Source organism: Caballeronia eucalypticola, assembly GCF_047608185.1.
In the GTDB taxonomy this organism is placed as follows: Bacteria; Pseudomonadota; Gammaproteobacteria; order Burkholderiales; family Burkholderiaceae; genus Caballeronia.
This window is the reverse complement of record NZ_JBLKRU010000036.1, coordinates 1-57,671: the sequence shown is the minus strand read 5'-3', so window position 1 is coordinate 57,671 and position 57,671 is coordinate 1. Positions and strand designations below refer to the sequence as shown.

The 57,671-nt window shown below is 60.1% G+C and carries 46 protein-coding genes and 2 pseudogenes; 24 read left to right on the top strand and 24 right to left on the bottom strand.

What is annotated here, in order from left to right:
- The first annotated feature begins 27 nt into the window (after positions 1–27).
- The 3 genes from ACMX25_RS30315 to ACMX25_RS30305 all read left to right on the top strand — a co-directional run bounded on the left by ACMX25_RS30315 (position 28) and on the right by ACMX25_RS30305 (position 1,932).
- On the top strand, positions 28–273 hold the full coding sequence (locus ACMX25_RS30315) for a DUF4148 domain-containing protein (RefSeq protein ID WP_414953606.1): 246 nt from the start codon (positions 28–30) through the stop codon (positions 271–273).
- A 370-nt stretch (positions 274–643) separates the two neighbouring features.
- Positions 644–1,537 carry a patatin-like phospholipase family protein gene (locus tag ACMX25_RS30310; protein WP_414953605.1) on the top strand — a complete coding sequence of 298 codons (894 nt, stop codon included), beginning with the start codon at positions 644–646 and terminating at the stop codon, positions 1,535–1,537.
- Between the two features lie 185 nt (positions 1,538–1,722).
- Positions 1,723–1,932 carry a hypothetical protein gene (locus tag ACMX25_RS30305; protein WP_414953604.1) on the top strand — a complete coding sequence of 70 codons (210 nt, stop codon included), beginning with the start codon at positions 1,723–1,725 and terminating at the stop codon, positions 1,930–1,932.
- A gap of 248 nt (positions 1,933–2,180) precedes the next feature.
- Here ACMX25_RS30305 and ACMX25_RS30300 read toward each other — a convergent pair whose 3' ends face one another.
- Positions 2,181–5,693, bottom strand: coding sequence for a response regulator (locus ACMX25_RS30300; RefSeq protein ID WP_414953603.1), 3,513 nt, complete (start codon positions 5,691–5,693; stop codon positions 2,181–2,183).
- Between the two features lie 281 nt (positions 5,694–5,974).
- Here ACMX25_RS30300 and ACMX25_RS30295 point away from each other — a divergent pair.
- A pseudogene (locus ACMX25_RS30295) lies at positions 5,975–6,936 on the top strand (fibronectin type III domain-containing protein); the annotation flags it as partial.
- 101 nt (positions 6,937–7,037) lie between these two features.
- Here the strand turns inward: ACMX25_RS30295 and ACMX25_RS30290 are convergent.
- From ACMX25_RS30290 to ACMX25_RS30275, 4 genes are read right to left on the bottom strand one after another with little or no spacing between them, the layout of a single operon-like run.
- Positions 7,038–7,856, bottom strand: coding sequence for an SDR family oxidoreductase (locus ACMX25_RS30290; protein WP_414953602.1), 819 nt, complete (start codon positions 7,854–7,856; stop codon positions 7,038–7,040).
- 27 nt (positions 7,857–7,883) lie between these two features.
- Positions 7,884–8,693: an ATP-binding cassette domain-containing protein gene (locus ACMX25_RS30285; protein ID WP_414953601.1), complete on the bottom strand. Its 810-nt coding sequence runs from the start codon at positions 8,691–8,693 to the stop codon at positions 7,884–7,886.
- Positions 8,690–9,670, bottom strand: a complete 981-nt coding sequence (locus tag ACMX25_RS30280) for an ABC transporter permease (protein WP_414953600.1) — start codon at positions 9,668–9,670, stop codon at positions 8,690–8,692. Before ACMX25_RS30280 ends, ACMX25_RS30285 begins: the two co-directional genes overlap by 4 nt.
- 9 nt (positions 9,671–9,679) lie before the next feature.
- Positions 9,680–10,690, bottom strand: a complete 1,011-nt coding sequence (locus ACMX25_RS30275; RefSeq protein ID WP_414953599.1) for a sugar ABC transporter substrate-binding protein — start codon at positions 10,688–10,690, stop codon at positions 9,680–9,682.
- 211 nt (positions 10,691–10,901) lie between these two features.
- On the opposite strand from ACMX25_RS30275, the gene ACMX25_RS30270 reads away from it, so the two are divergent.
- On the top strand, positions 10,902–11,942 hold the full coding sequence (locus ACMX25_RS30270) for a LacI family DNA-binding transcriptional regulator (protein ID WP_414953598.1): 1,041 nt from the start codon (positions 10,902–10,904) through the stop codon (positions 11,940–11,942).
- On the opposite strand, the gene ACMX25_RS30265 is transcribed toward ACMX25_RS30270, so the two are convergent.
- The 4 genes from ACMX25_RS30265 to ACMX25_RS30250 are packed head-to-tail and all read right to left on the bottom strand — an operon-like array spanning position 11,932 to position 15,504.
- Entirely contained in the window at positions 11,932–12,801 is an 870-nt protein-coding gene (locus ACMX25_RS30265; RefSeq protein WP_414953597.1) for a sugar phosphate isomerase/epimerase family protein, read from the bottom strand. The genes ACMX25_RS30270 and ACMX25_RS30265 overlap by 11 nt on opposite strands.
- The gene (locus tag ACMX25_RS30260; RefSeq protein ID WP_414953596.1) at positions 12,798–14,051 is read right to left on the bottom strand and encodes an NAD(P)/FAD-dependent oxidoreductase; all 1,254 of its coding nucleotides are present in this window, start codon (positions 14,049–14,051) and stop codon (positions 12,798–12,800) included. Before ACMX25_RS30260 ends, ACMX25_RS30265 begins: the two co-directional genes overlap by 4 nt.
- Positions 14,048–14,398: a non-heme iron oxygenase ferredoxin subunit gene (locus ACMX25_RS30255; protein ID WP_414953595.1), complete on the bottom strand. Its 351-nt coding sequence runs from the start codon at positions 14,396–14,398 to the stop codon at positions 14,048–14,050. The genes ACMX25_RS30260 and ACMX25_RS30255 overlap by 4 nt, the downstream gene beginning before the upstream one ends.
- 32 nt (positions 14,399–14,430) lie before the next feature.
- On the bottom strand, positions 14,431–15,504 hold the full coding sequence (locus tag ACMX25_RS30250; RefSeq protein WP_414953594.1) for a fatty acid desaturase: 1,074 nt from the start codon (positions 15,502–15,504) through the stop codon (positions 14,431–14,433).
- A gap of 319 nt (positions 15,505–15,823) precedes the next feature.
- Here ACMX25_RS30250 and ACMX25_RS30245 point away from each other — a divergent pair, with 319 nt between their 5' ends.
- Complete coding sequence (locus ACMX25_RS30245; protein WP_414953629.1) at positions 15,824–16,669, top strand: phytanoyl-CoA dioxygenase family protein; 846 nt, start codon at positions 15,824–15,826, stop codon at positions 16,667–16,669.
- A 1-nt stretch (position 16,670) separates the two neighbouring features.
- Here ACMX25_RS30245 and ACMX25_RS30240 read toward each other — a convergent pair whose 3' ends face one another.
- Positions 16,671–17,021 carry a response regulator gene (locus tag ACMX25_RS30240; protein WP_414953593.1) on the bottom strand — a complete coding sequence of 117 codons (351 nt, stop codon included), beginning with the start codon at positions 17,019–17,021 and terminating at the stop codon, positions 16,671–16,673.
- A gap of 206 nt (positions 17,022–17,227) precedes the next feature.
- Here ACMX25_RS30240 and ACMX25_RS30235 point away from each other — a divergent pair, with 206 nt between their 5' ends.
- Complete coding sequence (locus ACMX25_RS30235) at positions 17,228–17,947, top strand: YrzE family protein (RefSeq protein ID WP_414953592.1); 720 nt, start codon at positions 17,228–17,230, stop codon at positions 17,945–17,947.
- A gap of 46 nt (positions 17,948–17,993) precedes the next feature.
- On the opposite strand, the gene ACMX25_RS30230 is transcribed toward ACMX25_RS30235, so the two are convergent.
- From ACMX25_RS30230 to ACMX25_RS30190, 9 genes and pseudogenes are all read right to left on the bottom strand, one after another.
- Positions 17,994–19,178: a serine hydrolase domain-containing protein gene (locus tag ACMX25_RS30230; protein WP_414953591.1), complete on the bottom strand. Its 1,185-nt coding sequence runs from the start codon at positions 19,176–19,178 to the stop codon at positions 17,994–17,996.
- Positions 19,179–19,224: 46 nt separating this feature from the next.
- Positions 19,225–19,953, bottom strand: coding sequence for a glutamine ABC transporter ATP-binding protein GlnQ (gene glnQ, locus ACMX25_RS30225; protein WP_414953590.1), 729 nt, complete (start codon positions 19,951–19,953; stop codon positions 19,225–19,227).
- Entirely contained in the window at positions 19,950–20,606 is a 657-nt protein-coding gene (gene glnP / locus ACMX25_RS30220; RefSeq protein ID WP_414953589.1) for a glutamine ABC transporter permease GlnP, read from the bottom strand. Before glnP ends, glnQ begins: the two co-directional genes overlap by 4 nt.
- Positions 20,603–21,355 carry a transporter substrate-binding domain-containing protein gene (locus ACMX25_RS30215; RefSeq protein WP_414953628.1) on the bottom strand — a complete coding sequence of 251 codons (753 nt, stop codon included), beginning with the start codon at positions 21,353–21,355 and terminating at the stop codon, positions 20,603–20,605. The genes glnP and ACMX25_RS30215 overlap by 4 nt, the downstream gene beginning before the upstream one ends.
- A 144-nt stretch (positions 21,356–21,499) precedes the next feature.
- Positions 21,500–21,940: pseudogene (locus ACMX25_RS30210) on the bottom strand (RidA family protein); the annotation flags it as partial.
- Positions 21,937–22,923 (bottom strand): PhzF family phenazine biosynthesis protein, encoded by a 987-nt coding sequence (locus ACMX25_RS30205; protein ID WP_414953588.1) that lies wholly within the window; start codon positions 22,921–22,923, stop codon positions 21,937–21,939. The gene ACMX25_RS30205 and the pseudogene ACMX25_RS30210, both read right to left, overlap by 4 nt.
- Positions 22,924–22,971: 48 nt before the next feature.
- The gene (locus ACMX25_RS30200; RefSeq protein WP_414953587.1) at positions 22,972–23,847 is read right to left on the bottom strand and encodes a helix-turn-helix domain-containing protein; all 876 of its coding nucleotides are present in this window, start codon (positions 23,845–23,847) and stop codon (positions 22,972–22,974) included.
- A gap of 215 nt (positions 23,848–24,062) precedes the next feature.
- Positions 24,063–25,580: a UdgX family uracil-DNA binding protein gene (locus ACMX25_RS30195; RefSeq protein WP_414953586.1), complete on the bottom strand. Its 1,518-nt coding sequence runs from the start codon at positions 25,578–25,580 to the stop codon at positions 24,063–24,065.
- A 27-nt stretch (positions 25,581–25,607) separates the two neighbouring features.
- On the bottom strand, positions 25,608–26,819 hold the full coding sequence (locus tag ACMX25_RS30190) for a putative DNA modification/repair radical SAM protein (RefSeq protein ID WP_414953585.1): 1,212 nt from the start codon (positions 26,817–26,819) through the stop codon (positions 25,608–25,610).
- Positions 26,820–27,036: 217 nt separating this feature from the next.
- On the opposite strand from ACMX25_RS30190, the gene araD reads away from it, so the two are divergent.
- The 4 genes from araD to ACMX25_RS30170 all read left to right on the top strand — a co-directional run bounded on the left by araD (position 27,037) and on the right by ACMX25_RS30170 (position 32,109).
- Complete coding sequence (araD, locus tag ACMX25_RS30185; RefSeq protein ID WP_414953584.1) at positions 27,037–28,833, top strand: L-arabinonate dehydratase; 1,797 nt, start codon at positions 27,037–27,039, stop codon at positions 28,831–28,833.
- 20 nt (positions 28,834–28,853) lie between these two features.
- On the top strand, positions 28,854–29,588 hold the full coding sequence (locus ACMX25_RS30180; protein WP_414953583.1) for a ribonuclease activity regulator RraA: 735 nt from the start codon (positions 28,854–28,856) through the stop codon (positions 29,586–29,588).
- 30 nt (positions 29,589–29,618) lie between these two features.
- Positions 29,619–30,953 (top strand): MFS transporter, encoded by a 1,335-nt coding sequence (locus ACMX25_RS30175; RefSeq protein WP_414953582.1) that lies wholly within the window; start codon positions 29,619–29,621, stop codon positions 30,951–30,953.
- An 85-nt stretch (positions 30,954–31,038) separates the two neighbouring features.
- Positions 31,039–32,109, top strand: coding sequence for a LacI family DNA-binding transcriptional regulator (locus ACMX25_RS30170; protein ID WP_414953581.1), 1,071 nt, complete (start codon positions 31,039–31,041; stop codon positions 32,107–32,109).
- Between the two features lie 15 nt (positions 32,110–32,124).
- On the opposite strand, the gene ACMX25_RS30165 is transcribed toward ACMX25_RS30170, so the two are convergent.
- On the bottom strand, positions 32,125–32,847 hold the full coding sequence (locus ACMX25_RS30165; RefSeq protein ID WP_414953580.1) for a haloacid dehalogenase type II: 723 nt from the start codon (positions 32,845–32,847) through the stop codon (positions 32,125–32,127).
- A 326-nt stretch (positions 32,848–33,173) separates the two neighbouring features.
- On the opposite strand from ACMX25_RS30165, the gene adh reads away from it, so the two are divergent.
- The 5 genes from adh (at position 33,174) to ACMX25_RS30140 (ending at position 40,519) form a co-directional block, all read left to right on the top strand.
- Complete coding sequence (adh, locus tag ACMX25_RS30160) at positions 33,174–34,694, top strand: aldehyde dehydrogenase (RefSeq protein ID WP_414953579.1); 1,521 nt, start codon at positions 33,174–33,176, stop codon at positions 34,692–34,694.
- Positions 34,695–34,767: 73 nt separating this feature from the next.
- Positions 34,768–35,160, top strand: coding sequence for a DUF779 domain-containing protein (locus ACMX25_RS30155; RefSeq protein WP_414953578.1), 393 nt, complete (start codon positions 34,768–34,770; stop codon positions 35,158–35,160).
- Between the two features lie 142 nt (positions 35,161–35,302).
- Positions 35,303–37,306 (top strand): sigma-54-dependent Fis family transcriptional regulator, encoded by a 2,004-nt coding sequence (locus ACMX25_RS30150; protein ID WP_414953577.1) that lies wholly within the window; start codon positions 35,303–35,305, stop codon positions 37,304–37,306.
- Between the two features lie 147 nt (positions 37,307–37,453).
- Positions 37,454–38,617, top strand: a complete 1,164-nt coding sequence (locus ACMX25_RS30145) for a sigma-54-dependent Fis family transcriptional regulator (protein ID WP_414953576.1) — start codon at positions 37,454–37,456, stop codon at positions 38,615–38,617.
- Positions 38,618–38,716: 99 nt separating this feature from the next.
- The gene (locus ACMX25_RS30140; RefSeq protein WP_414953575.1) at positions 38,717–40,519 is read left to right on the top strand and encodes an NAD(P)/FAD-dependent oxidoreductase; all 1,803 of its coding nucleotides are present in this window, start codon (positions 38,717–38,719) and stop codon (positions 40,517–40,519) included.
- 70 nt (positions 40,520–40,589) lie between these two features.
- On the opposite strand, the gene ACMX25_RS30135 is transcribed toward ACMX25_RS30140, so the two are convergent.
- Both ACMX25_RS30135 and ACMX25_RS30130 read right to left on the bottom strand, forming a co-directional pair.
- Complete coding sequence (locus tag ACMX25_RS30135; RefSeq protein WP_414953574.1) at positions 40,590–43,556, bottom strand: bifunctional diguanylate cyclase/phosphodiesterase; 2,967 nt, start codon at positions 43,554–43,556, stop codon at positions 40,590–40,592.
- A complete protein-coding gene (locus ACMX25_RS30130) occupies positions 43,553–44,794 on the bottom strand; it encodes an ABC transporter substrate-binding protein (RefSeq protein ID WP_414953627.1) in 1,242 nt (413 codons plus the stop codon). The genes ACMX25_RS30135 and ACMX25_RS30130 overlap by 4 nt, the downstream gene beginning before the upstream one ends.
- Before the next feature lie 364 nt (positions 44,795–45,158).
- Between ACMX25_RS30130 and ACMX25_RS30125 the strand changes: the two genes are divergently transcribed.
- From ACMX25_RS30125 to ACMX25_RS30110, 4 genes are all read left to right on the top strand, one after another.
- Positions 45,159–45,419 (top strand): hypothetical protein, encoded by a 261-nt coding sequence (locus ACMX25_RS30125; RefSeq protein ID WP_299718264.1) that lies wholly within the window; start codon positions 45,159–45,161, stop codon positions 45,417–45,419.
- Positions 45,420–45,782: 363 nt separating this feature from the next.
- Positions 45,783–46,340: a DUF2760 domain-containing protein gene (locus ACMX25_RS30120; RefSeq protein WP_414953573.1), complete on the top strand. Its 558-nt coding sequence runs from the start codon at positions 45,783–45,785 to the stop codon at positions 46,338–46,340.
- Between the two features lie 5 nt (positions 46,341–46,345).
- Positions 46,346–48,193, top strand: a complete 1,848-nt coding sequence (locus ACMX25_RS30115; RefSeq protein WP_414953626.1) for an Hsp70 family protein — start codon at positions 46,346–46,348, stop codon at positions 48,191–48,193.
- A 5-nt stretch (positions 48,194–48,198) separates the two neighbouring features.
- A complete protein-coding gene (locus ACMX25_RS30110) occupies positions 48,199–50,985 on the top strand; it encodes an Hsp70 family protein (RefSeq protein ID WP_414953572.1) in 2,787 nt (928 codons plus the stop codon).
- A gap of 87 nt (positions 50,986–51,072) precedes the next feature.
- On the opposite strand, the gene ACMX25_RS30105 is transcribed toward ACMX25_RS30110, so the two are convergent.
- A complete protein-coding gene (locus tag ACMX25_RS30105; protein ID WP_414953571.1) occupies positions 51,073–51,786 on the bottom strand; it encodes a UPF0149 family protein in 714 nt (237 codons plus the stop codon).
- A gap of 419 nt (positions 51,787–52,205) precedes the next feature.
- On the opposite strand from ACMX25_RS30105, the gene ACMX25_RS30100 reads away from it, so the two are divergent.
- A complete protein-coding gene (locus tag ACMX25_RS30100) occupies positions 52,206–53,309 on the top strand; it encodes a porin (protein WP_414953570.1) in 1,104 nt (367 codons plus the stop codon).
- Positions 53,310–53,384: 75 nt separating this feature from the next.
- On the opposite strand, the gene ACMX25_RS30095 is transcribed toward ACMX25_RS30100, so the two are convergent.
- Positions 53,385–54,335: a LysR family transcriptional regulator gene (locus ACMX25_RS30095; protein ID WP_414953569.1), complete on the bottom strand. Its 951-nt coding sequence runs from the start codon at positions 54,333–54,335 to the stop codon at positions 53,385–53,387.
- Between the two features lie 301 nt (positions 54,336–54,636).
- Between ACMX25_RS30095 and ACMX25_RS30090 the strand changes: the two genes are divergently transcribed.
- The 3 genes from ACMX25_RS30090 to ACMX25_RS30080 form a co-directional block, all read left to right on the top strand.
- Positions 54,637–55,413: an ABC transporter substrate-binding protein gene (locus tag ACMX25_RS30090; protein WP_414953568.1), complete on the top strand. Its 777-nt coding sequence runs from the start codon at positions 54,637–54,639 to the stop codon at positions 55,411–55,413.
- Between the two features lie 41 nt (positions 55,414–55,454).
- The gene (locus ACMX25_RS30085) at positions 55,455–56,291 is read left to right on the top strand and encodes a phytanoyl-CoA dioxygenase family protein (RefSeq protein WP_414953567.1); all 837 of its coding nucleotides are present in this window, start codon (positions 55,455–55,457) and stop codon (positions 56,289–56,291) included.
- A gap of 160 nt (positions 56,292–56,451) precedes the next feature.
- The coding region (locus ACMX25_RS30080; protein WP_414953566.1) for an IS256 family transposase at positions 56,452–57,671 on the top strand (1,220 nt) is incomplete at its 3' end.

Here is a 57,671-nt window from a genome sequence, read left to right as displayed (position 1 = left end):
GATAAATGACCTTTCTGGAGAGTAACGGTGAAACTGAACAAGTTAATGATGATCATGACTGTGGCAGCACTTGGCGTATCGACGCTGGCGAGCGCGCAATCCGTACAGCCTGTGGATGGGAACGCAACGGCGGCCACATCGAATCAAGTTCCGAAAACACGCGCGCAAGTGCGTGCGGAATTAGCCCAGGCTCGCATGGACGGCACCATCTCGCGTTTCGGAAACCCCGATCCCTATGGGCCGGGCGGCACGCCGAATTTCACCCGGCATTAAACAACTGCGGAGGATACGAGGATCGGCTCGGCAGCGTGAATGAGATTGTTTCCAATTGGATCGATTCAAGTTCATTGTGTAGTGATCCTCATATTTTTACCTTAAACATGAAACTGGATATTTGATGAAATCGATTCGATGAAACACGATCACGAAATGATGCAGATGCAGAACCAGCTACTGGATCTGTTCAAGGGCCACTAGCCCTGTCCGGAGATGATTTACCCGGGCCGTTTCGGGCGCAATATGTTGGTGTCCCGGCACGAGGCAGCTTCGGTAATCTCAATGCCGCAGCGGCGCAGACCGGCCGGGTTTCGCGCCGGTGTTTCATGCGCATTGCATCCGTCATTGCCTTGAAGGAGCGGCAGACATGTCCCTTGATCGTCCCCCTCTCGTTTCAGAGGGATTGACTGCCTTCGTATTCGCGGGTGGCGGCAGCCTCGGTGCGATCGAGGTCGGCATGTTGCGCGAGTTGCTCGACCGGGGCGTGCGTCCGGATTGCGTGATCGGAGCATCGGCGGGCGCTATCAACGCGGCGTATTTTGCCGGCCGGCCTGACGCCGAGGGTGTGGCCAAGCTCGAATCGCTGTGGTGCCGCATCAGGCGGCGGGACATCATGCCGCTCAGCATGTTTGGACTGTTCGAGATGATGCTGCGTCGACGTTCCAACCTCGTCGAGGCGAAGGCGCTGCGCATCCTGCTGGAAGCCAACTTATCCTATGAGCGACTGGAGCAAGCGACCCTACCGCTGCACGTTGTCGCGACCAACATGCTGAGCGGCAACGAAGTCGTTCTCTCGTCCGGCCCGGTGGTGGATGCCGTCCTTGCAAGCGCCGCGATTCCCGGCGTGTTCCCGCCGGTGCGCATTGACGGCGTCGACCTGGTCGACGGCGGCGTGGCCAACAATACGCCGATCTCGGTGGCCGTCGGGCTCGGCGCGACGCGCATCATCGTGCTGCCGGCCGGCTTTGCCTGTGCATTGCACAAGCCGCCGGCCAACGCCATCGCGCAGGCCCTTCACGCGTTGACGCTAATCATCGCGCGGCAGCTTGTGCATGATCTGGCGTTCTATTCATCGCGCGCGGAGATCTTTGTCGTACCGCCCTTGTGTCCGCTCGATGTATCGCCTTACGACTACACGCAGTGCGATCGACTGATCGAGCGTGCGGCCGGGCAAACGCGTGCGTGGCTAAGCGGCGGCGGCCTCGAACACTCGTTCATTCCGGCTCAACTGCACGAGCACGCGCATGCCGAGGTGGTTTAGCGAAGAGGGTGCGGCAGTAATAAATAGGCGGCCGCACTGCATCCGAACGTAACCGTCTTACGTATCTCGTCTAATGTCACTTGGCGTTCCAGACGTTTGAATTAAACACTGACTTCTTGAGAGACCCGCATTGCGAGTGCGGATACGCCGTGCTGTGCCAAGTTTTGCCTGGTAGGGAGTAAGCGATGCGCAACGACCTCACTGAGTTCGAGCTTAACTGGCTTCTTGAACTAGCAATCAATGGCGATGCTGCGGTGCCTACCGCCCTTTTGAAGCGCCTTCGGGAGCTGGGGTATGCGGAACAGGTGTTTTCCCAGACCCAGGCTTCGGATCTTGGCCGTGAACGATTGCTGGCGAGGGCGCGAAACATTCTCTCCCCGCGTGCGAAAGCGTGACAACTCGCTTTTGCGGAATGAGGCGTGGCTGCACTAGGGGGGACCTGCCAAGGCAAGATAATCCTGAAGTCGCATCGGCTGGGCGATCGTCTGTGTCGAAAGCAGCACGGTAAGGGAACATCGCTCCGGATAGTGAAGCGATATACGTCGTGCTCGCGACCGCGGATGCAACTTCTGAGGCGCCAACCCGCAGAGCGTACCCAGAAATGTGTTCCCAGCGGCCCGGGCGCGGTTCACAAAAGCACCTCTCAGCCACGCATCCGTTCGAGACTCGGCAGCCACACGCGCAGTAGCGAATAGAGCCGGTCAAGATCAATCGGCTTGGCGAGATAGTCCGTCATGCCCGCCAGGCGCGTCTGCTCCTGATCGTCCTTCATCGCTTTCGCTGTGATCGCGATGATGGGCAGGCTGGCGAAGCGAGGGTCGGTACGAATCCGCCGCGTGGCCTCGAGCCCATCCATGCCGGGCATCATCACGTCCATCAGCACAAGGTCGATGTCCTGCGATTCGTTCAACTGGGTGATCGCTTCGAACCCGTTGCGTGCGATCTCCACCGTCATGCCCTTATGCTCGAGCGCGCTGCTCAACGAGAAGATGTTGCGGATATCGTCGTCGACCAAAAGAATGCGCCGCCCCTCGAAGGCACGATCCCGGCTACGTACTGCCTTCAACATGGTTTGCCGTTCGTACGACAGGTCTGCCTCGACCTTGTGCAGGAACAGGGTGACTTCATCCAGCAACCGCTCCGGCGAGCGCGCACCCTTGATGATGATCGAGCGGGAATATTTCAGCAGCTCGGCTTCTTCAGCGTGCGTCAGGTTGCGTCCGGTATAAACGATCACCGGCGGGAAAGAGCACACGCTTTCGCTCGACATCTTTCGCAGCAACTCGCCACCCTGCATGTCGGGCAGCTTCAGGTCGATGATCATGCAGTCGAAAATAGTCGTGCGCAGCAGCGCCAGCGCCTCTTCACCAAGCTCGACAGCGGTGATGTCTATGTCGCCGTCTGCAATGAGTTGCACGATGCTTTCGCGCTGGCGTGCATCGTCTTCCACCAGCAGCACGCGCTTGACCTTCTGCGTGAACTTTTCCTCCAGCTTGTGGAAGATGTCCTTCAATTGCTCGCGCGTGGTCGGCTTGATTGCGTAGCCGATTGCGCCGAGATGCAGCGCGGCCTCGCTGCTATCGACAGCCGACACGACATGCACTGGAATATGGCGCGTGAGCGGACCGTCTTTTAACTGCTGCAGAAGCGCGAGGCCTGAACGATCCGGCAAGCCGATGTCGAGAAGAATGGCATCGGGCAAATACTGTGCAGCGAGTTGCAGTGCTTCGACGGCAGTTTGCGCGACCAGGCAGCCATACTGCATTTCGTGGGCAAGGTCGAACAGAATTCCCGCGAAAGACACGTCGTCTTCAATCACCAGCACCGACCGGCGACCGGGTGCCCAGCTCGCGCGATCATCGTCGTAAGCGGGCACGTCTGGCTTGCGTGCAACTGGCGGCGAAGGCGGCGCCGGTACAGCTGGAACGGGAACCGGGACGGGAGCGGGAGCGGGAGCGGGAGCGGGAGCGGGAGAGGGCAACGCATGGTCACTTGCAAGAGGCACGCTTGCGCCTGTCCAATGCGTGGGTAGCGTCAGATCGAATGTGCTTCCTGCGCCGAGCGCGCTATTGACGCGGATCGAGCCGCCAAGCAGCGCTGCCAGATCGCGCGAGATGGACAGGCCCAGGCCCGTACCGCCATAGCGCCGGCTAGTGGTTCCATCGGCTTGACGGAACGCTTCGAAAATCGTCTGCTGATGCTCCGGCGCAATGCCGATACCCGAGTCCGTCACGGCGAAGCGTACCCGGCTGTCGCTGTCCAGACTCAAGGCGAGCCCGATGGTCCCTGTGTCGGTGAACTTCAACGCATTCGACAGCAGGTTCTTGAGAATCTGTTCCAGCCGGCGCGAGTCGGTGAATATCGATGGCGGCATATCCGCCGCTACGTCGACCACGAATTTCAATTGCTTCTGGGTTGCAAGCGGCTCGAAGGTCCGCTTCAACGATTCAACCAGGCGGCGTATCGATACATCTTCCGGCGCAAGTTCCAGCTTGCCTGCCTCGACCTTGGAGATATCGAGGATGTCGTTGATCAGGTTGAGCAGATCATTGCCGGCTGAATAGATCGTATTGGCGAACTTCACCTGTTCGGCGCTTAAATTTCCGCCCTGGTTTTCGGACAGCAGTTTGGCGAGAATCAGCGAACTGTTGAGCGGCGTGCGCAACTCGTGCGACATGTTTGCCAGGAATTCTGACTTGTACTGGCTGGCGCGCTGCAGGTCGTTGGCGCGCTGTTCCAGTTCTGCTTGAGTATGGCTGAGTTCCTCGTTCTTTTGATCGAGTGAGAGGGCCTGGAACGTAAGCTGTTCGTTAATCGATTCGAGCTCCGCTTTCTGATTGCCAAGATTGGCTTGCGACTCTTCGAGCGCAGCGGTCTGCTCTTCGAGTTCCTCGTTCGTGGTGCGCAATTCTTCCTGCTGAAGCTGCATTTCCTCATTGAGGCGTTGCGTTTCCTCGAGCGTGTCCTGCAGCCGTTCGCGATACAACGCCGCTTCAATCGACGCCCCCATGTTCCCCGCTATCAACTTCAGGAACTCGATGTCGCGCGCCGATAGCGGCTTCATGAACCCGAGTTCCACGACGCCATTGACCAACCCGCCGTTCTGGATCGGCGCCATGACCACGCTCTTTGGTGCGCTGGTTCCGAGTCCCGATGTGACCTTGAGATAGTTGTCCGGGATGTTGTCGACTTCGATCAGCCGGCCGTCAGCGGCAGCCTGGCCGACCAGCGTCTGCGTGCCTTCGAAGGCTTGCGTGCGCTCTTCGTTTTCTCGGCTGAAACCGTAGGCGGCGGTCCGCCGTAACATGCCGGTTTCATCGCGGACATACAGTGCCGCCACCATCACGTCGAGGTACCCGGCGAGAAACTCGAGCATTGCACGGCTGAGTTGTGGCAGCGCTTGTTGTCCGGCAGCGCTTTCCGCCAGCAGACTCTGGCCGGTGCGCAGCCACGCTTGCTGTTGCAGGGTTTCAGTGTGTTCAGTCTGCGCCCGCAACGCACGGTCGTAGGTGGTCGACAGATTCGTCAACTCGCGCCGGCCGAGCACGGCGAGCAGTAAGCTGAGCGAAAGGCTGATGCCGAGGAAGACCGCAACCGCTGTGATGGTGACGCGCCTGACCGTTGCCGTCCGTTCCCAGCGCAGGTTCAACTCGACATCCATGAAGGCGCCAAACTCACGGCGCATGTCGTCGAACTCGAGCTTTCCCTTGCCGGTGCGCATGACGCCCTGGTAATCCTGGTTCGCACGACGCAGGGTAATGAGCTGTTCGGCAATCCCGGTCCACTGCGCTTCCAGCGCGCCGATACGTTTCAGACGTTCGATTTGCGGCGGGTTGTCGCTGACAAGTTCGGTCAGCGTGGCCAGCTTCGCGGCGAAGCTGGCTTGCCCGAGTTCGTAGGGCGCGAGATAGGTATCGTCGCCGGTGATCAGGTAGCCGCGCATGCCTGACTCGCGATCGACGGCGATCTTGATCAGGTCGTTGCTGTCCGCGACCACGCGCTCGGAATGGTCCAGCCAGTCCATGGCGGAAAGCAGATAAAACAGCAGGGCCACGAAGACCGCGGCGGTGGTCAAGCCAGCCCCTATCGGCAACGCGATGTTGCGGCGAATTATGCGGCGAAAGCCAAGCTGGTCGACGGCAGTATGCTCGGGCATTTTTATCCCTGTTATTTAATGCGCAAAAAGCGCGGTTCGGCCGAATGATCAGCGCGAAAGGGATTTCCCCGCACCATGTCTGGCGACGCGCGCCCGGCGGAAAAGCCGCGCGAATCAATGGCGGGATAATACAGATTTCGCGCCGAAAACCAATTACCGCAACCATGTCATGGCGCGGTAAACACATCTGGCAATACTGAAGTTCTTCGAGCCGGTTTGCTTGTGGCGCTGCCGTGGGTGCCTTGCGCCGGCTTATCGTCTTAAGGACTGGAACACCAGACATGTCGAACAAGAACATTGACGATCTTCCGATAGCCGAGCAGGGTGCAACTGTTTCGCGGCGGGGTTTTCTCACGCTTGCCGGTGCTTCCGGACTGGCGACGGCTGCGGGCGGTTTGGCTTCAGCTAGCCGGGCCGCCGCGGTGAGCCCGGACGGCACGCCTGAGCAGATCCATCTGACCTGGGGCAAGGAGCCGTGGGCCGAGGTGGTGATCTCGTGGGCCTCGCTCGCGCCGGCTGTCAATCCGCGAGTGCGCTTCGGCCGTGCCGGCGAGACGAGGACAACGGTGCATGGCGTTCAGCGCACTTATACCAATGGACTCAACGGCGAGATCGTCTGCACCTGTCACGCGCGTCTTCATGGACTGAAACCCGCGGTGCGCTACGAGTACGAAGTCACCGCCGATAACGACAGCAACGCCGGCCGTCCCTTCACGGCAAGTTTCCGGACCGCCCCGCACGGCCGGGCCCCGTTTCGATGGACCAGTTATGGCGACCTTGCCACGCCGAATACCGGCTGGGTGCTTTCGTCGCCGCAGAGCCGTTTTGCGGTGCAGGCAGTGGAGCGTTTCGAGCCGCTGTTTCACTTGCTTAACGGCGATCTTTGTTATGCCAACCTGAACCCGGCGCATCAGCCTGAGGTCTGGCGCGACTTCGGCAACAATGCGCAGACCTCGGCGGCCAATCGTCCCTGGATGCCGTGTCCGGGCAATCATGAGCTGGAATTCAACAATGGCGAGCAGGGACTTGACTCGTATCTGGCGCGTTATACGTTGCCGGAGAATGGCAGCCGTTTTCCCGGCCGCGCCGGGCGGCTGAGGATAAGGATATCGACTGGATCGTGGTCCAGATGCATCAGGACGCGCTGACTTCATCGAAGACGGGCAATGGCTCCGACAAGGGTATCCGGGAGGCGTGGCTGCCCTTGTTCGACCGCTATGGCGTCGATCTCGTCGCGGGCGGGGTGATTTCGCTCGAGATGCGGCATGAGCCCGCCGCGTCGCTACTGACGAACAAGGTACGCCCGCTTGATCTTATGCGCCAAACCCAAACCCAAACCTGAACCTAAAGCGCTGCCACCGGATGCGGTGTATCGTCGAACGCACCCCATATCGATTGATCGTAATTCACCATTGACCCTGTCATCAGGCCCGATTCCTCACTCGCCAGAAACGCCACCGCACGCGCCGCTTCTTCCGGATTGATTAGTCTTCCGAACGGTTGCGAAGCGCTCGCCTGCATCAGCCAGTCGTCAGCCGCCCCATGGTATTCCCGCTGAATCCGGTCTTCGCCATCGGACGCCATCCAGCCGAGGTTCAAACCATTCACCCGAATGCGGTTACGCAACAGCGCGTATGCCGTGTTCTGCGTGAGCGTGGCCAGCGCGCCTTTCGATGCGCAATACGCCACGATGAACGGTTGCCCCGCCATCGCCGACATCGAGCAGATGTTGACGATCGACCCTTCAATGCGCTCGCGCCGCATGACACGAATGGCTTCCTGCATCAGGAAGAACGGCGCCCGCACGTTCGTCGAAAAGATGCTGTCGAAGAGCGCGGGATCGGTATCGAGGATCGTGCCGCGATCGGTCATGGCCGCGGCATTGACCAGCGCATCAATACGGCCGAACCGCGCGTCGGCCGCCGCGATCACCGCCCGGCAATCGTCGACTTGCGAGAGATCCGCCTGCACGTAGCGCACATCCGTGCCGCTGGCCTCGCTCAACTCCCGCGCCTTCGCTTCGCCCTTCTCCTTCGAACGTCCGCAGATAACGACGCCTCGCGCCCCGCGCTCAACGAACAGCGCCGCGATCGCTGCCCCAAGCCCCTGTGTACCACCGGTGACCACGGCCACCTTGCCGTTGAACTGTCCCTTCGATTCCATTGATTTATCTCTCCGCCATAGTGTCGATCAAAGCATCTCCGTCACTTCTTCAATAGACGTCTGCGCGACCGGTTTATCGAGTACGACTTCGCCGCGCGCCATCGCGACAATCCGGTCGCATGAGTGAAACACGTGCTGCAGGTTGTGACTGATGAACACGCCGGTGATGCCCTGCGCCGATAAGCCCCGCACGAACCCGATCACCTTGTCCGTCTCCTTCACCGATAAATGGTTCGTCGGTTCATCGAGGATCAGCACCTTCGACTTGAAGTGCATCGCGCGCGCAATCGCCACGCCCTGGCGCTGGCCGCCCGACAGTTCACCCAGCAACGCTTCGGCGGACCGCAGATGCAGGTCGACATCTGCGATGGCCTTGACGGCGTCGGTACGCATGCGCGAATGGTCCATGGGACCAATGCCGAACAGCGAAAACAACAGTGGTTCGCGGCCGATAAACAGGTTGCGCGCAATCGACAGATTCGGCACGAGTGAGTTGTGCTGATGAATCGTTTCGATACCTAACTGCATGGCCGCTTTCGGCGTGGGGATGCGCACAGGCCGGCCCTGAAACAGGATCTCGCCTTCGTCCGGCTTATGCACGCCCGAGAGAATCTTGATGAGCGTCGACTTGCCCGCGCCGTTGTCGCCGAGCAGGCCCACGACTTCGCCGCGTTTGAATTCCAGGCTCACGCCTTTGAGCGCATGCACGCCGGAGTACCACTTATGCAAGTTGCGCACGGCCATCAGCGAGGTCGACGTGCTGAGCGCGTCGGCGGCGGTGTCGTCTTCACGCGAACGCAGACCGGTAGGGTGAGTAGCGGAGGAGAGTGTGTTCATAGCGCCACCTTCAGACGTCGTGCCGTGCGACGCATCCATGCGTTGGCGACGACCGCGAAAATAGTCAGGCTGCCGACCGCGAACTTGAACCAGTTGGCATCGACCTGCGTCAGCACCAGGCCGTTGTCGATCACGCGAATGAGCAGGGCACCCACCACGGCACCCAGCACATTGCCGATCCCGCCAGACAGCGCAGTGCCGCCGATCACGGCAGCGGCCACCGCTTGCAGCTCAAGGCCGTCGCCTATTGACGGAAGCGCTGCGCCGAGCCGCAGCACCTGGATCAAGCCGGCAAAACCCGCGAGCACCGAACACAGCACGAAGGAGAACAGCTTCACGCGCCGCGCCGGCACACCGCTCGATATGGATGCTTCGAGGAAGCCGCCGGTCGCTTTCATCCAGTTGCCGAGATTGGTCGCGGACAACAGGAACGCAGCCGCCGCGCCGATAGCGATAAACCAGAGAAACGACGCGCGAAACAACCCCTCCGGTCCGATAAAACTCACGAACAGTTGCGCAGGCATTCGTTCGATCGGCAGGTTCGGCGGGAAGCCACCGGATAGCACGACGGTCAGCGATCGCACGATGAACAACATGCCGAGCGTGGTGATGAAACTCGGTATGTTGAAGACCAGTGTGATCAATCCGTTCGCGAGTCCCACGCACGCCGCGACCACCAGCCCGATGAAAAACGCCGGCCAGAACGGTACGCCTGCGTTCATGAGCAACGTGATCACCATGGGCGTGAGCGCAAACACCGACCCCACCGATAAATCGAATTCACCGCAGATCATCAGCAGCGTCACGCCAATCGCAACCAGCCCGACTTCAGGCAACACGCCAAGCACGCCACGGATATTTTCGGCGCTGAGAAATATCATCTGCGAGCGCACCTGGAACAAACCGATCAGCACGGCGAGCAATACAATGCCCGCCAGCTCCGGTTTTTGCAGGTAGATCTTGAGGAGTTTTTTCATGGCAATCTCCTAGCGCAAGCCTTGTTGCGAGAGCGCGATGACCGAGTCCGCCTGAGCGGGCATGACGAGCGAATTGCCGGTGTTGATATCTGCGGGCGCAAGGCCGAACGACTTCGCCAGATACACCTGCATCACGGGCATGAAACCCTGCGCGTACGGTTGCTGATCGACCTCGGCCTGGATGTAGCCCGCCTTCATCATCTGCAGGACCTGGGGCACTATGTCGAAGCCGGCGAGCAGCACCTTGCCCGGCGGCACGTTGCGGTCCTTGAGCGTACGCGCCACCGCAGCATGGAAGAAACCCATGTCGAAATACGCGGTTGTATCGGGATGCGCCGTGAGATACGCGCCAACACGTTCGCCCGTCACCGACAGATCGGTGCCCGAGTCAATCCGGTCGATCACGACCGTGCGGGTTGGATTGGCGCGCTTCCATTCATCGAGACCTTCCATCACGCCTTTCGCGCGTTGCTCGGCCCAGTTCTGCCCCGGCGCGCTGACACCGATCAGCACGCGGATCGGACCGTCCTTCGGGAACTGGCTGGTGAGCTGATGCGCGAGACTGCGCCCGGCGGGGACAAAGTTCTGGCCAATGAACGCCTGCCGTTTCGCCGCGCCCGTCGCTCCGCCGCTTTGATCGACGTTATAAGCAATCACGATAATGTGCTTCGCACGCGCGTCGTTGATCATCGGCGTGAGCGCATTGTCATCCACGATGGTCGTCAGGATTGCATCCGGCTTGCGTGCAACCGCAGCCTGAAAGTTCGCGCTCTGCTGCTCGATCGAGCCGTCGGTTTGGGTAAAGACCATCTGGCAATGTGCCTGAACGCGTGTGCAGGCATCGTCGAAACCTTTCTTCACGGCTTGCCAGAATGCGTTGGTCGCCGCGCCGTGCGTCAGCATCACAATGTTCAGCGGCTCCGCGCTGCGAGCAACGCTCGCCGCGAAAAGCGTGGACGTTATGCATGCAGCTATCGCGAACTTTGAACGTGTATTAAATGTACTGAGTCTCCGGGTCATCTCCTGTCTCCTGTTATGTCCCGACCGCGGCTGCATCCGCGGTGCGAATGTCAGGCCGTCGTGCGGGGTGCTGCTGTCGCCGTTCTTAGCCGGTGACTTATCGTGTAGGGCTGTGCTTAAACACCTGCCTGATAGGCAAGCTTGATGGCCCAATGAGTTGATGCGATCATCATGTCAATCCTGTCGCCCAATTCCTAAACCGTGAAGGCTCATGCCCGACCTGACCAACCGCCGCAAAACGAGCATGGCCGATATCGCCAAGGCCGCCGACGTCAGCGAAGCAACCGTCGACCGCGTGCTTAACGGCCGCGGCGGTGTCTCGCGCGAGAAGGAGCGGCGCGTGCTCGAATGGGCGCGCAAGCTCAAGATCGATCGGGCACTCGATGCGGTATCGGTACGCTGGTTGCGCATAGCCATCCTCTTGCAGCAGCCCGTTGCACCGTATTACGTCTATCTGAAGCAGGGTTTCGAAATCGCCCAGAAGACGTTCGAAGCGCAGCGCGTGATCTGCGCGGTGACCTACTTCGATAACCTCGAGCCGGCGCGCGTCGTCGAGACCATCCACCGCGCGACGCAGAAGGCCGACGCGCTGATAATCGTCGCGTATGAACACCCCGACATCACGGCGGCACTGCGCCAGGTGAGCCGCGCGATGCCGGTCGTTACGCTGGCGAGCGACTTGCCGGGAACGGGGCGGCTGGCCTATGTGGGTATCGACAATCGCGGGGCGGGGCGGGTTGCGGGCGAGCTGATGGGCCGCTTTCTCGGCGATGCGGGAGGCAAGGTGCTCGTGATGACGGGCATGCATGATTTCCTCGGCCATGAAGAACGCGAAAGCGGCTTCCGCTCAGTACTTAGGCGGCGTTTTCCTAACTGCGACATCGTGGAGACAGTCGAGAGCCGCGAGCAATCCGGGCTCACCGAAAAGCTCACTCGCGACGCCTTCCGGCGCTATCCCGACCTGCGCGGGATCTATAACATTTCAGTCGGCGACGAAGGCGTCGGCGCCGCGCTTCAAGCGCTCGACCGCGTTCGTTCGACCGTCTTCGTGGGCCACGAACTCAACGACATTTCGCGGCGCTTGCTCATTGAAGGAACGCTCGACGCCGTACTCGACCAGAACCCGGCCGCCGAAGCAATGCGTTCTATCGAAATCATCTTGCGGCACTATCATCGTGATCCCGGCGTGGCGTTGCCGCAGCAGATTCCGGTCACGGTGTTGTTGCGTGAAAACCTTCCGCTCAGCGATTAAGCGCCAACGCTTGGGGCTTTTTTTCACGGCTCAGGTTATTCCAGAGTTCTCGAATCCAGTCGCGCATCAGCAATGATTCGGCCCAGCGGTCGGTTGTGTCGTTGCCATCGCGGCCGATGATTGCGTAAGGCTTGGGCCCGAGTTCGCACGTGAAGACCAACGTGTCGTCGGGACCGGCGCGCCGTTGCCACGATGCAAAGCCGTGTTGCCACCAGCCAAGAAACAGGTCCACCCAAATACGATGCGGCTCGAATGAGATCTCGATCTGCACTTGTTCACGGCTCGCGACGCGGCCGTGAAACGCCCACGATTGATCCAGAATTCGATGCATATCCGCGTGGTTTTCGTCGGACACGGGCAGCGCGAATTCACGTCCCACGAGATAGTGCGAGATGTCCCCGAGCAACTTCAAATCCGGCCGGGAATCGAGCAGATCGAGCGTGAAATGCAGGTCGGTCGTCATGCGGTCCCGATGTGTTTCGATATACACCGGGAAGTCCACTTGCTCGGCGAGCCGCGTCCATCCATCGATCAGCTTGAGCGCGTCATCGAGTCGACGCGGCCGTACATCCGGCTGCAAGTCGATGTGATGCACACCGAACTCGGTGGCTATTTCAAGGATCGGTTGCAGGTCATCTACCGTGCGCGGAAAACATTGTCCTTCCGCTTTCAAATCGAATTGCTTTAGCAAACCGCTAAGCCGGCGCACGTCTTCACGCGATGCGTAACCCGCGCTCACGCCGTTGAAACCCGCTTGCGCGATCATCGTTACGTTGTCTTCAAGTGAGCGCTCATGACCGTCGGTGTGGCGACGCTCCATTGCCCATAGCGACTGATAGATGTCGAGCCGTTGCGTCATAGCGCCTCCACTGCAAGCAGGGGCTTGAGCTTGACACTTCGATCCGAGAGCAATGAAGGCTCAATACACGCGCGCCTCGCAATCAACTCCTGCGCTACTCGTACGTCACGTGCAATCTCGCTTGCTTGTCCAACACCGCTCGCGCCGACCAGCACGCCATCGCGATCCAGTGCAAAAAACACTCGCGATGCAGCGCTCGTCTCGCGTACGACGGAAGTGACGCCGAACGCGGGCATGCCGGCAATCTGGATGGTCATGTCGTATTGATCGGACCAGAACCACGGCACTTCGGAATAGGTTTCGCCGCGGTCCAGCATGTTGCGCGCGACAATGCGCGCGTGGTCTTCGGCGTTCTTCCAGCATTCGAGCCGCATGCGTCGCCGGAATAGCCGATGCGGAAACGAGCAGACATCGCCTGCCGCGAAAATGTGCGGATCATTGGTGCGCAACGTGTCGTCCACGGCGATGCCGTCCGCTACGTCGATACCCGCCGCTTCAGCCAGCTCGGTGCGCGGCTTCACGCCAATCCCTGCGATCACGCAGTCGCATTCTATGGTGGTCCCGTCGGAGAGCTTCATGCCGGTGGCGCGCTTCATGGACGCTCCAATGATCCGGTCGACCTGCACGGCGAAGCGCACGTCCACGCCCATTTGCTTGTGCCGTTCCACCAGATACTCCGCGACGATTTCCGGCACGGCACGCATGAGCGCACGCGCTGCCGCTTCGATCACGGTTACTTCACATCCTCGTGCAATGGCCGTTGCCGCAATCTCCAGCCCGATAAAACCCGCCCCCACGATCGCGATCTTCCGCCCTGGCAGTAATTCGTTGAGCACGCCGGATGCGTCCGCAGCCGTGCGCAAGACATGCACGCCTTCAAGCGTTGCGCCTGGCACGCTCAAGCGGCGAGGCGCCGCGCCGGTCGCGATCAGCAGACGCTGATACGCCACGGTATGGCCATCGTTTAAAACCACTTTGCGCGCGGCGCGATCGATCTGTTTAACACCCGAATCAACGCGCAGGTCGATGCGCTGCTCGGCGTAAAACGCCTCGTCATACAGCGCGCATTGCGCGGTGGTTTTCTGACCGAGCAGCACGGCCTTTGAAAGCGGCGGCCTGTCGTAAGGCGCAACGCCTTCATTGCCGAGCAGCGTGATGTCGCCGTCCCAGCCGTTGTCACGCAGCGCATGGGCTGTGCGTGCGCCGCTTTGCCCGGCACCGATGATCACCATCGCGGGTCGGCTTTTCATGACGCCGCCTTCATTTGCGGCGGAACACCGAGCAGCACTTCACCACCTTCAATACGCACCGGGTATGTCTTCAAATGCACGCAGACGGGCGGGCTTTTTGGCTTGCCGGTGGGGATATCGAAACGTCCCTGATGCAGCGGGCATTCAATCTCGCGATTGAGCACGAAGCCATCCGCAAGATGCGCGCGTTCGTGCGTGCACCACCCATCCGATGCAAAGAAACCCTCGGCTATCCGATACACCGCGTAACTCGCGCCGGCGTGATCGAAGCGGATCACGTCTTCTTCGGCAATCTCACTGGCAGCGCAGGCCACGACCCATTCGATGTCATTCGTTTCAACGGCCACAAGAGCCTCCGGATTGTTGGAGTTGTTTAGCTTCAGATGCCCGACTGGGTCGCAAATGTTCCTTGCGGGGCGGTTTCACCCGGCACCTTGCGTTCGATCACATGATCCGGTTCGACGCGCTGTTTCCATAACGCAGGCACCATCTCGCGATACACCGCATAGAGGCTCGGATAAGCGGGTGGCAACTGATCCTTGATGACTTCATGCAAACGCGGCAACGCATGAAACGGCACCATTGGCAGGAGATGATGTTCAAGGTGGTAGTTCATGTTCAGGTACAGGAAGCGATAGACCGGATTGATGTACACCGTGCGTGTGTTGAGCCGATGATCCTTCACGTTGACCGCGAGGCCCGCATGCTGCGTGAGGCCGAGCAACTGATGCAGCCAGCCGCCGTAATAGCGGGGCGTCCACACGAACATCAGCGGCAGGAAACTGCGGAGTGCGATAGCAAGCCCTATCGTGCCGATGACCACCAGCAGATAGATTCGGCAAGACCAGATCATCTTCGGCTTTTCGGTAGCGGGGAGGAACACATCGGTGGCGGCATCGACGCGGCCGAACGCATGCCGGACGACCTTGCGGATCTCCAACGAAGTACCCAGCAGTCCGAAGAAATCGATGATGATCGGCCAGACCTGCGTCGGCCGTGCAACCTGAATTTCCGGATCACGCGCTTGAAAGTACGTGTGGGTGTGATGCCGCGCGTGACTCCAGCGCCACCAGTAACCTTCGCGGATCGTCATGAACGATGACAGGTGATAGAAGGCGTCGTTGAGCCAGCGGGTCTTGAACGGTGTGCCATGGGCGAGTTCGTGCCAGCGGGCGTCGCTGGACGAATAGATCGTGCCGTAGACCAGGAATGCGGGCACGGCCCACCAGGTCCCCCAGCAGAGCGCGGCCACCCAACCCGATGCGGCGAGCAGCAACAACCAAGGCACGAAGTTGCGCAGGCCTTCGGCATCACTGCGTTTCATCAGCTCTTTCAGCACAGCGCGCGGAATGCGCGGCTGATACCACTGCTCGTGAATACGCTTGTCGATAGACGGATCGGTGAGGGCGGGTTTGGACGCATCGCCGCCGCTGATATCGGGAGTCGAGGACATGGGGTTGTCTCCTGCTTAATTATGTTCAAACAACGTTTAAGCGATGTTTTGAGCGCTTCCCGTCAGTTATTACCGCCGGGTGGCCTTCTTGTTGACTGAACGATAGATGAGCGCAGCTTGCCACTCACTCAAAAAAATGATGGATTTCCATCAAGCGCGGCTGCGGGCCACATTGGCTATGGCTTTCCAAAATAGAAATTAAATTCCACCAAACCGTCGAGTGAAATTTTCTTTGCATTGGGGCGACCGGTCTTCTATGCTTGTCTGCACTAGCGGCCGGAGTGCTGCATCGATCGTCAAGGAGACAGGTGTGAACAGCATGGAACTGGGCGCGGTGACGCCTGAAGGTGTAGTCGAGGCGCTGTTGCGCGGTCCGGGCGCAGTGCGCATTCGCGGCGTGTTCAGCGCGGCGCAAGTGGCTGAAGCGCGGCGTGTCGTGATGGATCATTCGCAGGACCGTGCGCAGACGGTCACGCATTTCCAGGGACAAGCGGCTGAAGATCAGCGGCTGCATTTGCAGCGGCGCGTGTGGAATCTGCTGGCGAAAGGCGATGTGTTTTCGGAGATGGCCGAGCAGCCCGACATTGTCGCAGCCATGCGTCTTTTCCTCGGCGATGACTTCATCATGGGGTCAATCGCGGCGAACCGGATTTTGCCGGACGGTCCCGGACAGGAACCGCATATCGATTACCCGTACTGGGATTTTCATTCTCCGACAACTTTCCCGCTCGGCATCAACACGAGCTTTCCGCTCAACGCGCAGGTCACCATTCCTCTCGATCCGTTCACGGCGCAAACCGGAGCGACGGCTTTCGTGCCGCACACGCAGCATGAGTTGCGGTATCCCGGCGAGGGCGACGCCTTCTTTGAACGATGCGAGCGCATGGAAGCGGAGCCCGGAGACGCGATCGTTTTCTTCGGCGCGACGTGGCACTGTGCCATGCCGAATCACAGCACGCAGGATCGCAGCGCGGTGCTGCTTCAATACCTGCCGAAATTCGTCAAGCCGATGGAAGACCTGCGCGCGATGGTCGGCGAAACGTTCGTCAAGAACGCCAGCCCGACCATGCGGCAATTGCTTGGCTTGAACTTCCCGTATCCGCAGAACCTCGATGCGATCGCCGTTGCGACGAACGCCGAGGGTCGCAAAAACGCCATGCGGTAGTTCAGCCTTCCGAGAATTTCAGCGCGTGTTCCAAAGCCGCCGGACTGATCGGCTTGTGGAGAAAACCGTCGAACGGTTCCAGGTCCTTGTCCTTGAGATCGGTCCTGCCGGTCACCGCGATCACGCACGCATCGCGGGATGCCCCTTCGTTGCGCACCTGACGGCATAGCTCCCGGCCATCGGCGTCGGGTAATTCGATGTCGAAGAACACGACGTCGAAGCTCTGCGCTTGCGTCAACACCATCGCAGAGCGCCCGTCGTACGCGACTTGAACCTTGTGCCCCAGGCCGGACGCTATCTCGCCAAACGCGTCGGCTGAATCTTTATGGTCATCAATAAACAGAATGTGCACGATTCCCTCGGTATTAAGCAGATGTTGATGATTTGGAAAGCTGATGAACCGAACGAGATCGCGCGTTCGCTTTAAACACCTTGCAACGAAGATGCCAGCTTTGATCGCCTCACAGTGTGGGAACGACGATTGCACTGAGCGGGTGCACGGCGCACCAATGCCGGCCTTTCGTTCGACAATCGACTACCCATTCCAAGGGGACACCTATGCGACTCCTGACTACTCAAGATGGCTTACCCCGTATCTCGTGGGGCGCAGTTATAGCCGGCGTGATTTTGTCGCTGATTGTTTATCTGATCATGAGCGTGCTGGGGACCGCGATAGGCGCGTCGCTTCTCGCGCCCATGTCGCAGCCCAATCCCGGGCGCGTGTTTGGATTTGGCTCAGGCGTGTGGGTGATTGTTACAACCGTGCTAGCCGTATTTGTCGGTTCGTACTTCGCCGGACGTTGCGCGCCGGTGCTCGGATGGCTGCACGGTTTGCTCGCGTGGGCAGTGATGACCTTGCTGTTGCTATATGGCATGACATCGATTATTGGCGGCGCTGTCAGCGTGGCCGGCAATGTGGCGGCGGCGACGGCGAACGTCGGGGCGGTGGCGAGAACTCAAGGTGATCAAGCTAATCAATCAACCGGATCGCTTGCCGATTCCGCCAAGCAGCAGGCACAGGCGGCGCTCGATGGCACAGCATCGGCCACGTCCAGCGCCGACGCGCAGCAGGACGCCATGCAAGCGGCGCACACGGCCGCGCGTGGCATCGCTCGCGCGACGTGGTACTCGTTTGCGGCGCTGGTGGTGGGCGCGATCATCGCGGTGGTGTCGGGCAGCGCGGGTTTTCGTCATCAACCGCCGTTTGAAGAAGGCGGTGGCTCGGCGCGCGATGACGCTGTTGTAACCAATGGATTGGGACGTCGCAGGGTTTCCTGATTTGACCGTTTGCTGATTGAAGGCCGGTCGATTCGACCGGCCTTCCTCACGCCATCGCCGCAATCGCTTCGAGCAATGCAAGATTCAGGCGCTTGAGATCGTTATTGGTCGGTTCAGGTTGCGACGAGAATTTCGCGATCACGGTCTCGCGTAACGGATCGACGTATAGCCATTGCCCATGGATGCCGATTGCGAAGCAGGCTCCGTTGGCGTTGCCAACTTGATACCACTTGTTGCGGTACTTTCCTTCCGGCAGCCACGCTGAGAAGGACCCTTGCCGCCACGCCTCGGCGCTCCCGCCCGAGAGCGTATCTTGCATCCACTCCGCGTTGATCAGTCTGCGTCCGTCCACCACGCCGCCGAGGCGCACCAATTCGCCGATCCTTGCCAGATCACGCACGGTCATGCTCATGCCGCCGCCTGAACGCGCGGTGCCGGCGAGGTCCACGGTGACGCAGCCGTCGTGTCGCAACCCTAGTGGTTGCCATAGACGCGTGGCCGCGAAGTCTGCGTAACGCGTGCCCGACGCGCGCTCGATCATCAGGCCAAGCACGTCAGAGTTGGGTGAGCAGTAATGGAAAGGACCGCCGTGTTCCTCCGGGCCTTTGGGCAGCGAAGCAAGGAAGCCAATCACTGTTTCGGGTTCCTCACCGTCTCGCCGCGGGTCCCACAGGCCGGCCCTGCGATACCGCGCATAGACGCCGTTCGGATCGAGATAGTCTTCGTTGAATGCGAGGCTCGTGCGCATATCCAGAACGTGCCTGACCTGAGCGTCGCCATAGGCCGACTGCGCAAGCTCCGGCACGTAGTGCGCGACTGGGGCTTGAGGATCGAGAAGACCATCGCCGACGAGTATGCCGGCGAGCAGGCCCGCGACTGACTTGCTCGCTGAAAATAAAATATGGCGAGTCTGCAGCGTGAAGTTCGGCGCGTGAAAATCCGCGATAAAACGCCCGGCGCGCATTACCGTGATGGCGTCGGTCGAGGTCTGCCGCAAAATTGAAGCAACCGTGCGGCGTTCGCCGTCGAGCACGAATTCGTGTTCGGCCAGCGCGGTGGCATCGACCTTCGGTTCTTCGATGAGCCCGGGTGTGGCCGTGATTCGCGCCGTTGGAATCAGCTCGTGGACATGGCGAAAGGCCCAGACATTCCACGGCGCTTCGCGCCAGTTGTCATGCCGGACGCTGTCCCGGCGAAAGCCGTAGTCGCTTTCGAAATGTGGAGAAATCATCTTGGCTACGTATTCCTATGGCGTGCGGTCGTGAAAAACGAGGGCATCAATTAACGTGCTGCAGGAAGTCACGAAAGCGTTCTCCCGGCGGTGTCGACAGCATCTCGACGGGCTTGCCGTCGTGCACCACGCGGCCCGCTTCCATGAAGAGCAGGCGGGAACCCACGCGTTGCGCAAAGCCCATTTCGTGCGTGACGACGACCATCGTCATGCCCTCGCTCGCAAGCGTTTGCATCACCTTGAGGACTTCCTGGCGCAGCTCCGGATCGAGCGCCGATGTCGGCTCGTCGAACAGCATCAGCTTTGGCTGCACGGCAAGCGCCCGCGCGATGGCGACACGTTGCTGCTGACCGCCGGAAAGCTGCGACGGATAGTGCTGCATCCGCTCCGACAGACCGACTTTATGCAGCAGCGCGGTGGCGATCTCGCGCGCTTCCGCGCGCGTTTGGCGGCGCGCCCGGATCGGCCCGAACATGACGTTCTGCATTGCCGTGAGGTTCGGAAAGAGATTGAACTGCTGGAACACCATGCCGGCTTCGAGCCTGATGCGCCTGACGTCGCGCGCGGAACCCAGCACGCTGATATCGTCCACGCGCAGATCACCGCCGCTGATTTTTTCGAGGCCGTTGATGCAACGTAGCATCGTCGACTTGCCGGACCCGGAAGGGCCGACGATCACGGCGACTTCTCCTCGTTCGATCGCGAGATCGAGCGGATGCAGGACCACGTTGGCGCCAAAATGCTTAGAGGTTTGCTGGAATTCGATCATGCTCATGGCAGGCGTACTCTCCGTTCAAGCACTCGCAGACCCAGCGCGAGCGCGCTGATCACGAGCAGATAGATGACCGCCACCGCAGTCCAGATTTCCACCGCCCGGAAGTTCGCGGCCATGATTTCCTGCCCTCGCCGGGTCAGTTCGCCGACGCCGATAACCAGAAATATCGAGGTGTCCTTGACCAGGTTGACGAACTGGTTTCCCATCGCCGGCAACGCGCGTCGAAATGCGATCGGGGTGATGACATGAAGCAGCACGTTGCGAAAGGGCAGGCCCATCGCGAGGCCCGCTTCGCGCAATCCGAACGGCACACCGTCGAGCGCGCCGCGGATGATCTCCGCGTTATAGGCGCCCGAGTTGACGACCAGCGTGATGATGGCGGCGCTCGTCCCGCTGATCCGGATATTCATCATGATCGGCAAGGCGAAGTAAACGAACATCACCTGGACCACGATCGGCGTGCCGCGGATCAATGCAACGTAGAGCTGGGCCGGCAAGACCGTGAGACGGCCACCGTAGGTCAGCGCCACGCCCGCGAGAATGCCGAGCACGATGCCTCCGGCGAGGCCGGCCAGAGCAATTATTAAGGTAAGCTGAAGACCTTGCAGTAGGTCCGGCAGCGCGGCAATGACGGCCGCCCAGTCGAAGGTCATGACGACGCCTCGCCGAACCATTTGCGCCCGAGTGCCTGCAGCCGCCCGTCGGCCTTCATGGCGGCGAGTTGAACGTTGACCGCGGCGACCAGCGGGCTACCCTTCTGGAAGCCGATGCCAACATCGAGACCCTCCAGCGCCGGTTGTATGACCCTGACCTTGTTCTTGCCGGCGTTGTTGGCGTAGTAAAGCATCTGGGGTTTGTCGTAGACGACTGCGTCGGTACGGCCGGCTTCCAGCGCGAGCAGCGCATTGTTGATGCTGGGCAACTGCTCGACGGTGGCGTCCTTGATGTGGTCCTTGATGTATCCGACCGCGAGCGTGCCCGTTTCAGTGCCGATGTGTTTGCCGGCAAGATCGGCCGGCGTGTGGATGGTGGTGTTGTCGGCGCGGGTCAGTGCGATCAGGCCGCTCTTATAGTACGGATCGGAAAAATCGATTACTTGCTGGCGCTCGGGCTTGATGAAAAGTTGCGACACGATCACATCGATATTGCGAGTTTGAAGCGCCGGGATCAGCGCGCCGAACTCCATCGGTTGCAGCCGCCATTTGCGGTTCATGCCCTTTGCGATCTCGTTCCAGACTTCGACGTCGAAGCCGCTATAAGAGTCGCCCTGCTTGAACACGAACGGCGGCGCGCCGACGTTGGAACCGACGATCAGTTCGGCGTCAGCAGCGCGGACGGCGCGGGATAGCAGGAGGGCGGGCGCGGCGGCCAGGCTCAGTTGCAGCAGTTGACGGCGATTCATGGTGATGCCTCCACGGGTAAGTGAATCGTGCCGGGCCTGCCGTTTCCAGGACGGTCCGGTGTTTGTTATGGCTTGGTGTTTATTGCTGAGTGTCGATGCTGGGGCCAGTGTGTCGGGCGTCACAGGAGTCAACGCGACCGTGAGTTCGATTTCGAGCAACCCGTTGCCCGGCAGACTTGCAACGCCAACTGCCGATCTCGCATGCCGGCCCCTTTCGCCGAAGATGTCGTGGAGCAGGGTCGAGGCTTCATCCATGACCTGGCTGTGATTCGCGAAGCCGGGCGCAACATTCACGAAACCACGCAGGAACAGGGTGCGATCGACTGCGCTCGTGGCCGGCAGCGTTGCAACGAGCACGCTCAGGGCGCGTAGTACGCAGGTCCGTGCCGCGAGCCGGATGACATTGGGTGGCGTATCGCGATCAACCGGCCCGGTGATGATCTCGTCGCCGATACGGCTGACCTGCCCGCTGATATAAGCGATACCGTTGTAGATCACCGCGCCGACGTATACACCTCGCGGCGATGGTGCCTCGGGGAGCGTCAAGCCAAGTTGCGCCAGCCGGCCGGCGATATCGATCGTCATGACGAGGCTCCGGCATGTCCTTCGAAGCTAACCGGACCGCCGAGCCAGCAGCCGTCCGGGCGGCTAGGGTCGAGGCCCGCGTCGAAACTGAAGCGCACTGAGATCTGCGACGGACGTTTCATCGCGCGTCCCTGGCGGATCGTAATGGTCCGTTCGGACGCTTCAACGATGCCATTAGTCAGGAGCCCAAAAGACAGCGCAGACGCCGCGATTCCGGTGGCTGCATCTTCCGGATAACCCGAGGCACGCGGAAACTGCCGGGCATCGAAGATTTGCTGGGCCGCGTCGAAGGTGGCGTAGGGGTAAAGGCCCGTCGAGCCGATTCGCTCGCACAGCGCCTCGATCTTCTCGAAGCGCGGCTGAAGGCTATCGAGGTCAGCAGTGCTGGTGAGCGGAATCAGCGTCTTGACGCGGCTTGTGCAGGCGTTCTGGATCGGCAGTGGCGCGAGTTGCGCGGCACTGATGCCGAGCACATCGATGATCTCGTCGCGGCTGAGTTGCGCCTCCGACAATGTTTCGATACGACCCGCGGGTTGGGAAATCTCGACCGTGGCGCCCTCGGCCGTGTGCCCGGTGATCCGGGCCCTGACCTTGCCGCTATGGGTGTGGATGGTGAGCAAGTCGCGCTGCAATCGCCCGCTTTGATGGAGTAGCCAGACCGCGCCGACCGTGGCGTGTCCACACATCGGCATCTCGTGGTTGGGGACCCAGAAGCGAAATTCGTAGTCGCACTCAGAGCCGGGCGGGGCCGGCAGCACGAAGCCGCTTTCGTGGCCGTAGCGCTGGGCCACTGCCTGCATTTCGGTGTCGGACATGCCGGCGGCATCGGCCACGATAGGCGCTGGATTGCCGCCGCCGGGACCGGCGGCGAACACGCTGACGAGTTCGACTGAGTGGCGGACTGCGGGTGGGACTGCAGGGCTGACTGTGTCGCGCTGAGGCATGACCGGATGAACCCCGCTGACCGGGGAGTGTGTTTCCATCCAGCCAGATTACGGGGATCAAAAAGGCGCCGCGCGCTCGAACGGGCCCTACCTTTTGACCGAACGGGCCATCGCGTTACGCAGGTCGGAGGGCGAATGGTCGCCAATCCGGCGCATGGCGCGCGCGAGGGCCGCGCCGCTTTCGAAACCGACGCGAAAAGCTATTTCGCCGATCGGCAGGTCCGTATCGACGAGCAGCCGGCAAGCATTCTCGTAACGCGCGCGCTGCTGGAACTCGCCGATCGAGAGGCCCGTGCCTTCGCGGAACAGTCGCGTAATGTGGCGGCGAGAAATGCCGAAGCGTTGTTCCAGGTCGTCGAGCGGGATGTCCTGATCGGCATGACGGGTAATGAAGGCTTCGAGTTCGGCGACCAGCGCCATGCCGTGCTCACGGGGCGAAGTCCCCGGCACCGTCTCGCCGGCGATAACCTCGCCAATGCACTGCATCAGCAATGCCGACGACAAGGCCTGGCGGATCGTCGGGCCGCCGTAGGTGCCCATGTCGTTGCGCAGCGAGATTTCCTGCAGCGCACGGATTGCGGCGGTTCGGCGCACGAGCAGCGGGACGCGCGTGCGCCGGCGGAATTCGCCGAGAGAGCCAATTCCGGTGTCGAGTTGTTGCAGTGCGTCGTCGGTCACGTAGACGGCGACGTGCGTGTGCGTGGCAAACCCTGCCCGGGTTTGATGTGCCCGTCCCGATGGAACCACCGCGAAGCGATCCTGCGACAGCCAAGTACCGGCGCGCTGGTCTTCATGCCGAAGCTCGACGGCGCCGTGGCTCGGCAGGATGAACATCAGGCAATCGTGCCAGTGCCACGGCATGGCGTAGGTGCCGCCGCCAGTGAGCGTCGCATGGCCGTGGTCGGCGGCGACCAGCAGGCCTTTGTCGGCTGGGTGACAGAGTTGGTCGAACGATCGCAGCATGGCGAACCTCCCATGCAAGTTTAAATGGGTGTCGTACCGCTGGCCGGCTTTGCAATGGATCCGCCTGACACGCGTCGAGGTCAGGACGGCGTCGGCCCGGCACAAACGGGATCTGGCGAGGATAGCAGCGCAAAATGCGGCGGGGTATTCCGGTTGTCATCAATGCTGGCTGATCGCACCGCTATTTGCAAACAAGCCCTTGGTCCGCGCCACCTTCACAAGCCTCTCTGATCGCCCACGGGCCGGTCGGCTCGCTGATCCGTCAGGTCTCTAGCGCGCGCCAACGCGTCGCTGATCGCCAGGGTGACCTGCTCACGTCCTCCCGCGTCGTCCCGACGTAGTGCAAACGACGGATGATAGGTCGCGATCACCTGCATGCCATTCAGCTCGAACGAATCGCCGAGATATCCTTGCAGACTGACCTTTTCACCAAGCAATGCGCCCAGCGCCGTCGCACCTAGCGTGACGATGACAGCGGGGCGAACGCGTTGCAATTCACGCTCGAGCCAGACAGCGCAAGCCTGCACTTCGCGCTGCGCCGGCGTTTTGTGCAGCCGGCGCTTGCCCCGTGGTGTCCACTTGAAATGTTTGACCGCGTTCGTCAGATAGAGATCGCTACGACGCAACCCGGCACGCTGAATGGCCTCGTCAAGCAATTGCCCCGCGGGTCCCACAAATGGTTTGCCGCTCAGGTCCTCCTGGTCCCCGGGCTGTTCGCCCAGCAATACGATGCGCGCATCCGCCGGACCTTCGCCCTCCACCGCCTGCGTTGCGTGCTGCCACAGCTCGCAACGGCGGCACGCGTCGAGTGAACTGGGCGCGGTTCGCGACGGCTGCGCCGCTTCGGCTTCGACAAGAATGGCTTTTCCATCCAATGCACCGACGCCGCTCGCTTGCGCAAGCCGTCGAGCACCACTCTTCGCTTCGCTGATCATTGATGGAATCAGCAGGCCTTCAGGCAGTCCCTTCCAGTAACGAACCGGCATGTGCTGATGCAGGGCCGTCTCATTCAGCCGCGCCGGATTGAAGGTGCTGCGGTAATACGCGAGCCAGAGCGCCTCGGCGGCGTCGGGCGCAATCGCGCTGCGCTCTGTGTGACCGTATTTCAGGTGCAATGTGACGCCGTCCCACGACGCAGCGCCTGACGGCGTGGCGATCAGCCAGGTCGCGCGGCCCATGCGCTGGGCGAACCGCTCGGCGCCCCACGCAAGGATGTCGTGCGCGGGTTCGTACCAGGCGACGTACTCCGGCTCGCCCGCGGCATGGTGAGCGCACTGGCGAAAGCGCACGTACGCGATCATGTCGTGTTTGTCACGTCGAACCGCTTTTGCCATTTGCTGCAGGCGTGCACCGTCGACGTCGGCAGGCGATGCAACGGCGCGATCGCCCTGGTGCCATCGCCAAATGACCTTATACAAAAACGCCCAGCGACGTGGATCCCGATATAACGCGGCATCGCTGAGTTGGGCCGCAAGTGTTTTCGAAATACCCACTACCAGCGGCGGCACGGCAGATTGGAACGGACGCGGCGCGGACACCGCCTCGTCGTTGCCGGTCTGGTTCGCGTCGAAATCGAACGAACCGCTGGTTGGCTCCACATGACCGTTCGCAGCACCATGCGCAAAGTCGTCGACCCGCCAGTCGATGGCTTCCGGGGACACGTTTGCCGCGAGCATCCGCAGGGCGGCGGCGCGCCACGCGCTATACGTATTCTCGATAGCGATGGTTTGCATGGAATGTCCGCTCGCTAACATGCGCGCTCACAGCAGCGCGAGCTGCACAGGTGGCGGCGTCAGCACTCGCCGCAACTGTTCCGACGACACGTCTTTCAATGGCGCCCGATAATCCTGCGTGACGATAAACGGCTTGATCTTCGCCATCGAGCAGCGCAACTGCACGAGATCCTGGTAACGCACCGCGCGCGAGCGACGCAGCTCCACCAGCCGTTGGGCATTGCGCATGCCGATTCCTGGCACGCGCGCAATCATGCGAAGCGGCGCACGATTGAGGTCGACCGGAAACTGATGCCGGTGAGACAGCGCCCACGCAAGCTTCGGGTCGATATCAAGCGACAACGAACCGGCTTCACCGAACAGTTCGGCCACGTTGAAGCCGTAACCGCGCATCAGGAAATCAGCCTGATAAAGCCTGTGCTCGCGCAACAGCGGCGGCGCCTGCGAGGGCAGGGCGGAAGGACTGTCGGGGATCGGGCTGAACGCCGAGTAGTAAACCCGCTTCAACTTATACGACCCGTACAGCGTCTCGGCTGTACGCAAAATGGTGCGGTCGTCCGTAGCGTCTGCACCAACGATCATCTGCGTACTTTGACCAGCGGGTGCAAATTTAGGCGCTTTTTTGTCGCTGAGCGCTTCGTCCTGTCCAAGCCGGATTGAACTCATGGCCAGCTTGATCGTGCGCGCACTCTTCTCAGGCGCGAGCTGTTCGAGGCTGATCTCGGTCGGAAGTTCGATATTGACACTTAGCCGGTCAGCATATTTTCCGGCCTGTGCGATCAGTCCCGGATCCGCGTCGGGAATGGTCTTCAGGTGCAAGTAGCCGCGGAACTGGTGGTCCTCACGCAATGACTGCGCGACGCGAACGAGTTGCTCCATGGTGTAGTTCGACGACTGGATGACGCCGGAACTTAAAAACAGGCCGTCAATGTAGTTGCGCCGGTAAAAATCCAGTGTCAGGTCCACCACTTCTTCAGGCGTGAAGCGCGCACGCGGTACGTTGCTGGACCGACGGTTCACACAGTACTGACAGTCATACAGGCAGAAATTGGTCAGGAGGATTTTCAGTAGCGACACGCAGCGGCCATCCGGCGTGAAGCTGTGACAGATACCGGCGCCCGTGCTCGATCCCAGCCCAGGTCCACCACGCGAACTGCGTTTCGGCGCGCTGCTGCTGGCGCAAGACGCGTCGTATTTCGCCGCGTCTGCCAGCACTTCGAGCTTCTTGAGCAGTTCCATTTCGTCCGCGCTTTACTGTATATATATACAGTATTGTACGGGGCTGTCGGGTCGAAGCAAAGGGTTTTTACGCTTGCATTCCTGCGGCTGAAATCCCGTCGATCTGCGCTCGCAGCCGCCCTCTTATGCGTGAAATCCCTGACGGACGCTCGTCAATGATAGCGTTACCATTCGCTCATTCAAGAGCGTGTTGACAGCGCTATCAAGGAGAACCAGCTTGTCCTCGAATCTGCCCGCGAAACCCACCGCCCCTCGCAAGACCCCCGAACAATTACGCAGCTACCGCTGGTATGGCGTGAACGATCTGCGCTCGTTCGGCCACCGTTCACGCACGGCGCAAATGGGCTATCACCCATCCGATTACATGGGCAAGCCGGTCATTGCCATCGTCAATACATGGAGTGAGCTCAACTCGTGCCACACGCACTTCAAGCAACGCGTGGAGGAGGTCAAGCGCGGTGTCTGGCAGGCTGGCGGTTTCCCCGTCGAGATGCCCGTGATGACGCTCGCCGAGCCGTTCCAGAAACCGACCACCATGCTGTACAGAAACTTCCTCGCGATGGAAACCGAGGAGTTGCTGAAGTCGTACCAGTTCGATGGCTGCGTGCTGATGGGTGGCTGCGACAAGACCACGCCCGGCCTGCTGATGGGTGCGATCAGCATGAACTTGCCGAGTATCTATCTGCCCGCCGGCCCGATGCTGCGCGGCAACTGGAACGGCCGCACGCTCGGCAGCGGTTCGGACACCTGGAAATACTGGGCGGAACTGCGCGCGGGCAAGATTACGGAAGAGGAATGGAAAGGCATCGAAAGCGGCATCGCGCGCTCGCCGGGCCATTGCATGACCATGGGCACGGCGTCGACCATGACCACCGCCACCGAATCGCTCGGCCTGACGCTGCCCGGCTTTTCATCGATACCCGCAGTCGACTCACGCCACGCGCAATTCGCCTCGCTGACGGGCCAGCGGATTGTGGAAATGGTCTGGATCGACCAGAAACCCTCCGACATCCTGACCGCGAAATCCTTCGATAACGCCGTCACCACCGTGCTCTCCATGTCGGGTTCCACGAACGCAATCGTGCACCTCGTGGCGGTCGCGCGCCGTGCTGGCATCGACCTGACGACCGCACGCTTCGATGAACTCGCGCGTATCACGCCGGTGCTCGCGAACCTGCGCCCGGCCGGCAAATACCTGATGGAAGACTTCTTCTATGCAGGCGGTTTGCGCGCATTGCTCGTGGAACTGGGCAGCCTGATCGATGGCACGCAGATGACAGTGAGCGGATCGACGCTCGGCGAAAACATCGCGGGCGCGGAGATCTTCGACGACGACGTGATCCGCAAGCGTGCCAATCCGGTGGTTGAACGCGATGGCCTCGCGGTGCTGACCGGCAACCTCGCGCCGGATGGCGCCGTGATCAAGCCGGCCGCCATGGAGCAGCATCTGCTGAAGGCGCGCGGGCCGGCTGTCGTGTTCAAGGATTACGCCGACATGGCGGCGCGCATCGATAGCGAAGAACTCGATATCACCGCGGAGTCCGTGATCGTGCTGCAACACGCGGGTCCGGTGGGTGCGCCGGGCATGCCCGAGTGGGGCCAGTTGCCGATCCCGCAGAAGCTGCTGAAGCAAGGGGTGAGAGACATGGTGCGGATCTCGGACGCTCGCATGAGCGGCACGAGCTACGGCGCGTGTGTACTGCATGTGGCGCCGGAATCTTTCGTTGGCGGTCCGCTTGCGCTGGTGAAAGACGGCGACATGATCGAACTCGATGTCCCCGGCCGACGCCTTCATCTCGATGTCAGCGACGCAGAAATCGCCGCTCGCAAAGAAGCGTGGAAGGCGCCGAAACGCCCGTTCGAACGCGGCTTTGGCGTGATGCATCAGCTTCACGTCACGCAGGCAAACAAGGGTTGCGATTTCGACTTTTTGGAAGAACCGGTGACCGCGTCGTCGTCTGAACCCGTTGCAGCGGCGGCAAGCGCGCATCGTGACGAACCCGAGATTCACTAACCGTATACAGAGCACTCCATATGAATTCATCCGACACCTCTGTCAGCAGCGCCGCGCTGGAATTATTGCGCCACGTCAGCACGGCCACGCTCACCACGCAGTTGTTCAAACGCGGCTTGCGCAACGTATTCCTGCAAGGCGTCGCGCCGCTCGTCAAACCTGCACCGGGTGCACCGAACCTCGTTGGCCCGGCATTTACGCTGCGCAATATTCCCGCGCGTGAAGACCTCGATCACGTGGGCGTCTTCCAGGACCCGGACCATCCGCAGCGCAAGGCGGTGGAGAGCGCGCCGCCGGGCAGCGTGCTGGTTCAGGACTGTCGGGGCGACCGGTCGGTTGCATCGGTGGGATCGATTCTCGCGCTCTGGCTGGCGAAGCGCGGCGTGGCGGGCATGGTCTCCGATGGCGCCGTGCGTGACAGCGGCACAATTTCCGACCTCGGCCTGCCGCTGTGGTGCGCCGGCGCGAGCGCGCCGTTGAACCTCGCGAAACATCATGCGGTGGATATGAACGTGCCCATCGCGTGCGGCGGCGTGGCGGTATATCCAGGCGATATTGTGGTCGCCGATGTAGACGGTGTCGTGATCGTGCCGCACGAAATGGCGGAAGAAGTGGCGCGCGATGCGACCGAGCAGGAGCAACTGGAAATTTTCATCTCGCAACGGATTGAAGAAGGCAGGCCGTTGCGCGGGACGTATCCGCCGAATGAAGAGACGCTCGCGGCTTACGCGCAATGGCGCGCACAAAAACAATAACAACCCGGACAACGGGCTGCAGGAGACACGGTGAATACTGTTCCGCAAGCGATAGATGAGACACCCTTGATCAATCGGCTGGCATTCAGGCTGATGCCGCTGCTTGGCTTGCTCTATTTGATCGCGTATATCGACCGGTCGAATATCAGCTTCGCCAAGCTGCAGATGCTGGGCAGCCTCGGTTTGAGCGAAGTGGCCTATGGGCTGGGTGCGTCCTTGTTTTTCATCGGTTACCTGATCTTCGAAGTGCCGAGCAACGTACTCCTGCACAAGTACGGCGCGCCGCGCTGGATCGCACGCATCATGCTGACGTGGGGCATTGTCACCGTGTTGCTCGCGTTCACGAAAAACGCCACTACGTTTTACGTGCTGCGCTTCCTGCTCGGCGCTTCGGAAGCCGGGCTTTATCCCGGCGTGATTTATTACCTGACGTTGTGGTTTCCATCGCGGCATCGGGTGCGGATGCTGGGGTATTTCACGGTGGGCAGCAGTCTTGGCAACATGGTGGGCGCGCCTATTTGCGGCTGGCTGCTGGACAAGGGCGGACTCCTTGGTCTGCAGGGCTGGCAGCTCGTGTTTATTGTCACGGGCATCCCGTCGATTCTTCTTACCGCCGTCGTGCTGCTGTATTTGCCGGAGTCTCCGCTCAAAGCGAAATTCATGTCGGATACCGAAAAGAAATGGCTGGCCGATACGCTCGATAACGAACGCGCGCTCACAGCGCAAACGGAAGCGGGCAAGACCAGGTTCCTTAGCGTGTTGACGGAGCCGCGCGTGATCGGCATGGCGCTGTATTACATGATGCTGTCCATGTCGGTGTATGGCGTGAGCTACTGGCTGCCGACGCTCGTCAAGGGGTTCGGTGTCAGCAATACCGTCAACGGTCTGATTAATATCGTGCCGTGGCTGCTCGCAACTATCGTGCTCGCATGGTTGCCGTCGAAGTTGCGCGCGGCCGACCGCACGATGACCGCGATGCTCTGTGCGTCGGTGCTGGGTGTGATGTTCTTTCTCGGCAGCGTGTTCCTGCCGACCAACACCTTGCGTTTCATTGCGTTGAGCCTTGGCGCGCCGTGCATGTATTTGCTGCTGCCGTGTTTCTGGACGCTGCCATCGAAATTCCTGACCGGCGCGCGCGCGGCCGCCGGGATCGCGGCGATCAATTCACTGGGTAATGTGGGCGGTTTTGTTGCGCAGAATCTCGTGCCATGGGTCCGGCAAGTGAGCGGCAGCACGAAGGCGCCCATGCTGATTCCTGCGGCGTGTCTCTTTACGTTCGGTGTCGTCACGCTGATCTTGATTCGTCGCAATCGTCACGATGGTACACAGGATGCGGCTAATGGGCGACGCGTGGAAGTGGCGTAGGGCGCAGCGATATCGTTCTTATGACGCTGCCCGGTCGGCGTTGACTACAATACCGGCGTCAAGCCCTCCTGCGACCAAGCGAACCATGCCGAACGACAAGCCGATTGCACCGACCATCGATGCCCGGGACGATGCTCTGCCCGCTTCGCCCAAGCGCTCGCGCGGCGGTCCGAAAGGGCTGCGTATCACAGACGTTGCGGCGGTCGCGGGCGTCTCACCCATCACGGTTTCGCGTGTTCTTAACAATCCCGAATCGGTCGCGCCGGAAACGCTCGAGCGCGTGCGGCAGGTCGTGCAGAAGCTGGGTTACGTGCCTAACCGGCTGGCGGGCGGGTTGTCGTCGTCGAAATCGCGGCTGATCGCGGCGATTGTTCCGACCATCGCGCACTCGTTGTTCTCCGAGACCATCCAGGTGTTCAGCGAGACCATGTCGAAGGCCGGTTATCAGGTGCTGCTTGCGTTGAGCGGCTACAGCGATTCAAGCGAAGAAACGCTGCTTGATGCCGTGTTGAGCCGGCGTCCTGAAGGCGTGTTGTTGACCGGCGTGGCGCACACCGAGTCGTTGCGCGAACGCCTGCGCAATGTCGGTATTCCGATTGTTGAAACGTGGGACATGACTGAGACGCCGATCGATATGCTCGTCGGCTTTTCGCATTATCAGGTGGGTGTTGCGGTTGCGGAGCGTTTCCTGGCCAGAGGCGTTTTGCATCCGGGTCTGGTGTCGGCCAACGATGACCGCGCGATTGCCCGTATCACCGGTTTTCGTGAACGGCTGGCGCGTGCAGGGATCCCCGACATAGCCGAGGTGATAGTTGCACCGCCCAGTTCGGTAGCTGCCGGAAAGGCTGCGTTGCCCTTGTTGCTTGAACAGGTGCCATCGCTCGATGCAGTTTTCTGCGGCTCGGATCTGCTGGCATTAGGCGTGCTTGGCGAGGCAAAACGCCGAGGTATCGACGTGCCGTCGCAACTCGCCATCTGCGGGTTCGGCGACCTGGAGTTCGCCTCGGAAACCAGTCCGCAGTTGACGACCGTGGGTGTGGACGGCACGCGTATTGGCGTAAGCGCGGCGCGCTGTTTGTTAGAGCGACTGAAAGGCGTGACGGAGACAAACGTGGTCGATGTCGGGTTTCATATTGTGGAGCGGCAGACGGTTTGAGGTTGGTTAGCTTCCCTAAGCCCCCATTTTATCCGCCAGATCATTGAAGTCTTTTGCGATCACGTCCCAGTCCGCGTCGGCCTTCAGATCCGTGGCCTGCGCCGGCCCATGTTCCGTCGGGCGCGCCACAAACGCCGTCTTGTATCCGCATTGCCTCGCCGCCGCGAGGTCGCTGTTATGCGCGGCGACCAAACACATTTGCTCCGGCTTCAAACCTAATACATCCGCAGTTCGCAAATACGCCTCAGGCATAGGCTTGTAAGCCTGCACGACTTCCGCGCCCAGAATGGCGTCCCACGGAATGCCGGCCCGTTTCGCCATATCGAGCATCAGCGCGATGTTGCCATTCGAGAGCGGCGCAATGATGCGAGTGGCCTTGAGCCGGGTGAGGCCGCTCGGCGAATCGGGCCACGGATCCAGCCGATGCCATGCCAGATTCAGTGCATCGATTTCATCGGCCGGAACACTTGCGGGATCAATCCCATAGTCCGCCAGCACCGCCAGCAAGTTCTCCCGGTGCAAGACATCGAGCCGGACAAATGCTCTCCGGCCGCTGCGCACCTCTTCCATGGCAGGGCCATATCGGCGACGCCAGGCATCGGCGAATTGCGCCGGGTCGATGCCGCTGATTCCTCGCTGCTCCAGAAACAACGCAGCGTCGCGCGCTACGCCGCTGCGCCAATCCACGACCGTGCCGAATACATCGAATACCAACGCCTTAACGCCGATCAATGACATCGCGTGTCCCTTCCTTTAGTCCCACCTATGACGACCATTACCGCCGTGATTCGCGGCCCGAACCTGTAACCCGTAGTTTGCACAACAAATTCGCCGCGCGTCGTGACCGGACATTGCGCCACTGCGCTGTTCCGTTTCAACACGATTTCCAGCACAGGTGTTCCGAAACGGAACGCATGGTCATCCGCGTGCGCAAGCGAATATCGCCCACGGCCTTTACCCGCATGCAAGACGCCCGTTGGCACGCATCTCGCAAGCTTGTTCCCACCGGTCGCGGCAATCATAGCCGCGGCGGTCATTCTCACCGACATGCGAGGAGCACGCACATGAATCACGCCGAGATGCAATTTTTGAACACCGACTTCCCGTATAAAAAGCAGTATGGAAACTTCATCGGTGGTCAATGGGTCAAGCCGGTAGGTGGTGAGTATTTCGATAATATTTCGCCGATCACCGGCGAAGCGTTCACGTCCATCCCGCGCTCGCGCGAAGCCGATATAGAACTCGCGCTCGATGCAGCGCACAAAGCCAAGACCGCCTGGGGCAAGACGTCACCCGCCGAGCGAGCCAACATCCTGAACAAGATCGCCGACCGGATGGAAGCGAACCTGACGCGCATCGCGGTGGCGGAAACCATCGATAACGGCAAGCCGCTACGCGAAACCATGGCCGCCGATATCCCGCTCGCAATCGATCATTTCCGCTATTTCGCGGGCTGCGTGCGGGCTCAGGAAGGCTCGATTTCGCAAATCGATGAAGACACGGTCGCGTACCATTTCCACGAGCCGCTAGGCGTGGTGGGGCAGATCATTCCGTGGAATTTCCCGATCCTGATGGCGGTGTGGAAACTGGCACCAGCGCTGGCTGCCGGCAATTGCGTCGTGCTAAAGCCGGCCGAACAAACGCCAGCTTCACTACTCGTGCTGCTCGAGTTGATCGAAGATCTGTTGCCCGCAGGCGTGCTGAACGTGGTCAACGGCTTTGGACTGGAAGCAGGCAAACCACTGGCATCGAATAAGCGGATTGCGAAGATTGCGTTCACTGGCGAGACGACGACTGGTCGCCTGATCATGCAATACGCGAGCCAAAACCTGATTCCGGTGACGCTCGAACTCGGCGGCAAGAGCCCGAATATTTTCTTCGCCGATGTCATGAACGCCGACGACAGCTACTTCGACAAGGCGCTCGAAGGCTTCGCCATGTTCGCACTGAACCAGGGCGAGGTCTGCACGTGCCCATCGCGCGTACTGATTGAAGAGTCGATCTACGACCGTTTCATGGAGCGCGCGCTCAAGCGGGTGGCGGCAATCAGCCAGGGACATCCGCTGGACTCGAAGACGATGATCGGTGCGCAAGCCTCGCAAGAGCAGCTTGAAAAGATCCTGTCGTATATCGATCTCGGCAAGCAGGAAGGCGCTGAATGCCTGATCGGCGGCGAACGCAATGCGCTTGATGGCGAACTGAAAAACGGCTACTACATCAAGCCGACGGTCTTCCGCGGTCACAACAAGATGCGCATCTTCCAGGAGGAAATCTTCGGGCCGGTGCTGTCCGTGACAACGTTCAAGGACGAAGCGCAGGCGCTTGAAATCGCCAATGACACGCTGTATGGCCTCGGCGCAGGCGTGTGGACGCGCGATGGTACGCGGGCTTACCGTTTCGGCCGCGATATCCAGGCTGGACGCGTGTGGACCAATTGCTATCACGCCTACCCGGCGCACGCGGCATTCGGCGGTTATAAGCAGTCAGGCATTGGCCGGGAGAATCATAAGATGATGCTCGACCACTATCAGCAGACGAAAAACCTGCTGGTGAGTTATAGCCAGAAGCCGCTCGGGTTCTTCTGATCGACGTGCTTGTCTGATCTGGATGGCGGGCCGCGCTGCGGCTCGCCATAGTCTGTGTTCAGTGGAAACCCTTATGACCGAACAAGAAATTTCGCGCGTGATCGCCACGCCGGCGGCAATCGAGTTGATCGACAAGCTGAAGGCCGAACACGGGCAGGTGTTGTTCCATCAGTCGGGCGGTTGCTGCGACGGCAGCGCCCCCATGTGTTTCCCGGTCGCCGAATTCATGGTCGGTTCGTCGGACGTCAAGCTCGGCGAGATAGCCGGCGTGCCGTTCTACATGAGCGAATCGCAATTCGAGTACTGGCAGCACACGCAATTGATCATTGATTGCGTGCCGGGCAATGGCGGCATGTTTTCGCTGGAACGCCCAAGCGGGTTGCGTTTTCTCACGCGATCGCGTCTTTTCGAAGACACCGAATCTGCGTGGCTCGAGAGCCATCCGGTTGAGCGCGTGACGAACTAGACCCGAACCAGACCCGGGGCTGAACCCCGGCCAAAGCCGGGATTGAATGCTGTAGCGGTGGTACATTGTCTCGATCGACCACGCGACGGGCGGAGCTGACGACCGACTCCTTCCGCGAATGATGGCGAAGGAGACAATGGTTATGGACCCGGTTTCTATCGACCGTTCAAGCGGATCAAGCCGATCCGCGCTGCTGGCCAGCAATCATGCCAGCCATTTGAAAGGGCGGGATATCATCAGGCAATCGCACGAACGTTCCCGCAGCTTCGGCCTGTCGGACACCATGCGGCCCGACTACGGGGTGCTCAGCGAAGCCGATCTCCGGCTCAAGCGCGAACAGAATCGCGCGCTCTCCACGCATGCGCTGCCCGTCATAGAAACGCTCTACGGGCAGATCGCCAATACGCACAGCATGGTCGTCCTGACCGACTCCGAAGGACTCATCCTGCATTCGCTAGGCGACGACGATTTTCTCGCCCGCGCGGACCGCGTCGCATTGCGTCCGGGCGCGTTATGGAGCGAGCAGCGGCAGGGCACCAATGCCATAGGTACGACCATTGCCGAAGGCGACGCCACCATGGTGCTCGGCGATCAGCATTACCTGCGCGCGAACCGCTTCCTTGCGTGTTCCAGCGTGCCGATCCTCGATCCATTCGGCGAGTTGTTGGGCGTTCTCGATGTCACCGGCGATTGTCGCGGCCACAGCCGTCACACCATGGCGCTTGCGAAGATGTCCGCGCAAATGATCGAGAACCATTTGTTCACCAGCGCCTTTCCTGAAGCACTACGAATCCATTTCCACGGGCGGCCCGAGTTTATCGGCACGTTGATGGAAGGCATTGTTGCGTTCAGGGCTGACGGGCGTTTTCTGTCGGCTAATCGAAGCGCGCAGTTTCAGTTCGGCTTGCCGCTTGCGTCGTTGCGTGCGCATACCTTGTCGTCGCTATTCAACGTCTCGTGCGGCGAGTTGTTCGACCGCGTGTGCAGCGGGATTCGCAGCGGCGCAGGCACGCCCGTTGATCGCACGATTTCCCTGTGCTTGCACAGCGGCGTTAATGTTTTCGCCAGCGTGGACCTAAGGCGTTCTTCGGCTGTTGCACTCGCAACCGATAACCGCGATGTGATCGACGTCGTCGCTCGCAAACGCGTCCCTGAACCGCAGCCTCAGCAGCCGAAACTCTCCGGCCTGCGCTACCTGATGACCGGCGACGCGCAGGTTGCGGCACTTGTTGAACGGGTGCGCAAGGTGATCGGTAAAAATATTCCGATCCTGATTGGCGGTGAGACCGGTACCGGAAAAGATGTCCTCGCGAGCGCGGTGCATCGCGACTCGCCGCGTAGCGACGGGCCGTTCGTTGCGGTGAATTGCGCGTCGATCCCGGACACGCTGATTGAAGCAGAGTTGTTCGGCTATGAAGAAGGCGCGTTCACCGGCGCGTCCAAACGCGGCGCTTGCGGCAAGATCCTGCAAGCCGATGGCGGCACGTTGTTTCTTGATGAAATTGGCGATATGCCGTTCTCGTTGCAAAGCCGTTTGCTGCGCGTGCTGCAAGAGCGCACGGTGACGCCGCTCGGCAGCACGCGCGCCGTGCCCGTGGACTTCGCGTTGATCTGCGCGACCAACCGCAATCTGCGCGAGCGCGTCACGGCTGGCGAATTCCGCGAAGATCTCTATTACCGGATCAACGGTCTGCTGGTGACGTTGCCACCGTTGCGCCAACGGACCGATCTTGCCGCGACCGTCGAGAAGATCCTGCGCGCCGAGCGTCCGAGTGGTGAGCCCATCAGGGTTTCACCCGAGGCGCTGGCGGCATTCACTCACCACCCGTGGCCCGGAAACTTCCGGCAACTGGCGAATGTGTTGAGGACTGCATGCGCGATGCTTGACGACGATGAGATGTGCATCGGCCTGGACCATCTCCCGCAAGATTTCTTCGATGACGCCCGCGATGCCGCGAATGCGCAAGCAGCCGCGCCGTCGTCTGCGAAGGACAGCGCGCGCCTCGACGATCTCGCGCTCTCCGCGGTGGCGGCAGCGCTTGAGACACACGCCGGCAATGTCTCGGCGGCGGCGCGAATGCTCGGCGTATCGCGTAACACGCTCTATCGGAAGATGGCTGCGCTCGATGAAACGCGGCGCCGTTGATTGAGACGATTGTCTCAGTAACTTCGATGGTGCACTGCGGTGTGATCTCCCGGAACACGCATGCTAAAAAGTCACCATGCGTTTAAGTTTTCGGGTTGCCGCGATTAGTGATTGGCGCGGGCGCACCGAATCTGCCGGAGACTCTTCATGCCGTATGTTTCGCAGACCAGACACATCGATCGCGTGCGCAGCGTGATAGAAGGCCGCATGAGCAGCCCCGGTGCGGATGCGTCGCGGCTGGCGTCATCGTACAGGCGGTCGCTGGAGCAATATCATCTCGACCCGGGCGCGACCATTGGGCCGCGCATCCTGACCGTTCCCGAATTGCGCGATGTCCAGCAACGCGAAGAAACCGTGCTGCGCGCATCAGGTCAATGTCTTTCGCGACTGCATGAAACCGTCCGCGAAGCCGACTACTGCGTGATGCTGACCGATGCTGCGGGCGTGACCATCGACTACCGGGTGGATCGCGATCGCCGCCACGAATTCAAGCGTGCGGGTTTGTATCCCGGTTCGTGCTGGTCCGAGCGCGAAGAGGGGACATGCGGCGTTGCTTCGGTGCTGCTCGACGCCGAGGCCATCACCGTCCACAAGACTGACCATTTCCGCGCGGCATTCACCACGCTGACCTGCAGCGCGTCGCCTATCTTTGGCGTGCAAGGCGAGTTGATCGGCGTGCTGGATGCGTCCGCGGTGCGCTCGCCCGAAGAGCGCGAGAGCCAGCGGCTCGTCAACCATATCGTGCGGCAAAGCGCGTTGCTGATAGAGGACGGTTTCTTTCTCAACGCGACCACGCATTGCTGGGTGTTGCTCGCGCATCGCAGCCGGCATTACGTTGAGGCCCAGCCCGAAATACTCATCGCCTTCGATGCACGCGGTTACGCGATCGCCGCTAACCGGCGCGCGAAGGAATGTGTGCCGGGGCTGGGTCAATTGCCGCGCCACGTCTCCGAACTCTTCGATATCCGCGCCGAACGCCTGCTCGATGTACGCCCCGGACGCGATCTCATTTCGTTCAGGCTGGTGGGCTCGGGTTCGCCGTTGCATGCGCGTGTGAGACTGCCTGTCGCGCGCGCTTCCCGACGCGCGGGGTCGACGCCGACATCAACAACGGCATCGCTCGAAGCCAATAGGCCGACGGCACAACCCGCGTTGTCTGAAAGCGAAACGCTGGAGCGCGCTCGCATAATCGCTGCGATGTCCGATGCGAAATGGCGGCCCGTTGTGGCGGCGCGGGCGCTGGGTTTGTCGCGGGCGACGTTGTATCGGCGCATAGCGAAGTTTGGAATAGTGGCGCCGCACAGGCGCTAGCAAGAGATAAGCGTGTTTAATTTAACGGGCAAAGAACCCGTCATTTCTTGATCGGTACCAATCGATAGTTAGTCATCCGTATCTCATGGAGGAGCGACCATGTCTGAGCAGAACCCGAACCAAACCATTACCCACATCCTGGAGACATTCGAAGCCGCGCTTAAAAGCGGCGATACGGCAGCCGCCGTGGCGCTATTCCAACCTGATGGTTATTGGCGCGACCTGGTGGCGTTCACCTGGAACATCAAGACGATGGAAGGCCGCGAACAGATTGCCGCCATGCTGAATTCGCAGTTGGATTCGGTCAAGCCGTCGAGGCTGAAAATTGCCGATAACGAAACGGCAACCGAAGCGGACGGCGTGACGCAAGCGTGGATCACGTTCGAGACCGGCGTTGCGCGCGGTACGGGTTTTATCCGCGTGAAGGACGGACAGATCTGGACGCTGCTCACGACCATGACCGAACTCAAAGGCCACGAAGAAGCGAAAGGGTTCAAGCGGCCCATGGGCGCCGAACACGGCGCGCGCGTCGACCGCACAAGCTGGAAGGAAAATCGCGAAGCGGAACTGGAGACACTGGGTTATGAGAAGCAGCCGTATTGCCTGATCGTCGGCGGCGGGCAGGGCGGAATTGCACTAGGCGCACGGCTGCGGCAACTGGGTGTGCCGGCAATCATCATCGATAAGAACGAGCGGCCCGGTGACGCATGGCGCGCGCGTTACAAAACCCTGTGCCTGCACGATCCGGTGTGGTACGACCACATGCCGTATCTGCCGTTTCCGGACAACTGGCCGGTGTTTTCGCCGAAGGACAAGATTGGCGACTGGCTGGAAATGTACACGAAGGTCATGGAGTTGAACTACTGGGGAGCGACCACTTGCACGTCTGCGAAATATGACGAAGCCGCGGGCGAATGGATCGTGGAAGTCGAGCGTGGCGGCGAAAAACTGACGCTGCGGCCGAAGCAACTCGTGCTTGCAACCGGCATGTCGGGCAAACCGAATCTGCCGAAGTTCAAGGGCATGAATGTATTCAAGGGCGAGCAGCATCATTCGTCGAAACATCCGGGACCGGACGCATACAAGGGCAAGAAGGTCGTGGTGATTGGCGCGAATAATTCTGCCCACGATATTTGCGGAGCGCTGTGGGAAGCGGGCGTGGATGTGACCATGGTGCAGCGTTCGTCCACGCACATTGTGAAGTCGAACTCGCTGATGGATTTGGCGCTGGGCGATCTTTACTCCGAGCGCGCGGTGGCGGCGGGCATGACCACGATGAAGGCAGACCTGACGTTCGCATCCATTCCGTACAAGATCCTTCACGAGTTCCAGATCCCGGTGTACAACGCGATTCGGGAGCGTGATGCGGAGTTCTATGACCGGCTGGAGAAGAGGGGTTTCATGCTCGATTTCGGCGATGACGACTCGGGCCTCTTCATGAAATATCTGCGGCGCGGTTCGGGTTATTACATCGATGTGGGCGCATCGGATCTCGTCGCTGACGGCAAGATCAAGCTGAAAAGCGGCGTCGATGTGGTCGAGTTGAAAGAGCATTCGGTCGTGCTCAGCGACGGCAGCGAACTTGAAGCAGATCTGGTTGTGTACGCGACCGGATATGGGTCGATGAACGGCTGGGCCGCGGATCTGATCTCGCGTGAAGTCGCGGACAAGGTGGGGAAGGTGTGGGGCCTGGGATCGAATACGACCAAGGACCCGGGGCCGTGGGAGGGCGAGCAGCGCAACATGTGGAAACCGACGCAGCAGCACGCGTTGTGGTTCCATGGCGGGAATTTGCATCAGTCGCGGCACTACTCGCAGTATCTGTCGCTGCAACTCAAGGCGCGGATGGAAGGGATTCCAACGCCAGTGTTCGGTTTACAACAAGTGCATCATTTGTCGTGATCCCGGGTGGTAGCTGACACGAGCCCGGCAGTGATCGATTCGTTATCGATCGCTGCCGGGTACATATGTTTTAGGCGTCGACCGTGCTGGTCGTAGCAAGCGCATGATAAGCCCCGCCCTGGTCGAAACCCGGCCATACCAACGCCTCGAATCGATCAGACGGTACCGGCTCGGAATACAAAAACCCTTGGGCGAAATCACAGCCTACGGAGATCAGGAAATCCCGTTGCTCCGTCGTCTCGACCCCTTCGGCAATGACTTTCAATCCGAGTTTGTGAGCCAGTACGACCATCGCTTCGCAAAGCGCCTGATTGTCGCCATCGAAGGCGAGGTTCTGGACGAATGAACGGTCGATCTTGAGATAGTCGATATCAAAGCGCCTGAGATACGCGAGAGACGAGTAACCGGTCCCGAAGTCGTCGATCGAGACCCGGATCCCCGCATCACGGAAGGTCAGCAATTTCTCGTCAATCTTCGATTCGGCATGCAGTAACAGCCCCTCGGTTATCTCGACTGCAATACTCTCTCCCGGCATCCCTTCCCGAATCAGATAGTCGGGCCATTGGGCGCACAGAACACTGTCTTGACGGATCTGCACCGGCGACACGTTGACGCTGATCTGGAACGACGGATGGAATCCGTTGCGCCATTTACGAGCCTGCTGCACGGCCTGCTTGAACATCCAGTCACCGATCGGAACAATGAGCCCCGTGTCTTCGGCGAGTGGAATGAAATCCAGCGGGCTGATCGTGCCGCGCTCGGGATGCAGCCAGCGGATCAGCGCCTCGGCTTTATAGATTTCCCCGTTCGTCAGGTCAACGATGGGCTGGTAATAGATCTGGAACTGCTCGCCCGGCAGCGCGGCGCGTAAGTCACTTGTGAGACGCCGGCGCTTTTCTGCGGCCAATTGCAGGTCAGGCGTGAAGTAGCTGAACCGGTTACGCCCAGCGTTTTTGGCCGCATACATGGCCTGGTCGGCATTCTTGAAAAGGACATCGAGTTCGTTGGTGTCGTCGGGGTAAAGCGTGACGCCGACGCTGGCAGAAATGAACGCCTCGTCCGGGCCGAGCTTGAAGGGTTCGGCCAGGTTGTCGATGATCGTCTGTGCAATCCGGTCAATACTTTCTATGTCGTCCAGATCGGGCAGGATGACGGTGAACTCGTCACCACCCAGACGCGCGACCGTGTCCGATTCGCGCACGCTCATCGTGATGCGCCTGGCGGCTTCGATCAACAAGATGTCGCCGGTGTCGTGTCCCAACGAGTCATTGACCTCTTTGAATCGATCCAGGTCGATCAGCATCAAGGCCATGCGCTTTCCGGAACGACGCGCCAACCGGGCTTCATGCTCAAGACGGTCGTGAAACATTTGACGGTTCGGAAGATTCGTCAGTGCATCGAAATTGGCCTGTTTCCAGATCGTTGCCTCGAATGCCATCCGGTCCGATAAATCACGGCCAACGGCCAGCACCGAGTTGACCTTGCCCGTCCGGTCAATCTCCGGCGTGAGGCGGATATGAGTGCACTGTCCCTGTCCGTCCCGGCTGATCCATTTCAGTTCGAACTGCGAACTTTCCCCGCTCGAAATGACGTCCAGGATCTTCATCTCGTAGATCAGCGCGTTAGGGCCGCCGGGGATTTCTGAAGGCCGTTTGCCGATTGATTCACTAAAGCTGCATCCCGCCGAACTACAGAACGCGGGATTAGCGTAAGTCCGGTGGAGGTCCCGGTCGTAACGGGTAATCGTGTCGGGAGAATTCTCGATCAACGTGCGCGACTCGTGCTCCCTGGAAACGAGTTCTGCCGTACGCTCAATGACGGTCTGTTCCAGCGAGGCGTTGATCTCGTTGATCTTCTGAATCTTCTGCTTGATCGCCTCGCGCATTCTTTCAAAACGCTGCGCGAGTCTGCCTAGCTCGTCTTCACTGTCGGCATCGGTGAGCACTTGCGTACCCGTTTCGGGGGCTCCCGCATCGTTGCCGGTGTCGTGCATCTTGCGCACGAGTTCCTTAAGCGGCGCCGAAATGCTATGGGAAATGAAGTACGCGAGGAAGATCGACAGCAGGAAACCCGAGATGCCGACCAGGATGATCTGATTGCGCACTGTCTGCGCCTGTGCCGTTAACTTCGCTTCGGGAATCGTGCTGACCACGAACCATGTGGTGCCGGGAATCCTCGAATACGCGGCAAAGTAATGCGCACGGCGCTCGCCCTCGAAGGCGACAAAACCGCTCGCCTTGCCGTAGGGCTGGTTGTGCGTAATTTTATCGATCAGGTCAGGTTGAACCGTCTCGCTGGTAATGGTCGAGGCATCGTCGGCACGCACAATCAGCTTGTTGCTGCTGGCGTCGAGGACGTAGATTTCCGTTCCACTCCCCAACGCGACATCATTAAAAATGGTCGAGAAATATTCGGGGCGAATCACCAGGACCAGGTTACCGATCTGCCGATTGTTGCTCTTGCTGATAATGGCCCGCACCATTCCCAGGTTTTGTTGCCCGACGCCATTGTCGTAACTGCCCCAGTAAGGGCGTCCATTGTGATCGGGAGCTTGCTCGACCAGGCGTGACACTCCCTGCGTCAATTGCGCGAACGCCTGGGTGTCCATGATCCGGTTGTGCTTGTCGAGCAGATATTTCTGGTTGATGAAATCAATCGATCCGTAATGCTCCAGGAGCAACCGGGTCATGTCCCGGCGCGCCTCGCTCTGCTCCGTTGGGTTGCCGTTTGTGACGCGCGTCAGCGCGCCTTGAACCCGGTCGGAGAGCACAAGGAAGCTGCTTTCCGTTTCGATCTGCTCCATTCTCAGCAAGACATTCTTGGAGAGCTGCTTGACTACTTCTTTCGAAAATATCTCGGCTTTCTCCCTGATCGCTGCGGTCGATTCCACATACGATAAGTATCCCGAAAGAAGTATGGGCACCAGTGAAAGCAGAATGAATGCAGAGATCAGCCGGTAACGAATCTCCACCCGGCGCAGCAGATCCAGGGACAGGTATTCGAAAATGCGTCGCAATGCACCCATGATTGAGCTCATTTGTAGTGCATCTTTGCTTCGTTCTTGACTGATTCATCCAGGAGTTTTGCCGCTTGCCTGGGCGTGATCTTCTTGAACAACACGTCTTGCATCAACGAATGCAGCCGCTCGATCGAACTGGAGGGCAGAACCGAATAGTAAGGGCTGGAGGTCACCGGAAAGTGACTGACCTTGTTCGTGTAGTCGGCAATCTTCAGATTGCTTACTGTCGTTCCGTCGACTTGCTTGAAGGGCGGAATATTCTGACGTTTTCTTTGGAGAATGGAGAATCCCTTCCCGGCGATAAACTCGAGGAAGCGTGTTGCCGCGACTTTGTTCTGCGTTTCACACACGGCAAACCCGGTTTCGCTGCCAATCACGGGTACCACTCGCTTGCCCGGCGCGTTCCAGGGGGGAATGAACACGCCAACGTCGAAAGGGTTGCCGTTCAGGAAAAGGCCGGCCGCCCAACTGCCATGGAAAGCCATTGCCACTTTGCCGTCCTTGAACAGACGTATGCCTTCATCGTAATCCGTCGACATAAATCCCTCTTGGACATATCCACGGTCCGCAATCAGCAGGATCTTGGCAAAGATATCGGCTACCTGAGGCGTGTTCAGGTCGAGTGTACCGTCCGAGATTTTATTTTTCCAATCCGGCTCACGTGCGACCACATTGTTGGCAAAGCCGAAACTGAAGGGGCCGTTGCCGAGCATGTTCGGGAAGCCGCCGTTCCACATGATGGGTGTAAAGCCCGCCCGCTTCAACTGGTCGCAAACAATCAGGAACTCCTGGAAATTGGTCGGCAGTTGCTTGATTCCCGCCTTCGCGAACATCGCCTGATTGTAGTAAATCAGCGTGGTGGCAACACCGCCGGAGATTCCAAATTTCTTGGATTGCCGGCTCGTCCAGTCTCCTTTGAGCGCATCGAGCATGTTGTTCCAAGCCGATGTCCCGCCGACGTCCGCGAGGATGCCTTGATCGGCAAGTTCAGCGGCGTAAGCGTTCGGATTGACACTGACCAGATCCGGCAAGTTGCCGGAGGCGATCCGGGGCTTGATATTTTCTTCGACTGAATTGCCGATCATGAACTGCACGTTCACGCGTATGTCGGGATTTGCCTTGCTGAAATCGGCGGCGATCTGAAGCATTTCCTCCGGCCAGTCGGGCGCCCATATCAACGCGGTAATGGTGGTCCGGGCCGGCGCGGCGGCGTTCGACGAGGGATTGTCTTGCTTGTGACAGCCGGACAACGACATCAGAATGACGGTGAGCAGGACAGATAGCAGGGAGGCAAGCTCAATTCGTCGCACTGGAGGATTTACTTTTTGGTTGCGGGATGGAACGACCCGGCTTCAGTCGGCGCTATAGGCTTACTTGAAAGCTAACCGTTGGAACCTGCACGCGACAGAGCCGAAGGCATGACCATGATGCGACTCTGACGCGGCAAATCGCAAAGACAAGGCGAATTGAACAGAGGCAGTGCTTAGTCTGAATATCGGCAAAAAACGTAAATACTTTAACGAACGCGAACTAAGGCGACCTGGCAAAAAGCCTGGCAAAGTAAGGGCGTTTTGCCCCGATGCCGGGAGGTCATCAGGGTTTACAGTTAAACTATTTGCCATGAACGAGTGCCGTTACTGCAGAAAAATGCGTGACGAATGGGATTGCCACGGGCAGGAGTGCCGCACGGCCATCGCCCGGGCCCTGCGAAGGCAGCGCCTTGGCCTGCCGATGGTGCCGAATCTCATCCGCAACGAAATCCCCGCTGGTGCGACTACGGGAGAGGTCATTACCGTCCTGTGGCGCCAGCGTGTGCGTGCTCGCCGTGCGAATGAAGAGCGGCGGAATCGTAAGGCAGCAGACGATTTCGACAGCGACTAGGCTTGAAACCGCACGCTAGCGGGCAATTCGCCTCCAGGGCCGTCAGTAGCCGCCCAAGCAGACTTTCAAACGCGACCGGAACGACCGTCCCACACGAGCTTTTGCCGGCCATGAGGGCGGCATGACTGCGCTTTCAGGCATGCCACATGCCCTCGTTTACGCGGCAACGCAATCGCGACAATAGACTGCCGCCGTTTGCATTCTGAACGGCCCCCGGTCACATCAAGGCAAAATACGGTTTTAGCCCACAGCCGGGCCCGCGAATTTAATGCCGGCGCACGCCCTTCAAGGCTTTCAACAAGCCTTGTGCCGCGGCCGGCAGGATAGCGCGTTGTTTACGCGAGCCCACAGGAGCAATTTTGTATGACCGAATCGAACATGGGTTTTCTCAGCAGACTTTCTTTGGCCGTCGGAACGTTTTTCGCCATCCTGGGTGACGGCGAACTCGCCGTGAAGGTGCGTCGGCTGCGCGACGGGACAGTGGTGGCGCCCGTCACGGCGCCCCAACCCGTGGCAGCGGCCGCTCCCCTGATCAAGGAAGCCAGCCCGGAGTCGGCGCTTCAGCTTCTGGGACTTCTCCAGCGCGGCGCGCGCTTCGTTGACTTTGTCGAAGAGGACATTGCAGGTTATTCCGATACCGACATCGGCGCCGCCGCGAGGCTCGTGCACGACGGTTGCCGCACGACATTGCGGGAGCATTTCACGATTCGTCCGGTACGCGAAGAGGCCGAAGGCAGCCGTGTGACGCTCGCCGATGGCTTCGACGCAACGGCAATCCGCCTGACAGGGAACGTCGTCGGCAAGCCGCCATTCAGCGGCAATATCAGTCATCGCGGCTGGCGAGTGGCCGAGGTCAGGCTCCCGATGCTGACAAAGACGCATGACGCGACCGTGATCGCACAGGCCGAGGTGGAACTATGAGCGAGATGAGCGAGCCGCGTTATTCGATCGGCATCGACCTGGGCACTACGCACTGCGCCCTCTCATACGTCGATCTTTCCGCCAGCGATGGCGAGAAAACCATTCAGGGCGTGCTGCCGATCACGCAGCTCACCGCACCGGGGGCTATCGAAGCGCCAGAGTTGTTGCCGTCGTTTCTCTACCTGCCTCATCCGAGCGAATTAACGCCGGGTGACCTGGCCTTGCCGTGGACCGCCGAGCGCGACTTTGCAGTCGGCGAAATGGCGCGCAGCCGAGGCGCAGCGACGCCAATTCGTCTGGTGTCGAGCGCCAAGAGCTGGCTCTGTCATCCGGGCGTGGACCGTCGCGCGGCGATCTTGCCAATCGATGCGCCGCCAGAAGTGACGCGCGTTTCGCCACTTGAAAGCTCGGTTCGCTATCTCACGCATTTGCGCGAAGCATGGGACCACGGGCATCCCGACGCACCGTTCAGCGAGCAGGAAGTCACAGTGACCATTCCTGCTTCGTTCGATCCGGCTGCACGAGAACTGACGGCCGAGGCAGCGCAAGCGGCCGGCTACACCCGCATGACGCTGCTGGAAGAACCGCAAGCCGCGCTTTATAGCTGGATCCAGAAAAGCGCCGGCGCGTGGCGCAAGCAAGTGAAAGTCGGCGACATCATCCTGGTCGTGGACGTGGGCGGCGGCACGACCGACCTGTCGCTGATCGCGGTGATCGAACGTGAAGGCAATCTCGAGTTGCATCGCGTTGCAGTTGGCGAACACATCCTGCTGGGCGGCGACAACATGGACCTTGCATTGGCCCACGTGGTCGCGCGCAAGCTGGCTGCACAGGGAACCCAGGCTGATCCGTGGCAGTTGCGCGCGCTCACCTATGCATGCCGCGCGGCCAAGGAAACCTTGTTGACCGACCGCAGCGTGGACACCGTGCCGCTGGTCGTGCCGAGCCGTGGATCGAAACTGATTGGCGGCTCGATCCGCACCGAACTGACCCGCACCGAACTCACGCAGACGATTCTCGACGGCTTCTTTCCGCAAGTCGATGCATCGGCGCGGCCAATGAGCCGGGCGCGTGGCGGCCTGACTCAACTCGGCCTGCCGTATGCGCAAGATGCTGGCATTACGCGGCACTTGGCAGCATTCCTCGGCCGTCAAGTCGCCGCGCTCGCCGAGCTCGAAGGATTGCAGCAAAAGCCGGCCGAGAACGCGACTTTCCTGCATCCCACAGCGGTCCTGTTCAACGGCGGCGTGTTCAAGTCGATGCTGCTCGTCGAGCGCATCCTCGATGGCCTCAACGGCTGGCTCGCCGCCGAAGGCGCGGAGCCTGCGCGCCTGTTGGGCGGCGCCGATCTCGACCTCGCGGTCGCACGCGGCGCGGCGTATTACGGCTATGTGAAACGCGGCAAAGGCGTGCGCATTCGTGGCGGCACGGCGCGGGCTTACTACATTGCTATCGAGTCGGCCATGCCGGCCGTGCCCGGCATGGAGCCGCCTGTCCAGGCGTTGTGCGTCGCGCCCTTCGGGATGGAAGAGGGCACGGACGCGGCCTTGCCGGCTCAGGAATTCGGCCTCGTGGTCGGTGAACCCGTGCACTTCCGTTTCTTTGGTTCATCGGTACGCCGACAAGATCACGTGGGCACCATGCTCGACTATTGGTCACCCGACGAGTTGCAGGAGCTTGAGGAAATCCAGGCTACGCTGCCGACCGAAGGACGCACGCCCGGTGAAGTCGTGCCGGTAAAACTGCATGCGCGGATCACCGAAGCCGGCACACTGGAACTCGAAGCAGTGCCACGCGGCACGAACGAGCGCTGGAAAGTCGAATTCGATGTGCGCGGCAGCGCGAACGCCTGAGTGTGATGAAGCAATACATCGTCGGCATCGATCTCGGCACGAGCAATACGGTCGTAGCGTACGTCGAGACGGGTACTGACGAGATCAGGATCTTCGATATCGATCAGCTCGTGGGTCTTGGCGAGGTCGGCACGCGAGAGCTGTTGCCGTCCGTGCGCTATCACCCGGCGCCGGGCGAGCTGGCGGCCGGCGATCTGCAATTGCCATGGATACCTAACGATCACGAAACGCAGCCGGCCGTGATCGGTCATCTCGCACGCGCGCTGGGCGCGCAGGTGCCCGGGCGGCTTGTGACCAGCGCGAAAAGCTGGCTCTCGCATGCGTCGGTCGACCGCCTCGCCCCAATTTTGCCGTGGGGCGCGGACGATCAAGTCAGCAAAGTCTCGCCGGTCACCGCGAGCGCCAGCTATCTGGCTCACGTGCGTGCCGCGTGGAACCATCGTTTTCCGCATGCGTTGCTCGAAGATCAGGACGTGGTGCTCACCGTGCCGGCATCGTTCGATGACGGCGCGCGCGCGCTCACGCTCGAGGCCGCGCGCATCGCGAAGCTGCCCGCATTGCGCTTGCTCGAAGAGCCTCAGGCCGCCTTCTACGACTGGCTGTTCCATCATCGCGCGACACTTGCCGCCGAACTCGCCCAGACGCGCCTCGTGCTGGTCTGCGATGTGGGCGGCGGTACGACGGACCTCACACTCATCAAGGTGCATTTCGAGGACGGAGAGCCGCAACTGACCCGCATCGGCGTGGGCAATCATCTGATGCTTGGCGGCGACAACATGGACCTCGCGCTGGCGCATCTGGTCGAGACGCGTTTGGCGAAGGAGCAAACACGTCTGTCGGCGGCGAGCTTGTCACAACTGGTGGAACGGTGCCGCGCCGCGAAGGAACAACTGCTTGGCGCACAGCCGCCTGACTCGGTCGCGATCACGCTGCTGGGTGCGGGAGCCCGGCTTGTCGGCGGGGCGCGAACGACGGAATTGAGCCGGGAGGAAGTCGAACAGATCATCGTGGAGGGGTTCTTTCCGAATGGCGGTGTTGACGAATTGCCTCGCCGATCACGGGCCGCGCTCGTCGAATTTGGTTTGCCCTACGCGGCCGATGCGGCAATCACGCGGCACATCGCAGCGTTTTTGCAGAGCCTCAATGCGCAGTCGCGTGAGGCGTTGGGGGTATCGCATGAGGTACAGACATCGATGCCGGATACCTTGCTGCTCAACGGCGGCGTGTTCCGGGCGAACGCGCTTTCCAGTCGTCTGGCGAATGCGCTCGGTACGTGGCGGCAGCAGCCTTTGCATGTGCTGCAAAACGACCATCCCGACGTGGCTGTTGCACGTGGTGCAGTCGCTTACGGACTAGCCCGCGCGGGACACGCGCCGCGCATTGGCGGCGGCTCGCCACGCAGCTACTTCCTCGTGCTTGAGGAGGACGCGCAAGACAGCGCGCAAGACAACGCTCGGTCATCGCGGGGCGTTTGCCTGTTGCCACGTGGCACCGAAGAAGGTCTCGAGGTCCATCTCGAGGATCGCGTGTTTGCGCTGCGACTCGGACATCCGGTGCGTTTCCACCTGGTATCCACCGTCGCCGATACAGCCTGGAGACCAGGCGAGCTTGTCGACCTCACAACGGGCGACTTCGTCCGCTTGCCGCCGGTCGCAACGGTGGTGCAGCAACAGGGTGCAAGCGGGCTTCGCGAGCGGCCGGTCAGACTCACGACATCGCTGACGGAACTTGGCAGGCTGGAGATGCACTGCATCGCAACCGGCGATGCATCGCAACGATGGCTACTCGAATTCCAGCTGCGACGCGACAATGCAGAACACGACGTCTCCGCGGCCATAAGAAATCCATCGCTCGACAAGGCCATTGAACTGATCGACCGCACGTTCGGCGCGCGCTCGGCGAATGTCGATCCCAAGGAAGTAAAGCGCTTGCGTGCGGGACTTGAGCAGTTGCTAGGGCCGCGTCAAAGTTGGGATAGTGCGCTGCTGCGCGAACTATTTGGAGCGCTGTGGGAGCGCGCTGGCCGTCGGCGTCGCTCTGCGGATCACGAACGCCTATGGCTGAATCTGACGGGCTATTGTCTGCGGCCTGGGTTCGGTTATCCGCTTGACGAATGGCGCATTGAACAGCTTTGGTCGCTCTTCGATGACGGCATCCAGTATGTCAACGAGGGCCAGGTGTGGTCGGAATGGTGGACGTTATGGCGCCGCGCGGCGGGCGGCTTGCACGAGGACGCACAGCTTCAGGTGCTCGATGCAATGGCCTGGCTTCAGGCGGCTGCCGGCATGAAGCGGCACAAACTGCCCTTCGATCCCACGAAGGTGGGCAACGCGGACATGCTGCGCCTTTCGGCATCGCTTGAACGCATCACGGTTGATCGTAAAGTTGAAATCGCGGAACAGCTTCTGGTCCGGCTTCAGCGGCCATCGGAAAATCATCAAGGTTGGTGGGCGGTTGGTCGCATTGGCGCACGCCGGCCGTTTTATGGCAGCGCGCATGGTGTCGTGCCGCCGGACGTAGCCACGCGATGGCTGGACGTCATCCTCGCGCTGGACTGGAAAAAGGTTGAGCCTGCCGCGTTCGCCGCCGCGCAAATCGCTCGCATGACGGGCGATCGTTCGAGGGATCTCGCAGAGCCGGTCCGTGAAACCGTCGTGCGGCGGCTTGAGGCTGCCAATGCACCGCCAGCGTGGGTTGATATGGTTCGTGAAGTCGTGACACTCGATAACGCGGACACGGGGCGCGTATTCGGAGAATCGTTGCCTGCCGGATTAAAACTGATTGCCGGATAATTCGTCTTTCGAGTGACTGTTGATCGACTCGAAATGCAGGTACACGGTCATCTGAATGATTGTCACGTTAGCGACCATCAGCGAAGATCAGTGAAGATCGCTTCCCGTCCCACAGCACTTCTTGAACTTCTTGCCGGAACCGCATGGGCACGGATCGTTGCGGCCAACCTTCGGGCCCGTGCGCCGGATCGTCGACGCGAGCTCGCGTGCAAACATTGCTTCTCGGAACGGGAACCAGAAATCGTAGATCGAGGCGACGTAGACGGGAATCAGTTCCGAAAGTTTTTTACGTTGATCGGGACGAACGATGAGTGACATCTCTTCTTCAGTCAGGCCTGACGAGCCTAGCAAGTGGAACGGTCTTAGCCACGCCTGCCCATCGGGGTGATCGAGTAGCGATTGCCACGCTGACCGGCACAAATTGAGACCTCGCATGAAACCATGCGCCCAAATTTCAGCGTCGAGATAGGGGCCGGAACCGTCCGGTGCCGCTCTTTCGTGAAAGATCAGTTCGAGCGAGTATGGATCACTCTCCAAGGTCTCGATAATGCTGTTGAAGTGCCGGATGATAAGACCCATGACGCGTTCGGCCTGTTTCTTCGATTCGAATTCAGGCGCGTCCTCCGGGTCCGGTCCCCAGATACCCGGTAGCCATTGACTCGGCATCAGCGTGATCGGACCGATCGCTATCGCGGTCAGATAACCGTCGAGACTTTCGGCCGTCAATGTTTCATCCGACATTGAATCGGATATAAGGATCCCGCTGAGTTCGTTCCATTCGTCGTCCGAGAGCAGAGGCATTTTGGAGATCGGTCCTCAAGTTTGATTGCATCACCGCGGCGCAGACAATCTGCAGAGCTGTTGGCGGCGACGCAGGGTTGTGCGCCAACCCCGATTTTAACTGCGACTGCCAAGGCCGATTCGAATTCCAGCTCGGCAGGTGCTGCACCGCGTCAGATGCTCACTAGCCGCCTCAAGCCTGACAATTGAAATGCTGTTTAAGCGCAGTTCAATAAACATCCAATTAATCTGGATTTTATGGACTATCCCGCGACACGAAAGTCAATCCGATGTTGCGAACGGGAGACACGGCGATAGAAAACCAATCCCGAATTAATTTGAAGGAAATATTATCCCGCTTGCGATCAAAAATCGCACATGAACTACCAGCGTCACATACGCCAGTAGTTGCCCAACAAATCAATAGGGGGAGACACTCTGTGAAGAAAACTACCAGCGCAATTGGTGCAATCGGCGGCGCACTGATCGCTATTGCTGCGCAATCCGCTTGCGCGCAAAGCTCGGTCACCCTGTACGGCATCGTCGACACAAGCATCCGTTATCTCACCAACGCCAATGCGACCAATGACAGCCAGGTATCGATGGGCGTCGGCCCGATCACCGGCAGCCGGTGGGGCTTGAAGGGATCCGAGGATCTGGGCGGTGGTTTGTCTGCGGTATTCCGGCTTGAAGACGGTTTCAACCTCTGGAACGGCCAGCTTGCCAGCGCGAATACGCTGTTCAATCGGATGGCTTACGTTGGGCTGTCAAGCAACCAGTACGGCACCGTGACCTTGGGCCGCCAGAACACGCCGCTGTTCGATCAGTTAGGGAATGTCTACGACCCGTTGACCGTGGGTAACTACGATCAGGACGGCTGGCTGCCCGGCGCACTCGGCTACGGCCTGCGCCAGAATAACTCCGTGAAGTACAACGGCCAGTTCGGCGGCCTGAATGTGGAAGCCATGTACGGCTTCGGCAACGTCGCCGGCAGCACTGGCGCGAGCAACATGTACGGCGTGACTGCTTCGTACACCTTCGCCGGCTTGGCTCTCGATGCGGGCTTCCAGCAGAACAGCGACCTGCACAACAACAAGTTCAATGTCGTCAACGTGAGCGGGGTTTATTCGTTCAACACGGTCAAGGCCTTCGCTGGCTGGCTGCATTCGCAAGACAATACCGGCATGGTCGACATCTTCATGTCGGCGGCAAACTCACCGGCTTCCAATTTCACGCCTGTGACGAATACCAACCGCATCGACGATGGCTTCTACACGGGTGCTACGTGGCAGGTCACGCCGCCGTTGCTGCTGACCGCGGCGGCTTACTACGATCACTCACGCAACGCACTGAACGCGGACGGAACTACGCTTAGCCGCGGCGTTCGTTACTCAGGCGTGCTGCTTGCCGAATACTCGCTGTCCAAGCGGACGGAAGTGTATGGCACGGTCGACTTCATCCGTGGCACGGGCGCGGCGCAAGCTGACTTTCCGGGTCGCAACAACCAGACCGGCGTTGCAATCGGTCTTCGCAACATCTTCTGATGCGGGCATGACGTTTCGGAACGAGCGGCGCGCACTTAACGATGCGCGCCGTTTTTTTATGGTGGCGGCATGCTCTTAAATCAACAGTTCGACTGACTGCAACACGTGGCGTGTTTCCGGCAGACTCGATTCGCATCCCTCGCGGATTGTTTCGATCATGCATTCAATAAAACATTCAGCCGCGGCACTCGTGGGATGACCCGTGCGCGAGATGACGCTGACCATTGCGTCGTCGAGTTGCTCGCGCAACGGAATGGCACACAGCCCTTCCTTGGCTGCACTGACCTCGACCAGCGGCCACGGAAATACGCTGACCATGTCGGTCTTCTTGAGCAATGCGATGGCTATCGAAAGGGAATGCGTCAGATGAATCTTTCGCGGAACGGGCACGTTGTATCGAGTGAAGACGTTGTCGACAAGGGCGTTTTCGTTCAACGGGTCCCACGTGAGGATCCAGTCCAGATCGCTCATATCCGCGAGCGAGTGGCAGTTCGCTCGCGGATGTCCTTCACGGGCGACGAGCGCGCAAGTCGATGAAAACAGCGGCCGATACTGAAACTCGACACCAAATGCCCCAGGCTCCGGCCGGCCGATAAAGAAGTCGAGGCTGCCGTCGCGCAGACGCGGATTAGCGACTGACAACAATCCTTCGAAGAATTCCAGGCGGATTTCGGGCATGCGCTCGCAAAAACGCGTGACCGTGTCCGCCAGGAACGTCATGGCGATCCATGGGGTGACAGCAACCGTGAGCTTGCCCTGCGCGGCGCCCCGCAGCGCGCTCATGGCGTCTTGAGCGCGTGTCATCTGCCCGTAGATTGATCGGGCGTGAACCAGGAGCGCCTGGCCGCTCTCCGTGAGCGTGACGCCTGACGATGTGCGCACCACGAGCGACATCTGCACGCTTTCTTCAAGCTGGCGAAGGCTCTTGGTAATAGCCGCCGGAGAAGCCTTCAAGACGCGCGCAGCGCCGCGCACGCCGCCGGCTTCGGCAATGGCGATGAGCGTGCGGAGTTGGTGAAGTTTCATAAGCTCTCAATGAAAAGACGCGTTCGCGCCGGGCGTTCACCTTTGGTTGCCACGTTCACGATTCTAGCTCTCCCGCCCCGTTTTCTGTCGCGCTACGGTAGCGTCACCCGATCAAGTTCCAACGCGATGCACGGAGCCACGCGAATGACTGCTTCCATCGACATGCTCGCCAGCCGCGACGAAACGATTCGGTTGCGACATCGCATTCGTGTGCGCTCCGGACGATCGCAGCGCTAAAAATGGCATGACGCAAGCTGGCTCACCATCCGCTCAAACCGATTCAATACCGACGGGGAACTCCATGAAACACGTAATGCTTTCAGCCCTTTGCGCACTGGCGATGTTGCCCCTTGCTGTTCTCGCACAGGATAAAGGAGCCATTCGCTTTGGCGTTGATCCCAGCTATCCGCCGTTCGAGTCGAAGGCGCCGGATGGGTCGTTCACGGGTTTCGATATCGACCTGGGCAACGCGATCTGCGCGCAGCTCCACCAGAAGTGCGTATGGGTCGAGCAGAACTTCGACGGCATGATCCCGGCGCTCAAGGCACGCAAGTTCGACGCCATACTTTCAGCGATGTCTGCTACACCGGCACGGCGTGAGCAGATCGATTTCAGTCACCGTCTTTACAACAGCAGCTCGGCATTGATAGCGCGCACGGGCTCGAACCTTCAGCCGACCGCGCAGGCTTTGCAGGGTAAACGCGTGGGCGTTGTGCAGGGCTCGACGCAAGAGAGCTATGCGAAAGCGGAGTGGGCGCCGAAGAACGTGACGGTGGAGTCGTATCAGACGCAGGACCAGATTTATCAGGACTTGGTGACGAACCGTCTCGATGCTGCATTCCAGGCCGCCGTACAAGCAGATTTCGGTTTTCTGAAGACGCCGCAAGGTAAAGGTTTTGCGCTGGTGGGCAAGCCGGTGGGAGATAGTCGCGTGGCGGGCGATGTTGCCATTGGCATACGAAAGGGCGACACGCCAACAGAGACTGAGATCAACCAGGCCATTGCCGCGATACGTCAGAATGGCGTGTATCAACAGGTCGCCGCGAAGTACTTTAATTTCGATATTTACGGCGACTGAGCGTCAGGACTTGGCTCATTCTTTCTCGTAGGGAGACAGGTATGTTGGAGACCGTCACCGCCCGTCTTGAACGGGCCGTCACGCCGCAATTGATGGAAGACTTTCATCGCGATGGCGCGGTTTGTATTCGCCAGATATTCACGCAGGAAGAGGTCGCTTTGCTGCGTGAGGGTATCGATAGCAACCTGCAAGCGCCCAGTCCGCGCGCAAAAGTTGCGAGCCGTCCCGACGATCCGGGCTGGTTCTTCGAAGACTTCTGCAATTGGCAGGATAACGAATCATATCGCCAGTTTATTTTTCATTCGGCCGCACCCGCGGTTGCCGCAGCGTTGCTGGGGAGCGAGACCATACGGCTTTACCACGATCACCTGCTGGTGAAAGAGCCGGGTACCCGGCAGCGTACGCCGTGGCATCAGGACCAGCCTTACTACAACATCACCGGCCACGATAACGTCAGCATGTGGATTCCCGTTGATCCCGTTTCGCAGGAGTCGAGGCTGGAGTTTGTTGCGGGCTCGCACCTTGGGCCGTGGTTGATGCCGCGTACGTTCATGGACAATCAGGCGAAGTGGTTTCCCGAAGGCAGCCTCACGGATCTGCCGGATATTGAGGCCGACAGGGGTGCGTATCCGATCATCGGGTGGGCGCTTGAGCCGGGCGATATGGTCTGCTTCAACATGCTGACGCTGCATGCGTCAGGTGGTGTGAGCGGACAGACACGGCGGCGTGCGTTCTCGGTTCGGTTTATTGGCGACGATGTCCGGCATGCGCCGCGCCGTTGGCATACCTCACCAGAGTTTCCAGGGCTTGCGGAGACGCTGCCTGAGGGCGCTCCGATGGAGCATCCACTTTTTCCTGTTGTCTGGAATGGGGCTTAGCGGGATCGCGATAGGCGCGGGGAATGGCAATGAACATTCGTCGAAGTTTTCCCCGACGCTGAAATGAAGAAATGCGTCGATTTTCGAACGCGTTTTTGGCGCTAGTCGAGCCTGTCCAAAATTTTGTGTGTAAGGCATAACATGTCGCAAAGGAGCATGTATGCCACGCAAACCGAAGGCGGCCGCTACGGCCGCGAGAGAATTGCCATCAATTCCTAAAGAACTGATCGATGAGTTCGTCAAGGGTCCAATGAGTGCCGAGGCGATCCAGTCGGCGTCGATGGCCTTCAAGAAGGCGTTAATCGAACGGGCGCTGGGCGCTGAACTGGGCCATCACCTTGGATATCCGGTGGGCGCTGAACGGCCTGAGGAGCTCACCAATCACCGTAACGGCAAGAGCGCCAAGACGGTACTGACCGACGACGGTCCGCTGCGTCTAGAGATCCCGCGGGATCGCGACGGCAGCTTTGCACCCATCCTCATTCCCAAGCACGAGCGCCGCTTTACCGGCTTTGACGACAAGATCATCGCCATGTACGCCCGAGGCATGACGGTGCGCGAAATCCAGGGCTTTCTGATTGACCAGTACGGCACCGACGTATCGCCGGAGTTCATCAGCTCGGTCACCGATGCCGTCATGGACGAGATCGCCGTCTGGCAGTCCCGACCGCTCGAGCCGATGTATCCCGTCGTGTTCTTCGATGCCCTGCGCGTAAAAATCCGAGACGAAGGCGTGGTGCGCAACAAGGCCATCTACCTGGCTTTGGGCATGCTGCCGGATGGCACACGCGACATACTGGGGCTGTGGATCGAGAACACGGAAGGTGCCAAGTTCTGGATGAAGGTGTTTGCCGACCTGCAGACGCGAGGCGTACAGGACATCCTGATCGCAGTCACCGATGGCTTGAAAGGCATGCCCGAGGCACTCGCCGCAGTGTTTCCGGCCACTACGCTGCAGACGTGCATCGTGCATTTAATTCGCAACAGTCTGGACTTTGCGAGCTGGAAGGACCGGCGAGAGCTAGCATCAGCGCTCAAGCCAATTTATTCGGCGGCAAGCGCCGACGCGGCACAGGCTGAACTTAATGCGTTCGAACAAGGCGCCTGGGGTCAGAAATTTCCAACCGTCGTGGCGGCATGGCGACGCGCCTGGGACCGGGTGATTCCGTTCTTCGCGTTTCCGCCAGCAGTGCGCAAGGTGATTTACACGACTAACGCCATTGAGAGTATTAACGCGCGGTTACGCAAGATTGTGAAGACTCGCGGTCACTTCCCCAGCGACGAAGCCGCGACCAAGCTGATCTGGCTGGCTCTGCAAAACATCACCGCAAACTGGGGCCACGCGGCTCATGACTGGAAAGCGGCGATGAATCAATTTGC

Excerpts from the sequence above, each read along its gene's own strand:
- ACMX25_RS30285 (WP_414953601.1), bottom strand. The coding sequence starts at position 8,693 with ATGAACACACTCTCCTCCGCTACTCACCCTACCGGTCTGCGTTCGCGT.
- ACMX25_RS30110 (WP_414953572.1), top strand. The coding sequence starts at position 48,199 with ATGAAGCAATACATCGTCGGCATCGATCTCGGCACGAGCAATACGGTC.
- ACMX25_RS30130 (WP_414953627.1), bottom strand. The coding sequence starts at position 44,794 with ATGTCGTTGTCCGGCTGTCACAAGCAAGACAATCCCTCGTCGAACGCC.
- ACMX25_RS30155 (WP_414953578.1), top strand. The coding sequence starts at position 34,768 with ATGACCGAACAAGAAATTTCGCGCGTGATCGCCACGCCGGCGGCAATC.
- ACMX25_RS30300 (WP_414953603.1), bottom strand. The coding sequence starts at position 5,693 with ATGCCCGAGCATACTGCCGTCGACCAGCTTGGCTTTCGCCGCATAATT.
- ACMX25_RS30165 (WP_414953580.1), bottom strand. The coding sequence starts at position 32,847 with ATGTCATTGATCGGCGTTAAGGCGTTGGTATTCGATGTATTCGGCACG.
- glnP (WP_414953589.1), bottom strand. The coding sequence starts at position 20,606 with ATGACCTTCGACTGGGCGGCCGTCATTGCCGCGCTGCCGGACCTACTG.
- ACMX25_RS30235 (WP_414953592.1), top strand. The coding sequence starts at position 17,228 with ATGCGACTCCTGACTACTCAAGATGGCTTACCCCGTATCTCGTGGGGC.
- ACMX25_RS30140 (WP_414953575.1), top strand. The coding sequence starts at position 38,717 with ATGTCTGAGCAGAACCCGAACCAAACCATTACCCACATCCTGGAGACA.
- ACMX25_RS30200 (WP_414953587.1), bottom strand. The coding sequence starts at position 23,847 with ATGCTGCGATCGTTCGACCAACTCTGTCACCCAGCCGACAAAGGCCTG.
- ACMX25_RS30170 (WP_414953581.1), top strand. The coding sequence starts at position 31,039 with ATGCCGAACGACAAGCCGATTGCACCGACCATCGATGCCCGGGACGAT.
- glnQ (WP_414953590.1), bottom strand. The coding sequence starts at position 19,953 with ATGAGCATGATCGAATTCCAGCAAACCTCTAAGCATTTTGGCGCCAAC.
- ACMX25_RS30280 (WP_414953600.1), bottom strand. The coding sequence starts at position 9,670 with ATGAAAAAACTCCTCAAGATCTACCTGCAAAAACCGGAGCTGGCGGGC.
- ACMX25_RS30290 (WP_414953602.1), bottom strand. The coding sequence starts at position 7,856 with ATGGAATCGAAGGGACAGTTCAACGGCAAGGTGGCCGTGGTCACCGGT.
- ACMX25_RS30105 (WP_414953571.1), bottom strand. The coding sequence starts at position 51,786 with ATGCCTCTGCTCTCGGACGACGAATGGAACGAACTCAGCGGGATCCTT.
- ACMX25_RS30305 (WP_414953604.1), top strand. The coding sequence starts at position 1,723 with ATGCGCAACGACCTCACTGAGTTCGAGCTTAACTGGCTTCTTGAACTA.
- ACMX25_RS30125 (WP_299718264.1), top strand. The coding sequence starts at position 45,159 with ATGAACGAGTGCCGTTACTGCAGAAAAATGCGTGACGAATGGGATTGC.
- ACMX25_RS30135 (WP_414953574.1), bottom strand. The coding sequence starts at position 43,556 with ATGAGCTCAATCATGGGTGCATTGCGACGCATTTTCGAATACCTGTCC.
- ACMX25_RS30215 (WP_414953628.1), bottom strand. The coding sequence starts at position 21,355 with ATGAATCGCCGTCAACTGCTGCAACTGAGCCTGGCCGCCGCGCCCGCC.
- ACMX25_RS30195 (WP_414953586.1), bottom strand. The coding sequence starts at position 25,580 with ATGCAAACCATCGCTATCGAGAATACGTATAGCGCGTGGCGCGCCGCC.
- ACMX25_RS30115 (WP_414953626.1), top strand. The coding sequence starts at position 46,346 with ATGAGCGAGCCGCGTTATTCGATCGGCATCGACCTGGGCACTACGCAC.
- ACMX25_RS30095 (WP_414953569.1), bottom strand. The coding sequence starts at position 54,335 with ATGAAACTTCACCAACTCCGCACGCTCATCGCCATTGCCGAAGCCGGC.
- ACMX25_RS30180 (WP_414953583.1), top strand. The coding sequence starts at position 28,854 with ATGAATTCATCCGACACCTCTGTCAGCAGCGCCGCGCTGGAATTATTG.
- ACMX25_RS30190 (WP_414953585.1), bottom strand. The coding sequence starts at position 26,819 with ATGGAACTGCTCAAGAAGCTCGAAGTGCTGGCAGACGCGGCGAAATAC.
- ACMX25_RS30205 (WP_414953588.1), bottom strand. The coding sequence starts at position 22,923 with ATGGAAACACACTCCCCGGTCAGCGGGGTTCATCCGGTCATGCCTCAG.
- adh (WP_414953579.1), top strand. The coding sequence starts at position 33,174 with ATGAATCACGCCGAGATGCAATTTTTGAACACCGACTTCCCGTATAAA.
- ACMX25_RS30270 (WP_414953598.1), top strand. The coding sequence starts at position 10,902 with ATGCCCGACCTGACCAACCGCCGCAAAACGAGCATGGCCGATATCGCC.
- ACMX25_RS30120 (WP_414953573.1), top strand. The coding sequence starts at position 45,783 with ATGACCGAATCGAACATGGGTTTTCTCAGCAGACTTTCTTTGGCCGTC.
- ACMX25_RS30230 (WP_414953591.1), bottom strand. The coding sequence starts at position 19,178 with ATGATTTCTCCACATTTCGAAAGCGACTACGGCTTTCGCCGGGACAGC.
- ACMX25_RS30310 (WP_414953605.1), top strand. The coding sequence starts at position 644 with ATGTCCCTTGATCGTCCCCCTCTCGTTTCAGAGGGATTGACTGCCTTC.
- ACMX25_RS30260 (WP_414953596.1), bottom strand. The coding sequence starts at position 14,051 with ATGAAAAGCCGACCCGCGATGGTGATCATCGGTGCCGGGCAAAGCGGC.
- ACMX25_RS30265 (WP_414953597.1), bottom strand. The coding sequence starts at position 12,801 with ATGACGCAACGGCTCGACATCTATCAGTCGCTATGGGCAATGGAGCGT.
- ACMX25_RS30085 (WP_414953567.1), top strand. The coding sequence starts at position 55,455 with ATGTTGGAGACCGTCACCGCCCGTCTTGAACGGGCCGTCACGCCGCAA.
- ACMX25_RS30250 (WP_414953594.1), bottom strand. The coding sequence starts at position 15,504 with ATGTCCTCGACTCCCGATATCAGCGGCGGCGATGCGTCCAAACCCGCC.
- ACMX25_RS30245 (WP_414953629.1), top strand. The coding sequence starts at position 15,824 with ATGGAACTGGGCGCGGTGACGCCTGAAGGTGTAGTCGAGGCGCTGTTG.
- ACMX25_RS30145 (WP_414953576.1), top strand. The coding sequence starts at position 37,454 with ATGCCGTATGTTTCGCAGACCAGACACATCGATCGCGTGCGCAGCGTG.
- ACMX25_RS30275 (WP_414953599.1), bottom strand. The coding sequence starts at position 10,690 with ATGACCCGGAGACTCAGTACATTTAATACACGTTCAAAGTTCGCGATA.
- ACMX25_RS30090 (WP_414953568.1), top strand. The coding sequence starts at position 54,637 with ATGAAACACGTAATGCTTTCAGCCCTTTGCGCACTGGCGATGTTGCCC.
- ACMX25_RS30150 (WP_414953577.1), top strand. The coding sequence starts at position 35,303 with ATGGACCCGGTTTCTATCGACCGTTCAAGCGGATCAAGCCGATCCGCG.